The organism is Streptomyces yatensis (genome assembly GCF_018069625.1).
In the GTDB taxonomy this organism is placed as follows: Bacteria; Actinomycetota; Actinomycetes; order Streptomycetales; family Streptomycetaceae; genus Streptomyces; species Streptomyces yatensis.
This window is the reverse complement of the sequence record NZ_CP072941.1, coordinates 4,748,348-4,806,018: the sequence shown is the minus strand read 5'-3', so window position 1 is coordinate 4,806,018 and position 57,671 is coordinate 4,748,348. Positions and strand designations below refer to the sequence as shown.

43 protein-coding genes and 3 rRNA genes (1 of these 46 cut by a window edge) are annotated in these 57,671 nt (G+C 70.4%); 25 read left to right on the top strand and 21 right to left on the bottom strand.

Going from position 1 to position 57,671, the window contains the following annotated elements; translation table 11 throughout:
- From J8403_RS19915 to J8403_RS19905, 3 genes are all read right to left on the bottom strand, one after another.
- Positions 1–503 carry the 5' portion of an LmeA family phospholipid-binding protein gene (locus J8403_RS19915; protein WP_211124360.1) on the bottom strand. It extends 817 nt beyond the left edge of the window, so the window shows 503 of its 1,320 coding nt (coding positions 1–503); it begins with the start codon at positions 501–503; its stop codon lies beyond the left edge, outside the window.
- A 101-nt stretch (positions 504–604) separates the two neighbouring features.
- On the bottom strand, positions 605–865 hold the full coding sequence (locus J8403_RS19910) for an RNA recognition motif domain-containing protein (RefSeq protein WP_093463638.1): 261 nt from the start codon (positions 863–865) through the stop codon (positions 605–607).
- A gap of 106 nt (positions 866–971) precedes the next feature.
- Positions 972–2,105, bottom strand: coding sequence for an NADH:flavin oxidoreductase (locus J8403_RS19905; RefSeq protein ID WP_211124359.1), 1,134 nt, complete (start codon positions 2,103–2,105; stop codon positions 972–974).
- 349 nt (positions 2,106–2,454) lie between these two features.
- On the opposite strand from J8403_RS19905, the gene J8403_RS19900 reads away from it, so the two are divergent.
- Complete coding sequence (locus J8403_RS19900) at positions 2,455–3,561, top strand: methyltransferase domain-containing protein (protein WP_246585908.1); 1,107 nt, start codon at positions 2,455–2,457, stop codon at positions 3,559–3,561.
- A gap of 610 nt (positions 3,562–4,171) precedes the next feature.
- Here the strand turns inward: J8403_RS19900 and J8403_RS19895 are convergent.
- Together J8403_RS19895 and J8403_RS19890 are read right to left on the bottom strand one after the other, a co-directional pair.
- Entirely contained in the window at positions 4,172–4,447 is a 276-nt protein-coding gene (locus J8403_RS19895) for a DUF397 domain-containing protein (RefSeq protein ID WP_211124357.1), read from the bottom strand.
- A gap of 181 nt (positions 4,448–4,628) precedes the next feature.
- The gene (locus tag J8403_RS19890) at positions 4,629–7,709 is read right to left on the bottom strand and encodes an NACHT N-terminal Helical domain 1-containing protein (protein WP_211124356.1); all 3,081 of its coding nucleotides are present in this window, start codon (positions 7,707–7,709) and stop codon (positions 4,629–4,631) included.
- A gap of 308 nt (positions 7,710–8,017) precedes the next feature.
- Here J8403_RS19890 and J8403_RS19885 point away from each other — a divergent pair, with 308 nt between their 5' ends.
- Positions 8,018–8,647, top strand: coding sequence for a M23 family metallopeptidase (locus J8403_RS19885; RefSeq protein ID WP_211128338.1), 630 nt, complete (start codon positions 8,018–8,020; stop codon positions 8,645–8,647).
- A 50-nt stretch (positions 8,648–8,697) separates the two neighbouring features.
- Here the strand turns inward: J8403_RS19885 and J8403_RS19880 are convergent, their stop codons facing one another.
- Positions 8,698–9,276, bottom strand: coding sequence for a TetR/AcrR family transcriptional regulator (locus J8403_RS19880; RefSeq protein WP_211124355.1), 579 nt, complete (start codon positions 9,274–9,276; stop codon positions 8,698–8,700).
- A 161-nt stretch (positions 9,277–9,437) separates the two neighbouring features.
- On the opposite strand from J8403_RS19880, the gene J8403_RS19875 reads away from it, so the two are divergent.
- The 3 genes from J8403_RS19875 to J8403_RS19865 all read left to right on the top strand — a co-directional run bounded on the left by J8403_RS19875 (position 9,438) and on the right by J8403_RS19865 (position 12,180).
- Positions 9,438–11,093 carry an MDR family MFS transporter gene (locus tag J8403_RS19875; protein WP_281427932.1) on the top strand — a complete coding sequence of 552 codons (1,656 nt, stop codon included), beginning with the start codon at positions 9,438–9,440 and terminating at the stop codon, positions 11,091–11,093.
- Positions 11,094–11,179: 86 nt separating this feature from the next.
- On the top strand, positions 11,180–11,632 hold the full coding sequence (locus tag J8403_RS19870) for a helix-turn-helix domain-containing protein (RefSeq protein WP_211124354.1): 453 nt from the start codon (positions 11,180–11,182) through the stop codon (positions 11,630–11,632).
- Between the two features lie 80 nt (positions 11,633–11,712).
- Positions 11,713–12,180: a VOC family protein gene (locus J8403_RS19865; protein WP_211124353.1), complete on the top strand. Its 468-nt coding sequence runs from the start codon at positions 11,713–11,715 to the stop codon at positions 12,178–12,180.
- Between the two features lie 4 nt (positions 12,181–12,184).
- Here J8403_RS19865 and cseC read toward each other — a convergent pair whose 3' ends face one another.
- The 5 genes from cseC to J8403_RS19840 form a co-directional block, all read right to left on the bottom strand.
- On the bottom strand, positions 12,185–13,513 hold the full coding sequence (gene cseC / locus J8403_RS19860; RefSeq protein WP_211124352.1) for a two-component system sensor histidine kinase CseC: 1,329 nt from the start codon (positions 13,511–13,513) through the stop codon (positions 12,185–12,187).
- A gap of 6 nt (positions 13,514–13,519) precedes the next feature.
- Entirely contained in the window at positions 13,520–14,227 is a 708-nt protein-coding gene (gene cseB, locus J8403_RS19855) for a two-component system response regulator CseB (RefSeq protein WP_137966831.1), read from the bottom strand.
- Positions 14,228–14,236: 9 nt separating this feature from the next.
- Complete coding sequence (locus J8403_RS19850) at positions 14,237–14,929, bottom strand: hypothetical protein (protein ID WP_211124351.1); 693 nt, start codon at positions 14,927–14,929, stop codon at positions 14,237–14,239.
- 26 nt (positions 14,930–14,955) lie between these two features.
- Positions 14,956–15,567 carry a SigE family RNA polymerase sigma factor gene (locus J8403_RS19845; protein ID WP_211124350.1) on the bottom strand — a complete coding sequence of 204 codons (612 nt, stop codon included), beginning with the start codon at positions 15,565–15,567 and terminating at the stop codon, positions 14,956–14,958.
- 321 nt (positions 15,568–15,888) lie between these two features.
- A complete protein-coding gene (locus J8403_RS19840; protein WP_246585907.1) occupies positions 15,889–16,815 on the bottom strand; it encodes an HhH-GPD family protein in 927 nt (308 codons plus the stop codon).
- Between the two features lie 335 nt (positions 16,816–17,150).
- On the opposite strand from J8403_RS19840, the gene J8403_RS19835 reads away from it, so the two are divergent.
- The gene (locus J8403_RS19835; RefSeq protein WP_211128725.1) at positions 17,151–18,020 is read left to right on the top strand and encodes a hypothetical protein; all 870 of its coding nucleotides are present in this window, start codon (positions 17,151–17,153) and stop codon (positions 18,018–18,020) included.
- Between the two features lie 451 nt (positions 18,021–18,471).
- Here J8403_RS19835 and disA read toward each other — a convergent pair whose 3' ends face one another.
- Both disA and radA read right to left on the bottom strand, forming a co-directional pair.
- Entirely contained in the window at positions 18,472–19,530 is a 1,059-nt protein-coding gene (gene disA, locus J8403_RS19830; RefSeq protein ID WP_050993876.1) for a DNA integrity scanning diadenylate cyclase DisA, read from the bottom strand.
- A 397-nt stretch (positions 19,531–19,927) separates the two neighbouring features.
- Positions 19,928–21,355: a DNA repair protein RadA gene (radA, locus tag J8403_RS19825; RefSeq protein ID WP_211124349.1), complete on the bottom strand. Its 1,428-nt coding sequence runs from the start codon at positions 21,353–21,355 to the stop codon at positions 19,928–19,930.
- 246 nt (positions 21,356–21,601) lie between these two features.
- On the opposite strand from radA, the gene J8403_RS19820 reads away from it, so the two are divergent.
- The gene (locus J8403_RS19820; protein ID WP_211124348.1) at positions 21,602–23,320 is read left to right on the top strand and encodes a BACON domain-containing protein; all 1,719 of its coding nucleotides are present in this window, start codon (positions 21,602–21,604) and stop codon (positions 23,318–23,320) included.
- A 1,008-nt stretch (positions 23,321–24,328) separates the two neighbouring features.
- Here the strand turns inward: J8403_RS19820 and J8403_RS19815 are convergent.
- A complete protein-coding gene (locus J8403_RS19815) occupies positions 24,329–25,210 on the bottom strand; it encodes a DUF3109 family protein (RefSeq protein WP_211124347.1) in 882 nt (293 codons plus the stop codon).
- A gap of 204 nt (positions 25,211–25,414) precedes the next feature.
- Between J8403_RS19815 and J8403_RS19810 the strand changes: the two genes are divergently transcribed.
- The 4 genes from J8403_RS19810 (at position 25,415) to ilvD (ending at position 30,626) form a co-directional block, all read left to right on the top strand.
- Entirely contained in the window at positions 25,415–26,344 is a 930-nt protein-coding gene (locus J8403_RS19810; protein WP_211124346.1) for a Ppx/GppA family phosphatase, read from the top strand.
- Positions 26,345–26,878: 534 nt separating this feature from the next.
- The gene (locus J8403_RS19805) at positions 26,879–27,724 is read left to right on the top strand and encodes a sugar phosphate isomerase/epimerase family protein (RefSeq protein ID WP_211124345.1); all 846 of its coding nucleotides are present in this window, start codon (positions 26,879–26,881) and stop codon (positions 27,722–27,724) included.
- On the top strand, positions 27,721–28,350 hold the full coding sequence (locus J8403_RS19800; RefSeq protein ID WP_211124344.1) for a TetR/AcrR family transcriptional regulator: 630 nt from the start codon (positions 27,721–27,723) through the stop codon (positions 28,348–28,350). Before J8403_RS19805 ends, J8403_RS19800 begins: the two co-directional genes overlap by 4 nt.
- A gap of 425 nt (positions 28,351–28,775) precedes the next feature.
- Positions 28,776–30,626: a dihydroxy-acid dehydratase gene (ilvD, locus tag J8403_RS19795; protein WP_211124343.1), complete on the top strand. Its 1,851-nt coding sequence runs from the start codon at positions 28,776–28,778 to the stop codon at positions 30,624–30,626.
- Positions 30,627–30,673: 47 nt separating this feature from the next.
- On the opposite strand, the gene J8403_RS19790 is transcribed toward ilvD, so the two are convergent.
- A complete protein-coding gene (locus J8403_RS19790) occupies positions 30,674–32,857 on the bottom strand; it encodes a protein kinase domain-containing protein (protein ID WP_211124342.1) in 2,184 nt (727 codons plus the stop codon).
- Between the two features lie 383 nt (positions 32,858–33,240).
- Positions 33,241–35,721 carry a protein kinase domain-containing protein gene (locus J8403_RS19785; protein WP_246585906.1) on the bottom strand — a complete coding sequence of 827 codons (2,481 nt, stop codon included), beginning with the start codon at positions 35,719–35,721 and terminating at the stop codon, positions 33,241–33,243.
- A gap of 146 nt (positions 35,722–35,867) precedes the next feature.
- Here J8403_RS19785 and J8403_RS19780 point away from each other — a divergent pair, with 146 nt between their 5' ends.
- The gene (locus tag J8403_RS19780) at positions 35,868–36,221 is read left to right on the top strand and encodes an SH3 domain-containing protein (RefSeq protein WP_211124340.1); all 354 of its coding nucleotides are present in this window, start codon (positions 35,868–35,870) and stop codon (positions 36,219–36,221) included.
- Positions 36,222–36,313: 92 nt separating this feature from the next.
- Here J8403_RS19780 and J8403_RS19775 read toward each other — a convergent pair whose 3' ends face one another.
- On the bottom strand, positions 36,314–37,846 hold the full coding sequence (locus J8403_RS19775; protein ID WP_211124339.1) for a SulP family inorganic anion transporter: 1,533 nt from the start codon (positions 37,844–37,846) through the stop codon (positions 36,314–36,316).
- Positions 37,847–38,045: 199 nt separating this feature from the next.
- Between J8403_RS19775 and J8403_RS19770 the strand changes: the two genes are divergently transcribed.
- A complete protein-coding gene (locus J8403_RS19770; protein WP_211124338.1) occupies positions 38,046–38,384 on the top strand; it encodes a hypothetical protein in 339 nt (112 codons plus the stop codon).
- 334 nt (positions 38,385–38,718) lie between these two features.
- Entirely contained in the window at positions 38,719–39,528 is an 810-nt protein-coding gene (gene proC / locus J8403_RS19765; RefSeq protein ID WP_211124337.1) for a pyrroline-5-carboxylate reductase, read from the top strand.
- Positions 39,529–39,657: 129 nt separating this feature from the next.
- Here the strand turns inward: proC and trpS are convergent, their stop codons facing one another.
- A complete protein-coding gene (gene trpS, locus J8403_RS19760; RefSeq protein ID WP_211124336.1) occupies positions 39,658–40,677 on the bottom strand; it encodes a tryptophan--tRNA ligase in 1,020 nt (339 codons plus the stop codon).
- Between the two features lie 733 nt (positions 40,678–41,410).
- On the opposite strand from trpS, the gene J8403_RS19755 reads away from it, so the two are divergent.
- The 11 genes from J8403_RS19755 to J8403_RS19705 all read left to right on the top strand — a co-directional run bounded on the left by J8403_RS19755 (position 41,411) and on the right by J8403_RS19705 (position 53,603).
- Positions 41,411–42,936 (top strand): 16S ribosomal RNA (locus tag J8403_RS19755).
- 282 nt (positions 42,937–43,218) lie between these two features.
- Positions 43,219–46,336: ribosomal RNA gene (locus J8403_RS19750) — 23S ribosomal RNA — on the top strand.
- 100 nt (positions 46,337–46,436) lie between these two features.
- Positions 46,437–46,553 (top strand): 5S ribosomal RNA (rrf, locus tag J8403_RS19745).
- Together the 16S, 23S and 5S rRNA genes form the textbook arrangement of a ribosomal RNA operon.
- A gap of 76 nt (positions 46,554–46,629) precedes the next feature.
- On the top strand, positions 46,630–47,286 hold the full coding sequence (locus J8403_RS19740; protein WP_211124335.1) for an HAD family hydrolase: 657 nt from the start codon (positions 46,630–46,632) through the stop codon (positions 47,284–47,286).
- Positions 47,287–47,310: 24 nt separating this feature from the next.
- On the top strand, positions 47,311–48,561 hold the full coding sequence (locus tag J8403_RS19735; RefSeq protein WP_211124334.1) for an MFS transporter: 1,251 nt from the start codon (positions 47,311–47,313) through the stop codon (positions 48,559–48,561).
- Entirely contained in the window at positions 48,530–49,702 is a 1,173-nt protein-coding gene (locus tag J8403_RS19730) for an acetoin utilization protein AcuC (RefSeq protein WP_211124333.1), read from the top strand. The genes J8403_RS19735 and J8403_RS19730 overlap by 32 nt, the downstream gene beginning before the upstream one ends.
- A gap of 202 nt (positions 49,703–49,904) precedes the next feature.
- Positions 49,905–50,720, top strand: coding sequence for a phosphatase (locus tag J8403_RS19725; RefSeq protein WP_211124332.1), 816 nt, complete (start codon positions 49,905–49,907; stop codon positions 50,718–50,720).
- A gap of 131 nt (positions 50,721–50,851) precedes the next feature.
- A complete protein-coding gene (locus tag J8403_RS19720; protein ID WP_014053989.1) occupies positions 50,852–51,061 on the top strand; it encodes a helix-turn-helix domain-containing protein in 210 nt (69 codons plus the stop codon).
- A 128-nt stretch (positions 51,062–51,189) separates the two neighbouring features.
- Positions 51,190–51,288: a 30S ribosomal protein bS22 gene (locus tag J8403_RS19715; RefSeq protein ID WP_003948845.1), complete on the top strand. Its 99-nt coding sequence runs from the start codon at positions 51,190–51,192 to the stop codon at positions 51,286–51,288.
- A gap of 210 nt (positions 51,289–51,498) precedes the next feature.
- The gene (locus J8403_RS19710; protein WP_211124331.1) at positions 51,499–52,542 is read left to right on the top strand and encodes an NAD-dependent epimerase/dehydratase family protein; all 1,044 of its coding nucleotides are present in this window, start codon (positions 51,499–51,501) and stop codon (positions 52,540–52,542) included.
- A gap of 14 nt (positions 52,543–52,556) precedes the next feature.
- Entirely contained in the window at positions 52,557–53,603 is a 1,047-nt protein-coding gene (locus J8403_RS19705) for a lysophospholipid acyltransferase family protein (RefSeq protein ID WP_211124330.1), read from the top strand.
- Positions 53,604–53,832: 229 nt separating this feature from the next.
- Here the strand turns inward: J8403_RS19705 and J8403_RS19700 are convergent, their stop codons facing one another.
- From J8403_RS19700 to J8403_RS19690, 3 genes are all read right to left on the bottom strand, one after another.
- Positions 53,833–55,071, bottom strand: coding sequence for a DUF5667 domain-containing protein (locus tag J8403_RS19700; RefSeq protein WP_211124329.1), 1,239 nt, complete (start codon positions 55,069–55,071; stop codon positions 53,833–53,835).
- Between the two features lie 204 nt (positions 55,072–55,275).
- Entirely contained in the window at positions 55,276–56,085 is an 810-nt protein-coding gene (locus J8403_RS19695; RefSeq protein WP_093463689.1) for an ECF subfamily RNA polymerase sigma factor, BldN family, read from the bottom strand.
- A 554-nt stretch (positions 56,086–56,639) separates the two neighbouring features.
- Positions 56,640–57,563 (bottom strand): HAD family hydrolase, encoded by a 924-nt coding sequence (locus J8403_RS19690; RefSeq protein WP_059145103.1) that lies wholly within the window; start codon positions 57,561–57,563, stop codon positions 56,640–56,642.
- Positions 57,564–57,671 lie beyond the last annotated feature (108 nt).

The window sequence follows — 57,671 nt, the reverse complement described above, 5'->3', positions numbered from 1 at the left end:
TGCAGATCCTTGCCGAGCACCTGGGTGAGGAACGGGAAGCCGTGGATCGTCACATTCGGCGCCGTGGCCAGATCCAGCTTCTTCTGCAGCTCCTGCTCGGCCTTGCGCTCGCTGTACATCACGGCACAGCGGTCGCCCAGCACCAGCAGCAGGCCGAGCACGAGCAGCCCGATCAGCGCCTTCGCGGTGAGCGGGATCCCCCGGAAGCGGCCGCGCCGACGCCGGGACGAACGGCGGTGGTTGGGCGGTGACCACGCCGCGCCGTCGCCTCCGGAGCCGGAACCCGAGCCGGAGCCCGAACCCGAGCCGACCGGCTCACCCCTGTGCCCGCCGCCGTCGGCGTCGTCGTCATCCGACGCCAGGCCGAGGCCCAGGGGGTCGTCCGGATCGTACGGATCGGCGAGCTCGGCGAGTTCCTCATAGGGGTTGCTGTAATGAACGGCAGGTGAACCGCTGTGAGGATGCGAGGGCTGGGGTGAAGGTATGCGTGTGGGGGATCGCATTGATCCATATCACCACGGCACACTGCTCCACCCGCAAGTCCTAGCGGCGATACGTGGCGAACCGCACGTTCCGATTTCGCCCTCCGTGCACGTGCCGTTTCTCAACGCGTGCCGCGTGAGACCGCCCTCGCCTCGGTGACGGTGACCGCCCTGCCGTCCATCTCCGTGCCGTCGAGCTGGGCCATCGCCTTCTCCGCGGCCATCTCGTCCATCTCCACGAACCCGAACCCCCGCGAGCGGCCGCTCTCCCGGTCGGTGATCACGGTGGCGTCCAGCACCTCGCCGAACTGCCCGAACAGGGTCGCCAGGTCCCTTGTCGTCGTCTGGTAGCTCAAGTTGCCCACATGCAGTCGTTTGGACATGACCGGCTCTCCTTGTTCTCCGTGGTTCCCAGTGCAGCGAACCGTGTCAATCCTCTCAGCGAGGTACGAAACGGGCCATCCGCATGGGCTGAACCGGTCATACGGCTCAGTGCAGCGTGCCGAGCAGCTCCGGGGAGTACGGCACCAGCTCCGCCGTGCGCCCGCCGAGCACCTTCGCGGCCCACTCGGGGTCGGCGAGCAGGGCGCGGCCGATGGCGACGAGATCGAACTCGTCCCGCTCCAGCCGGTCCAGCAGATTCTCGATGTCCGCCGCCTGGGCCTGCCCGCTGCCGGTCCCGGGGACGAACGTCGGCAGGAAGTCCTGGTCGAGCCCGACCGAGCCGACCGTGATCGTGGACTTCCCGGTGAGCTTCTTCGTCCACCCCGCGAGGTTCAGCTCCGAGCCCTCGAACTCCGGTGTCCAGTAACGCCGGGTGGAGGAGTGGAAGACATCCACCCCCGCCTCCACCAGCGGGGTGAGCAGCGCCTCCAGCTCCTGCGGGGTCTCGGCCATCCGCGCGTCGTAGTGGTCCTGCTTCCACTGGGACATACGGAAGATGATCGGGAACTCGGCGGAGACGGCCTTACGGCAGGCGGCCACGATTTCGGTGGCGAACCGGACCCGGGAGGCCGGGTCGCCGCCGTAGGCGTCACCGCGCCGGTTGGTCGCGCTCCACAGGAACTGGTCGATCAAATAGCCATGGGCGCCATGCAGTTCGACCCCGTCGAACCCGATCCGCTCCGCGTTGGCCGCCGCCTCCGCGAAGGCCGCGATCACCGCGTCCACGTCGTCCTGCGTCATCGCCCGCCCGACCGGCTCACCGTCCAGCCCGATCCCGGACGGGCTCAGCACGGGAGCCTCCGGGTGCGGTGGCGCGCCCTCCTGCCGCGACACCCCCACATGCCAGATCTGCGGCGCGATCCGCCCACCCGCGAGATGCACCTGCCGCACGACCTCGCCCCACCCCGCGAGGGCGTCCTCCCCGTAGAAGCGCGGCACGCTGTCGCTCAGCCCCGCCGAGGGGTGCTCGATATAGGTCCCCTCCGTGATGATCAGCCCCACCCCGCCGGCCGCGCGGCGCGCGTAGTACGCCACCACATCGTCATTGGGCACGCCCCCGGGCGAGAACATGCGGGTCATCGGCGCCATGGCGATCCGGTTGGGCACGGTCATCCCGCCCACGGTGAACGGCCGGGACAGAACTTGGGCCGCGCGCTCGGCACTCCCGTTTATGGACACGTCGATACTCCTTGGCCAGGTGTCGTCACAGCGCGGAATCGCGCTGCCCGGCCAAGCTAGAACCTGACGTCAACGTGAGGGGCAAATACCGGAGGCCACCTCCGTTGAACCACCTGCCGGGGCGCGGGCGCACGGCGGCACCGTCTGCCCCCGGTGGGTGCCCACGCGCTCTACTGCCCCTCGATGAGCGAAGCTCACACTGGTTGCGCGACCCACGATGCGAGGGGGCCCGAATGGGAACGCACAGCAAGCCGCCCACACCGAACCCGCAGCCGAAGCAGCTGAGCCCGCGGGACTCGGACGGACAGCATCCGGATGTCTCCAGGCCGGGCGGCGGAACGCACCGCAAGTGACCGACCTGGAAGAGCTGCGCGCGGGGGCGGCCGAGACGCTCGACATCGCCGAGCCGTGGATACGGCGCGTGTTCGAGGCCGTGCCACGGCACGAATTCGTCCCTGGCACCGTATGGGTGGTGGACGGCGGCGTGTACCGGCCGCTCCACCGGGCGGACGACCCCGACCGGTGGGCCCGCATGGTGTACGACCCCGCGCAGGCCATGACCACACAGGTGGACGACGGGACCCCCGCCCCTGCCGGCGGCGATGTACCCACCAGCTCCATCTCCGCGCCGACCGCCGTCGTGACCATGCTCACCGAGCTGGACCTGCGGCCGGGGCATCGGGTGCTGGAGATCGGGGCGGGCACCGGGTACAACGCGGCGTTGCTGGCCGAGCGGGCAGGCGCGGGGCGGGTGACCACGCTGGACATCGACCCGGAGGTGGCCGACGGCGCACGGGCCGCGTTGCACCGGGCCGGGTACGGCGGAGTGACGGTTCTGGAAGCGGACGGCGAGCAGGGCTGGCGCGGCGGCGCACCGTACGACCGTCTGGTGGCCACGGCCTCGGTGAGGTCGATTCCCTGGGCGTGGGTGGAGCAGGTGCGCCCCGGCGGTCTGATCCTGGCCCCGTTCCGCACCGCGTTCTGCTCGCACGGGCTCGTAAGGCTGACCGTTTCGGAGGGCCATGCCGAGGGCCGGTTCGCGGGCGCGCTGACCTTCATGGCGCTGCGGGGCCAGCGCGCACGCCCACGCATCGATGGGCTCTTCTCCGCGGAGGCGTGGGAGGAGAGCCGCGAGAGCAAGGCCGACCTGGACCTCGCGTGGCTCGCCGACCCGCACGCCGAGTTCGCGGTCGGGCTGAGGCTGGCTGACGTGGCGCACTGGCCGCAGGACGGCGGGCACTGGTGGTGCGGCGGGGACTCGTGGGCGTACGCGGCGGCAGACGGCACGGTGCACCAGTGGGGTCCGCGCGACCTGGCCGACGAGACCGCCGAGGCCCTCACCTGGTGGGAGGGCGCCGGGCGGCCCGAGCTGTTCGACTTCGGCCTGACGGTCACGGCCGACGGCCACCACCGGGTATGGCTCGGCGATCCCTCGGGGCCCCTGCCCGCCGCGTAGCCGGTGCCCCTGGCCGCCGCGTAGCCGGAGCGCCGTCCCGCCGGCCGGGGGCCGTCCCGCTCCCCGACACAGACCTCAGCCCCGCCGGGGGTGCCGCGTCAGTCGGGTGCCGCCTCCACCGGGGGTGCTGCATCGGTCGGGTGCGGCACATGGGCCGGGTGCGGGGGCATGGGCCGGGTGCGGCGCCGTCTCGCGCGCTTCGCGCGATTGAGCAGCGGGGCAGAGGGACGGGGCGCGGGCCGACCGCCGACCGCCGGGCCAGTGGGAGCGACCGCCGGGGGCGGCATCCGTGTGCGGGAGCGCGGCCCGTCGCCGGACCGCCGGACTCCGCATCCATCGCGACGCTGGACGCCGCAGGGAGTACCCATCCCGAAAACCCTTGACAAAGTAGTTGCTTCAGATCAAGCATTTTCGGAGGGGGTACCCGGAGGGGCCGCCCCACCGGACCGCGCTCCGGATCGGCATCGGCCCCCGGGTGCGGTTGCCGTCACGGCGCGGGCCCCCACCGGCTCGCCGCCCGGCAACGCGCCGCACGCCCCGGCCCCCGCCGCCGCTGCTCAATCGCGCGAAGCGCGCGAAACGATGCCAGCGCCCGACGTCCGGCCTGTGCTCAGAGGCTGCGGTCGAGTCGGCCGGCCTTCACGGCACGTATAAGGGCACCGAGTACGGCTGGGCTGGTGCGGAGCGCCGCGTCGGGCTCGTCGCTCTCGCGTATGCGTATGCCGTCAGGGGCGGCGGCGAGTTCCACGCAGTTGGCTGCGTCCGTGCTGAACGAGGATTTGCGCCACTTGGCGTGGAGCGCTGCACGATGCCCGTTTACGAAGCGCCACCGGCCAACGGCACCGGAAAAGCGGTCTGGTTCGAGTTCAACGTCCCGCCCGCGCATACGAAAAGCACCGCATGAACGCCACCCCCGCCGAGCGGGTGGCCGAGACCCTGCGCGACGACTTCGCCGCCCACGGCGTACGCCTCCCCGACGTACGGGCCGACCTCAGCGACCCCCGGCAGCCCCGGCTGGAGCTCGGCACCATCCCCTCTCGGCACCGGCTTCGCGCTGCTGCGCGTGCTCACGGACTACCAGCGCCTGCTGAAGGCCGAGCGGAGGCGGAAGAGGCCGTCACCGTGACGCCGGGGAGCGCGTGGGGGTTCATGACGGCCGCGTCGACGACGGTGACCGTCTCCAGACCGGGGAGGGCGGCGAGCGGGGACAGGTCGATGGGGTGGCCGGTACTCGCCTTGAGCTGCACGTTCAGATGACGAAGGCGGGGGAGCGCCGACACCATCCAGGCGGTGTCCAGCTCCTCGGCCTCGACGTGCAGATCCAGCCAGGTGATCTCCGGCGGAAAGGAACGGAACTGGAATGGGGGCACACAGTTGTCGATCTTCAGCCGGTCCAGCCCGGCCAGCTTCTCCAGCCCCTTGGGCAAGGTCGCATGCGCCGGGCCGAACCACGGCGGCTCGTAGACCAGGGTGTGGAGGGGCAATGCGGAGAGGGGAGTCAGGTCGGAGGCCCTGGGACAGTTGGTCAGATAGAGCGTGTCGAGGCTCGACAGCTGGCCAAGCGCGGTGCCGAGGTCGGCGACCGCTTCGTTTCCCTGCAGTCGTAGCCGGGTCACCTCCTGCCCATCGAGACTGCCCCTGATCTCGTGGTCCGTGAAATAGCCGCGCAGGATCAGCCACGGACGCGGACCCGTATCCAGGAGCAGACGCAATTGCTCCATGGACTCGGCCACGAAATACAGACCGTCCCGGTCCAGACGGAGGATGACCTCGTGGAAGTACCGCTCGGTGTCGTATCGCCCCCAGCTGGACGCCAATTGCGCACGCACGCCGATGGCCGGGTGGTCGGCGAATTGGGCCAGATAGGGGATCGCCGCGTCCACCGGTATGCGTGAGGCCGTCACCACACAGCTTTCCGCGACCTCGTCCGTCAGCCCTTCCGGCCCCGGAAGCAGCTCCAGCACCAGAGGGCCCGCCGTGGCCAGTTCCCGCGCTCGCGGGATGGTCATGGGCGGGACGAACTCCATCGCACTCCGGGTGACCTGGTCCCGTATCACCGGGTCCAGATCGGGTGCGTGCTCCAGGCAGGCCATGGCCAGCAGGAACAGCCGGAGCGCCCACTCGGGACTGTCCGTGAGCCGCGCCGCCTCCAGCAACTTGCCCAGCAGTTCGGCCCGCTCGCGTGGCCGCGCATGCGCGACCGCCATGCGGATGACGTCCTCCCACTGGGCGTCATGCGCGTTGCGGATCAGCAGGCCGACGTCCCACGCCTCCACCGCCGCCTTCGCGCCCAGGTAGTCCTGGAAGGTGCGGTGGATGAAGTCCACCGTGCTCACGGACGGCTCGCGCAAGAGCCCACTCCGGAGCAGCAGATGGCGCAGGATGGCCGGGGCGTCGCCCAGGGCCCGGGCGGCGGGGACGGAGGGGAGGGCCTCCTCGATGAGGCGCTCCGCGCGGTCGCGGTCCAGCTCGGCCTCGCCGTTGCGAATCAGGTAGTAGGCGAGCCGCTGGAGGAGCTGGATCTGCGGCTCCTCGTCGAGCTGGACATCCCCCGGCGCGTAGATATGGCGCTCGGTGTCGCGCCGCGTCAGCAGCATCGACAGCGCCGCGTCGTACAGCGCCTTGCGGCCCGGTGGCAGATAGCCGCGCCGGGCGCGGTGCAGGGCGCAGATCAGCCCGCACATCAGCGGGTTCGTGGCGAGGCGGCTCAGGTCCTGCTTGGTGCGGACGGCGGTGTGCAGCGCCGACTCGTAGTCGTCCAGCGCCGTCCGCTCCTCCTCCGTACGGCAGGTCTGGCGGGCCGCATCGTGCCAGCGCTCGATGAACGCCGCCATGTCCTCGCGGCTCATCGGGGACAGCGTGAACTCGGCGAAGCCCTGCGCCCCCAGCCAGTCGTCGGCGACGGCCGAGGGGCGGGAGGTGACCAGCCACAGATTGTCCGGATAGGCGATGAGGAGATCGGCCAGCCAGGCCCGGGTGCGCTCGCGGTCGCGCTCGGGGATCTCGTCGATGCCGTCGATCAGCAGCAGCCCGCGCCCGGCGGTCAGGACACGGTCGGCCCAGCCGGGCGGCTGGGCGCCGTCCAGCGGGTTGTGGACGGAGGCCAGGAACGAGGCCGGGGAGGGCAGCGATTCCTGACGGGCGATCGTGCGCAGCGGGAGAACGAAGGGGACGCGGCCGATGAGCTGCTCCAGGCCGCGCAGCGACTCCTGCCGTGCGGTGCATACGGCGAGCCACTGGACGAGCGTGGTCTTGCCGGAGCCCGCGACGCCGCGCAGCAGCACCCGCTGATGGCCGGAGAGCGCCCGGTCGGCGGGCAGGGCCGCGGGAAGGGCGGCGTGTGCGGCCTCGGCGGCGGGGGACTCACCGGATTCACTGACGAGCTCCCCGGCGAACGCCCCCAGCGGCCGCTCCTCGCCGGAGGAGGAGACCGCCTCCAGGCTGAGATACGCCGCGTCCAGCGGCCACGTGGCCTCCGCGTGGCCGAGGTCGATCCCCACGATGGTCAGCGTGGAGTGCTTGCCGATCATGTACTCCGCGTACCGGCGCTCGAAGCCCGCGTCCTGCGCGGTCTGCGACGGAATCCGCTCGATCAGGATGTCGATCTTGGTGATCAGCTCGCTGAGCTGGCCGCTCTGCTCGACGAGCGTGCGCGGGATAAAGGCCGAGCGCTGGGTGAAGAAGTGCAGGATGTGCAGGCAGGCGGTGTCCAGCAGACGCTCGTAGAGCAGCGTGCCGCCCTGGCTGAGACGCAGTGTGGTCCTGCCCCGCGTGCGGGTGGCGTGGGCCAGCTCGTAGGCCAGTCCCTGGCGGCCGAGCTGCACCGCCTGGACGTCGTTCATATCGAGGTCGCCGAGCGCGTACAGCGTGGTGGCCAGTTGCTCGGCGACCAGCTCGTCCTCGTCGGCGGGGCACGGCCGCTCGCCGGGGCCGGCGTGCCGGGTGGCCTGGGCGACCAGTTCGGCGGCGAGCTTGTCGAGGTCCTTCTCGGTCAGCGTGCGCTTCTCGCCGCGGAACGAGACGAGGGAGGAAATGCGGACCGGCTGGTCGACCAGCCCGGCGCCCGGCCCCTCCTTGACGAACAGCTTCTTGATGAGCGGTGCGACGACGCTCGACGCCAGGCGCGCGCCGATGACTGCGGGATCCACGTCCCATTCCCCCCGGTAGTTGTGTGTCCCTGACCGGACAGCGTACAGCGGGGTAAGGACGTTGGTCCCGAATCGGACATCCGAAAGTCCCTGCGAAGGTGACTTCTCGCACAGGCCCTTCGGCGTCTACTACGGTAAATAGGGGATCTCGCAGGTCAGAGGTGTGATGGGGGTTTCCGGGAATTTCGCGCGGGAAACGCATCACATAACCAATTCGCTACGTAGCCACTTAGTAGTGGAACGCCTTGGCCTATTCACGAGAACGGGATAACAAGAGGCGTCCAATGACGCTTCTGGAGGTACTTCCCATGGCCCCGCGCGCCACAAACCGCCGTTTCTCGCTTACGTCCGTATCCAGGGGGCGCGCCGCTGTGGTCGCCGTCGGCCTGGGCGCCTCACTCGCACTGGGCGCCGGAACGGCGTTCGCCGTGGGGGCGGGCGATGCCCCCGCCGCCCCGTCCGTCAAGCAGGCCGCCGCGAAGGCTCCGGCCAAGAAGGCCCCTGCCAAGAAGGCCCCCACAGACTGGCAGACCCCGGTCGACAAGTTCTCGATAGGCGCCGCCTTCGGCCTGGCGGGCAACCTGTGGTCGCACAACCACAGCGGTCAGGACTTCGTCGTGCCGACCGGCACCCCGGTGCACGCGGCCCACGAGGGCGTCGTCGTCAAGGCGGGCCCGAACGGCGGCGGTGACGGCCCCGCGTACGGCAACGCGATCGTGATCAAGCACGACAACGCGACGTACTCGCAGTACGCCCACCTGTCCCGCATCGATGTGCGGATCGGCCAGACCGTGACCGAGGGCCAGCAGATCGGCCTGTCCGGCAGCACCGGCAACTCGACCGGCCCCCACCTGCACTTCGAGATCCGTACGACGCCGAACTACGGCACCGCGGTCGAGCCGCTCAAGTTCCTCCGCGACCACGGCGTCAAGGTCTGACGCGACCACGGCGTCAAGGTCTGACGCCACTCATGCGCTCTGCGCGCATATCAGCCATGCGTCGATGACGCGTGCGCCTGCTTCACCAGATCGAGGGCGACCTCGAGGACGGCCTTGCGCTTGTCCTCGGCGTCGCCCTCGATCGCCTGCAGCGCGAACATCCGCGCATGCATGCTGAACAGCGCGGTGACGCTCCGGACCTGGTCGACCATGGGCGCCTCCGGGTCCCGGATCAGCGCGGACATGGCGAACATCCGGTTCTTGAAGATCTGACCGATGCTCAGCTCGCGCACCGTCGCCTGGTTCTCCTGCATGAAGCGCATCAGCGGCTCGCCGATGTCCAGGGCCGCGCTGTAGCGGCGCAGCAGCTCCTGCTTGGTCTCCAGGGTGCGCGGCTGCTGCTCGCCCCAGGTGATCAGCTCGTCGAGCGGCCGGCCCAGGTCCTGGAAGAGGCTGAGGACGATGTCTTCCTTGGTCTTGAAGTGGTAGTAGAGCGCTGCCTTGGTGACCTCAAGATGCTCGGCGATCTCGCGCAGTGACGTTTTCTCGTAACCTCGCTCCGCGAAGAGTTCCAGGGCCACGTCCTGGATGCGCTGACGGGTGTCTCCCCGCCGCGGTGTGCTGCCCATGGTGCTCTCCTGTGCTGGTGGTCTGGCTGCCGTCGGCAGGCCGAACGTAACTTACTTGACGCCCGGCTAGTTGGCGCCTTACCGTCTCCACTGTACTGAACTAGCCGGGCGGCAAGTAAGTGGGCGTCAGGGCTCTCATCACCCAGGGGGAGACGGAGAACATGTTCCGGAAACCAAAAGAAGACGAAGCGCCATCCGCTTCGTCCGCTTCGACATCGGCTCAGGCCGCCCAGGAGGCCCAGATACCCAAGGAGCCCAAGGGCAAGGCCGAGCCGAAGCAGCGCAGCACCAGTGTGGTGATCTTCGCGCTGATGATCGCGATGCTGCTCGCGATGCTCGACAACATGATCGTGGGCACCGCGATGCCGACCATCGTCGGCGAGCTGGGGGGACTCGACCACCTCTCCTGGGTGGTGACCGCGTACACCTTGGCCACCGCCGCCTCGACCCCGATCTGGGGCAAGCTCGGCGACATGTACGGCCGCAAGGGCATCTTCCTCACCTCCATCGCGGTCTTCCTCGGTGGCTCGGCGCTGTCCGGTATGGCACAGAGCATGGGGGAGCTGATCGGCTTCCGGGCCATCCAGGGCCTGGGCGCCGGTGGCCTGATGGTCGGCGTGATGGCGATCATCGGTGACCTGGTGCCGCCCCGCGAGCGTGGCCGCTACCAGGGCATCATGGCCGGTGTGATGGCCGTGGCCATGATCGGTGGCCCGCTGGTCGGAGGCACCCTCACCGACCACCTCGGCTGGCGCTGGATCTTCTACATCAACCTCCCGCTCGGCGCCGTCGCCCTCGCGGCGATCACCGCCGTGCTGCACCTGCCGAAGAAGCGCGCCCAGGGACGGATCGACTACACCGGCGCGGCCCTGCTGACCGTGGGCATCACCGCGCTCGTGCTGATCACCACCTGGGGCGGCAACGAGTACGACTGGGGGTCGGCCCAGATCCTCGGGCTCGGGGCGCTCGGTGTCCTCGCGCTCGTCGCGTTCGTCTTCGTCGAGCAGCGGGTCGCCGAGCCCGTGCTGCCGCTGCACATCTTCCGCAACGCCAACTTCACGCTCGTCACCGCCATCGGCTTCCTCGTCGGCTTCGTGATGTTCGGCTCGACCACCTTCCTGCCGCTCTACCAGCAGACGGTCCAGGGCGCCACGGCCACCAACTCCGGGCTGCTGCTGCTCCCGATGCTGCTGGGCATGCTGGTCGTCTCGCTGGTCGCGGGCCGGGTCACCACCCAGACCGGCAAGTACAAGATCTTCCCGATCGTCGGCGGTCTCCTGATCACCACCGGGATGTTCCTGCTGTCCACCATGGACACCGAGACCACCCGCTTCAGCTCCGGCCTCTACATGGCGGTGCTCGGCATGGGCATGGGCTGCCTCATGCAGACGACCATGCTCGTGGCGCAGAACAGCGTCGAGATGAAGGACATGGGCGTCGGCAGCTCCTCCGCCACCCTCTTCCGCACCCTGGGCGGCTCCTTCGGTGTCGCCATCCTCGGCGCCCTGTTCACCCGCCAGGTGAACGACACCATGGCCGAGCGGGCCGGTGCGAAGGCGGCGGCCGTCACCTCCGGAAGCGCCCAGCTCGACCCGGACAGCCTCAAGAAGCTGCCCCCGGGCATCCGGGACGCGTACACCCACGCGGTGGCCAGCGGTGCCCACCAGGTGTTCCTGTGGGGCGCGCTGATCAGCATCATCGGCTTCCTCGCGGCCTGGTTCGTCAAGGAGGTCCCGCTGCGCGGGGGGCCCGGCAAGTCCGCCGACGGCGGCGACGAGGCCCCGGCCGACGCGGCGCCGGTCGCCGAGACCGTCTGACGGTCGCCGAGACCGTCTGACCAACGGCCTTTGGGGGACCCTGCGGGACCACCTCCCTGTCAGTGGGGCATGACAGCATCGGCCCCATGGTGACCTCGCCGGACGAGGCGCGGCTGGCGCATCTGCGCCGGCTGCGCCTCGCGAAGGACGTGATGGACCGCGACTGGGCCGAGCCCCTCGACCTGGACGCGGTCGCCGCGCATGCCGGCTATTCGCGCTATCACTTCATCCGCGCCTTCAAGGGCGCCTACGGCTCCACGCCCGGTCAGTATCTGACCCGGCGCCGCATCGAGCGGGCCGAGGAACTGCTGCGCTCGGCCAATCTCTCGGTCACCGAGATCTGCTCCCTCGTCGGCTTCAGCAGCCTCGGCACGTTCTCGACGAGCTTCAAGAAGCAGACCGGGCTCACCCCCAGCGCCTACCGGGACCGGTACGTCGGCCGGGCCGCGGGGGTCATACCGGGGTGTTACGCCATGCTCTGGTACGGCGGGCGCGACGCACCGGCCCGCATCGGCGGCCCCGAGGACAGCAATTCTTGAGAAGCGAGCCGGACCCCCTGCTGCCTACGGTGGCGAAGTCGCGACGACGCGCGATCCACCCGATACCTCCGGAGGCAGCAATGATCAAGGGGATGTCCATCGTCACCGTCTGGGTCCTCGACCAGGACCGGGCCAAGGCGTTCTACACCGAGAAGCTGGGCCTGGAGGTCCGCACCGACATGAGCATCGGCGGGGACGGCGAGGGCGGCGGTATGCGCTGGCTGACGGTCGGCGCCAAGGACCAGCCGGATGTGCAGCTGACCCTGATGGTGCCCAGCTCGCCGGGGCTCGACCCGGAGTCCGCCGAGGCCCTGAGGACGCTGGTCGCCAAGGGCGTGCTGGGCGCCGGGGTGTTCACCACCGATGACATCCACCGGGACTACGAGGTGCTCAAGGCCAAGGGCGTGGAGTTCGTCCAGGAGCCCCAGGAGCGTCCGTACGGCACCGAGGCGCTCTTCCGCGACGACTCCGGCAACTGGTTCTCGTTCACCCAGCCCCGCGAGGAGATGGACTTCAGCAAGCCCTGGGACGGCTGCGTCTCGGACTGAGCGCTCAGTCCGGCACCTCGATGATCGGGAAGCTGCCGGTGTTGGTGGGCGCGGACTCCGGCAGCCAGAGCACGGCGACCGCGCCCCGGCACTCGCCGCCCGTGCCGTCCGCGTCATCCGTTCCGTCCAGCACCGGATCGGCGTTGCGGAACGTCAGCCGGGCGCCCAGCACCCGCGCCTGGCCCGCGGCTATCGTCAGCCCCAGGCCGTGCCCGGTGCCCGCGCGGTCCTTGCTGCCGGTGCGGAACCGGCTGGGCCCGTCCTTCAGCAGCTCCTCCGGGAAGCCGGGGCCGTGGTCGCGCACGCGCAGCACCCGTCCCTCGACCGTGACCTCGAACGGCGGCTTGCCGTGCCGGGCGGCGTTGGCGAGCAGATTGCCCATGATCCGCTCCAGCCGCCGCGGATCGGTGGAGACATGGGCATCACGCGCCACGTTGATCACCGCGTCGGGGGCAACCGCCCGGACCCGGCGGGCGATGAACTCGGCCACGGCTATCTCCTGGAGCTCCGCGCGCTCCGCGAAGCCGTCCAGCCGCGCGACCTCCAGCACGTCCTCGACCAGGGTGCGCATCGCCTGCGCCCGGTCCCGTACCAGCTCGGTGGGGCGGCCCGGCGGCAGCAGCTCGGCGGCCGTGAGCAGCCCGGTGACCGGGGTGCGCAGCTCATGCGCGATATCCGCGGTGACCCGGCGCTCCGCCTCCAGCCGCTGCTGCAGCGCCTCGGCCATGCCGTCGACCGCACGCGCCAGATCGTCGGTCTCATCGCGCACCCGGCCGCCGATCGCCTCGCGCACCCGGACCTCGGAGTCGCCCTCGGCCAGCTTGCGGGCGGCGGTGGCCGCCTTGCGCAGCCGCCGGGAGAGCTGATCGCCGATGAGCACACCGAGGGCGATACCGCCCATCACCACCGCCACCGAGCCGATCAGCAGCACCCGGTCGAGGTCGTTGAGGACGGCGAAGCGGTCCTGGAACTTGGTGTGGACGGACAGCACCTTGCCGTTCCGCAGCGGCACCGAGGCCCACACCTCGGGGGTGCCGGTGCCGGAGTCCTCCAGATAGGTGGCGCGCTGGCCGCGCCACGCCTCCTTCTTCAGCTGCTCGGGCAGCTTGGGGTCGTCCAGCTTGGCGCCGAAGCCCAGCACCCGGGACTGCTCGTACCACCGCTGGGCGACCTTCACCCGCTCGTCCATCACCGTGCGGCTGTTGTCGAGCATCGAGACGCGGGCCGCGTTGTGGACGACCAGGCTCAGCACGACCGCGACGAGCGTGCTCACCGCCGCGATGGCGAGACTGACCTTCCACCGCAGACCGCTGCGCAGCGCGAATCGCCCCAACGCCGGTCAGCCCTTGAGCTTGTAGCCGAAGCCGCGGACCGTCTCGATCCGGTCCTGGCCTATCTTGCCGCGCAGCCGCTGCACATGGACGTCCACGACCCGGGTGTCCCCGCCCCAGCCGTACTCCCAGACCCGCTCCAGCAGCCGGTCACGGGAGAGCACGGTGCCGGGCGCGGCCGAGAACTCCAGCAGCAGCCGCATCTCGGTCGGGGTGAGCGCGACCTGCCGGCCGCCCTTGCGGACCTCCATGCCCTCGGGGTCGACCTCCAGATCGCCGAAGCACAGCACCCCGCCGTCGGGCTCCTCGGGAACGGGCTCCGCGCCCCGCCCGCCGGGGCCGCTGGCATGGCCGAAGCGGCGCAGCACGGCCCGGATGCGGGCGACCAGCACGGCGCCGTCGAAGGGCTTGGTCACATAGTCGTCGGCGCCGGCTTCGAGGCCGAGCACCACATCGATGGAGTCGGCGCGCGCGGAGAGCATGATCACGGGCACGGTGGACTCATCGCGGATCCGGCGGCACAGGCTGACCCCGTCCAGGCCCGGAACCATCACATCGAGCAGCGCGATATCGGGGCGGTCGGCGCGGAAGCGCTCCAGACCGGTCAACCCGTCGGGTGCGGCCGTCACGAGAAAGCCATCGCGCTCCAGGGCGAGCTGCGTGGCTTCACGGATCACATCGTCGTCCTCGACGAAGAGCACATGGGTCTCGGCCACAGCCTCGGTTCAGCCTTCCGTTCCGTCGCCGGCGCTCTTGGACGGCGCCGGGGTCGCCTCTTCCGTGGGCACATTCTTGCTGTAGTCGGTGCGCTTGCGGGACAGCACGTCGAACGTCTTGTCCGCCGCGGCCCAGCGGTAGGTGATCACGGCCTCGCTCGAAGGGCAGCAGACGGAGTCACCGGAGGCGTAGGCGAGCTTGGTCACCCGCAGCTCGTCCTTGGTGATGTCGGCGTAGACGGGCGGCTGCTCGTCGCTGAACACGTTCTCATACCGGTCGCCCGCCTTGCGGTACACATACGAGCCGATGCCGAAGCCATCGCCGCAGCTCATCACGTTGATCACCAGGTCGGAGGCGCTGGAGCCGGTCAGCTTGCCGTACGTCACGTCCACCGGGTAGCCCTCGATCTGCTGCTTGCCCTCGGGCACCTTGCCCTTGGGGCAGGGCTTGAGGTTCGCCTTCAGATCGTCGCTGACGTTCGGATCCGTCTTGACCAGCTTGATCGCGTCGACCTTCTGCCCGGCCGGTGACGGCCGGCCCGAGGCGTGGCCACTCGCGTACGCGCCCGAGTCCGCGGCGGCCGAGGCCCACTCGGTGCGTGCCGGTCCCTCCTTGCGGACACCCTCGCTCGCGGCGCCGCATCCGGCCAGCATCCAGCCGCCGGCGGCCGCGAGGCCCACGACCGCACCGCCGGTGATCATGGCTGTCCTGCTGGGAGAGGCCCTGGTCAGGCCGCGCACCGACCCTGCCCCCGCTCCTGGCGGCCGCGCCGGACCCGACCCGTGTGCTGCCGGACGTTCCCGGCCCGCTTGCCTTCCCCGTCCCGACGGCCGAGCGCGCGGGCGTCCAGATCGCGGCTCTCCAGCTCCTGCCGCAGCCGGGCCAGCGCCCGGTGCAGCGTGCTCTTGACCGTTCCGGTCGACATTCCGAGCGCCTCCGCGGTCTCTTCCGTCGTCATCTGCTCCCAGTGTCGCAGCACCACGACACTGCGCTGCTTGGGAGCCAGCACGGAGAGGATGTCCATCAGCAGGGCGCGGTCCGCGTGCTGCTCGGTGCCGTCCTCGACACTCGCCTCGGGAAGCTGCTCGGTGGGCACCTCGTCCAGCTTGCGGGCGCGCCACCACTCGGTACGGGTGTTGATCATCACGCGCCGGAGATAGGCATCGGCGAGCGATTTGTCGGCTATGCCGTCCCAGCGGCCGTAGGTGCGCACCAAGGCGGTCTGGAGCAGGTCCTGTGCCTCGACCGGGTCCGGGATCAGCCGACGGGCGCTGCGCAGCAGCGCGTCCTGCCGATTCCGCACGTACTCCTCAAAGTCCAGAACATTGCTGCTGCTCATGATGTGCAGCCTCCATCCCGCTGTCTTCCCCGCCGTTGATGTGCCGCCCTGTCGGTCGGCGCGAGAAGGACGCTACGGAGGCGCTGTTGCGGCGCCATGCGCATCCGGGCCTCGGCGAATGCACAGCTACCCATAGGTTGTGTAACAACGGAACCCGGTTCGACCGAGTGTCAGAACCGGGTCCTGGGCGTGTCACAGGTCTGTCACAGACAGGGTCGTGACGAGGAGTTCCCTCAGGTCAGCCGCGGTCGCTTCTCAGGTCGGCGGCGGTCGCTTCTCAGGTCGGCGGCGGTCGCCTCTCAGGTCAGCCGCAGTGGCCTCTCAGGTCAGCGGCAGTCGGTAGAGGCCGCCCGAGAGCGGTTCCACCAGTCCGTCGGAGACCAGTCCGTCGAGCGCGCGGGCCCGCTGCACCGGCTCGTCCCACACCTGGTCCAGCGTCGCCTGCGGTACGGGTGTCACCGTCCCCCGCAACACCGCGAGCAGCTTGCCGCGCACCTGACGGTCCGTACCGGCGTAGGTCTGGCCGCGCCGCGGCGGGCCGTCGTGCTCCGGGGAACCGGCCTGGCGCCAGGCGCAGAGCGAGGCGATCGGGCAGCGGGCGCAGTCGGGGGTGCGGGCCGTGCAGACCAGCGCGCCCAGCTCCATGGTGGCGGCCGCCCAGCGCGCCGCGGTCGGCTCGTCGTCGGGGAGCAGGGTGCGGGCCAGCTTGCGCTCGGCGGCCGTGGTGGCGTTCGGCGGGTACTGCGCACCGCCGACCGCGCGCGCGAACACCCGGCGGACATTGGTGTCCAGCACCGGATGGCGCTGGCCGTACGCGAACGAGGCCACGGCCGCCGCCGTGTACTCACCCACCCCCGGCAGCGCCAGCAACTGGGCGTGGTCGCGCGGTACGTCACCGCCGTGCCGCTCCCTTATGGCGGCCGCGGCGCCGTGCAGCCGCAGCGCCCGGCGCGGATAGCCGAGCCGGCCCCAGGCGCGGACCGCCTCACCGGGCGGTTCCGCGGCCAGGTCGGCCGGGCGCGGCCAGCGGGCGAGCCACTGCTCGTACACCGGCAGCACCCGGTTCACCGGGGTCTGCTGGAGCATGAACTCGCTCACCATCACGCCCCAGGCACCGGCCTCGGGGCGACGCCAGGGGAGGTCGCGCGCGTGCGCGTCGAACCAGTCGATGACGGGCCGGTGCAGGACGGCTCCGTCGGGGTCGGGGGATGCGGCGGCCGGGACGGCGGAAGCGGAAATGGCAGTCATCGCTCTCGATCCTGGCACGCCGGGACGGTTTGCGGGCGCGCTGGGCGCGGGCGTTCGGGTCGAGCCGCGCCAGTCGTTGCCAAATCGTGCAATACGGGCGTCCGCGCGGGAACGGATGGCCGCCTACCGCGCCCGGGTGCGGGCTTTCCGCCCCCACAGGGTGGCCGCGGGGCGACTCGGGGGCGTCCGGGGGGCGTCTTGGTGCGACTCGTGGCGGCCCGGTGGCGGACTTATGGCGGTCTCATGTGCGGGATCCGGTCGGATCATGAGAAAAGAAGGGAACGGGGCGGGGGTTATTGGCCGGTAGAGCTCCCGATCTCTCGTAGAGTTTCCGCGTGGGATCTCTGCGCAATCCGATCGGGCCGCTTCCCTCCTCCATTTACTGGCGGCGGAGGATCGTTGCGCTGGCCCTGCTCGTCGTCATCGTGCTCCTGGTCATCTGGGCCTTCGGCTGGGGTGGTTCGGGCGGTGGCGGAAGTGACGAGGGCAAGGGGTCGGGCGGCGGGGGACCCGCCAGCACGATCACCCCGGGACCCTCCTCCTCCGGGCCGGTGAACAGCGAACGGCCGGGCGGGCGCGACGAGTCGGACAACGGCGGCTCGGGCTCCGGCGACTCCGGCGGCAGCGGTGGCGGCTCGGACGACGGCGGCACCGGCGGCGCGAGCGGCGGTGGCGCGGGCGGCGGCAGTGGCTCCGGCGGCTCCTCGGGTGGCGGCGCGGGCGGTGGCGCGGGTGGCGGTGGTATCGGCACCGGGACCGGACCGGGTCTGCCCGCCGGATCGAGCCTGCCGGACTGCCGCCCCGGCGACGCGGAGTTGACGGTGCGCAGCGTCAAGGACTCCAAGGTCAAGAACGCCTGGGCGCCGGGCGAGAAGCCCACCTTCGAGATCGTCGTGAAGAACACCAAGTCGAGCTCCTGCAAGGTCGACTTCGGCCGCGCGGCTGCCTCGCTGACCATCACGGACGCCAAGAACGCCCACGTCTGGGCCTCCGGCGACTGCCCGGAGGGCAGCGCCAGCGCGCTGGTCGAGGTGAAGGGCTCCGGCGAGACCAAGCGCACCGTGGAGTGGGACCGCAAGCGCAGCGCCGAGCACTGCGCCACGCCGTCGGGCAGCGCGTCGGCCAAGCCCGGCACGTATCTGGTCGAGGTGAAGGTGGACGGCCTCGGGACGGCCAAGGTGTCGTTCGTCCTCGAAAAGGACTGAGCTGGGGGGTGCGGTGGGCTGATCCCCTCCCCGCCCCTTCCCGAAACTGGGGCTTCGTCCCAGACCCCGTGTCGGGGCTTCGTCCCAGACCCCGTGTCGGGGCTTCGTCCCAGACCCCGTGCCGGGGCTTTGCCTCAGGCCTCGCGCCGGGGCTTCGTCCCGGACCCCGTGTCGGGGCTTCGCCCCTTCCTGCGGCATCGCTATGCGGCTCCGCCGCGTGGCAGGGCTCCGGCCCGGGCCCCGGGGTCCAGGGGCGGAGCCCCACAACCCGGCCCCTCCGGCGTTTGAGGAGCGGGGTCCAGGGGCGGGGCCCCACAATCCGGCCCCTCCGGCGTTTGAGGAGCGGGGTCCGGGGCGGAGCCCCGGCGGGGGCCGGGGGCCGGCCCCGGTTTCGGGAAGGGGCGGGTAGGGGACCAACCCGCCGCAGGCGCCCAAACCCAAACGGCAGACCCTAGACGTACCGCTCCAGGATGGACGACTCGGCCAGCCGCGACAGCCCCTCGCGGACCGAGCGCGCCCGAGCCTCCCCCACCCCGTCCACCATCTGCAGATCGTCCACGCTCGCCGCCAACAGCTTCTGCAGGCCCCCGAAATGCTCCACCAGCCGCTCGATGATGGCGCCCGGAAGCCGCGGCACCTTCGCCAGCAGCCGGAAACCGCGCGGCGAGACCGCCGAGTCGAGGGTCTCGGGCGAGCCGGTGTACCCCAGCGCCCGGGCCACGATGGGCAGTTCGAGCAGCTCGGTGTGGGTCAGCCGGTCGAGTTCGGCGAGCGCGTCGGCCACGGTACGGGTGCGCTTGGCGGTCGGCTCGGGGACGTAGTCGCGCACCACCAGCTCGCGCTCGGGCTCCACGCCCGCGATCAGCTCGTCCAGCTGGAGGGAGAGCAGCCGGCCGTCGGTGCCCAGCTCGACCACGTACTCCGCGATCTCGGTGGCGATGCGCCGGACCATCTCCAGCCGTTGTGCGACCGCGCTCACATCCCGGACGGTGACCAGGTCCTCGATCTCCAGGGCCGAGAGCGTGCCCGCGACCTCGTCGAGGCGGAGCTTGTACCGCTCCAGGGTGGCCAGCGCCTGGTTGGCGCGGGAGAGGATCGCCGCCGAGTCCTCCAGGACCCGCCGCTGGCCGTCCACATACAGCGCGATCAGCCGCATCGACTGGCTGACGGAGACCACCGGGAACCCGGTCTGGATGGAGACGCGCTGCGCGGTGCGGTGCCGGGTGCCGGTCTCCTCGGTGGCGATCGCCGCGTCCGGAACCAGCTGCACCCCCGCCCGCACGATCTTGGTGATGTCCTTGTCGAGGACCAGCGCGCCGTCCAGCTTGCACAACTCGCGCAGCCGGGTCGCGGTGAACTCGACGTCGATCACGAAGCCGCCGGTGCACAGCGACTCGACGGTCTTGTCGGTGCCGAGCACGATCAGCCCGCCGGTGTTTCCCCGGAGGACGCGCTCGAGGCCGTCGCGCAAGGCCGTGCCGGGCGCGACCGCGCTCAGGGAGGCACGCATCAGACCGTCGGCCTTGCCGGGTGCCGTTGCCCGGTCGCCTGCTGCCACTGCACTCCTCCGTCGCAAGGTCTGTCGGTGCCGCCAGTCGCCCTGCCATGCCGGTGTGCGAGGCCACGTATGGGCGAGACCAGGGCAAAGTCTACCGGCGGCCACCGGCCTCCCGTGGGGTCTCCCGGCGTACGCCCGTAGGTGTGAAGCGGAGTGCGGCTCCCCCTGTGTCGCACACCACCCGGCTCACCGCCCCCTCGCGTACGCCCTCACCAGCACACACCACCGCACACGGCCTGTCACCTCGGCCGCGGTCGTCCGCCTCTCGGCCGCGGTCGTCCGCCTCTCGGCCGCGGTCGTCCGCCTCTCGGCCACGGTCCTCCGCGCCTCGGCCACGGTCCTCCGCGCCTCAGCCGCGGTCCTCCGCCGCGTCCGCCCGCGCCTTTTCGCCGCGCTCGCGGCGCCGCGGCAGCACCCGCAGCGCGTCCCCGATGTCCGCCACCTCCAGCACCCGCATTCCGTCCGGGATCCGGCCCGGGTCGCTCGGCACCAGGGCGTGGGTGAAGCCGAGCCGGGCCGCCTCCGACAGCCGCCGCTGCACTCCGGTGACCCGCCGGACCTCGCCCGCGAGCCCCACCTCGCCGATCGCCACCAGGTTCTTGGGCAGCGGGGTGTCACTGGCGGCGCTGGCCAGCGCGAGCGCCACGGCGAGGTCGGCGGCCGGCTCCGACAGCTTCACCCCGCCCACCGTGGCGCTGTAGATATCCCGCTTGCCCAGCGCGCTGATCCGGCCGCGCTGCTCCAGGACGGCCAGCATCATCGAGACCCGGGAGGTCTCCAGACCGGAGGTGGTGCGGCGCGGGGAGGGGATCTGGGAGTCGACGGTGAGCGCCTGCACCTCGGCCACCAGCGGTCGGCGGCCCTCCAGGGTGACCGTCAGACAGGTGCCGGGCACCGGCTCGTCGCGGCGGGTGAGGAACAGCCCGGAGGGGTCGGCCAGCCCGGTGATGCCCTCGTCGTGCAGCTCGAAGCAGCCGACCTCGTCCGTCGCCCCGTAGCGGTTCTTCACCCCGCGGACCAGGCGCAGCCGGGCGTGGCGGTCGCCCTCGAACTGCAGGACGACATCGACCAGATGCTCCAGCAGCCGGGGTCCCGCGATGGCGCCGTCCTTGGTGACATGGCCCACCAGCAGCGTGGACATACCGCGCTCCTTGGACGCGCGGATGAGTGCCCCGGCCACCTCGCGCACCTGCGCCATCCCGCCGGGCGCGCCGTCGATCTCGGGCGAGGCGACGGTCTGCACCGAGTCCAGGACGAGCAGCGAGGGCTTGACCGAGTCGAGATGGCCCAGGACCGCGGAGAGGTCGGTCTCGGCGGCGAGATAGAGATGCTCGCTCAGCGCGCCGATGCGGTCGGCGCGCAGCCGCACCTGACTCGCCGACTCCTCACCGGTGATGTAGAGCGTGCGGTGCTCCTCGGAGGCGGCCTTGGCTGCCACGTCCAGCAGCAGCGTGGACTTGCCGACCCCGGGCTCCCCGGCGAGCAGCACGACCGCGCCGGGAACCAGGCCGCCGCCGAGCACCCGGTCCAGCTCGTCCACGCCCGTGCCGCGCGCGGTGGCCTGACGGCCGTCGACCTGGCCGATGGGCAGGGCGGCCGAGGTGACCCGGCCGGGCGCGGTGGTGCGCACCGCGGGCGCGCCGTACTCCTCGACCGTGCCCCACGCCTGGCACTCCGGGCAGCGGCCGAGCCACTTGGCGGTGGTCCAGCCGCACTCCGTACAGCGGTAGGAGGGGCGGTCCTTGGCGGATGAGCGGGAGGAGCTACGGGCAGCCATGCCCGTAACGCTAGCGTCGGCCACCGACAGAGCCGAACGGCGGCGGTGAAGGCCCCTTCACGGGCCCTTTCGCCGCCCTCTCAGCGGCCCTTCCCCGGCCTTGTCGGAGGGCGCGGGGCGCATAGCAGGTTACGGCCGGCGGAGGGGGACACCTGTCCCCTTATGAGGGAGATGGTCACCCGTAAGGGTTAAAACAGTGCAAGTGGCGCGAGGAAGTCTGCATCATCCGCCTACCGTCGCCGGGTGATGAGCAGCAGGTCCGAGCACTCGACACAGACCACCGGCGCACAGCGGGTGCGGCGCCGTGCGCCCCGCTCCACCACCACCCGCCCCCAGCGCCCGCCCGAACGCTACGAGCCGTATCTCGACGGCCTGTTCACCTACTGCCTGTCGGCGCTGTGCGAGCACGACGCGGCCGCCGTCGCGGTGGGCGATGTGCTGGCGGTGGCCGAGCGCCGCCCCGGCCGGGGGCGGGGCCGGGTCACCGCGGAGGGCGAGCTGTCCCGCCCCTGGCTCTACGCCGTCGCCCGCTGGGCCTGTCTGCGCAAGCTGGCCGAGCGCCGCGGCCGTACGGGGACGGACACCCCGGGCGACGGCGCCGGGGCGGAGCTGCCCGAGCCCATCGCCGCCCAGCGCCGTCGCGAACTCGCCGCGCTGGCCTGGCCGGAGGCCGCCGGGACCACCGCCGAGCAGCGCGAGGCGCTCGAGCTCGCGGTGCGCCATCGGCTGGGCGCCTCCGAGGTGGCCGCCGTGCTCGGCAAGGACCAGGAGGAGACCCGCGCCCTGCTCTCCAGCGCCGCCTGCGAGGTGGAGCGCACGCGTGCCGCGCTCGCCGTCGTCGAGCTGGGCCACTGCCCGGTCGTCGCGCGGCTCGCGGGCGACACCCAGGTGCTGCTCTCCGCCGCTCTCCGCCGCGAGCTGGTCCGCCATGTGGACGACTGCCGCGAATGCCGCCGGATGGCCGAGCGGGCCACGGCCGACGGACCCTGGCCCGGTACGGCGGCCGCGCCCGCCGCGCTGCCGGTGGTGGAGGCCCCCCGCGCCGCCGTGCACGCCGCGCTGCTGAGCGCGCTGAGCGGCCGCCCCGCCCGCGCGGGCGCCGGCCCGCGGTTCGACCGGCGCGGCTTCCCGCTGGAGCCCCAGGACCGGGCCGCCCGCCGCAGCCGGATGCGCAGCCGCGCGCTGACGACGACGGTGGTGGCGACGGTCGTCGCGGCCCCGGTGCTCGCCCTGTGGGCCGCCTACCGGGGCGCCCCGCTCGCCGGTGACGAGCGCGACACGGACTCGGTGGCCGCCGCCGAGGTGGACGGCACGGACCAGGCCCCGGCCGGTCAGGACCGGCCCGCCCGAGGCTCGTACGAGCGCGGCGGCAGCGCGCAGGACCGTTCCGGCACCCAGATCGGCTCCGGCCCGCGGAGCGCCAAGGCGGGCCGCGGGGCGTCGGATGTGTCGGTCGAGGTCATCGGCGTCGACGGCGCGGTGGCGAGTCCGGGGCACAAGGGCAAGGGCGGCGAAGCGTCCCGCCCGGACGGCTCCCCGGCCGGCGGCGGCCGCCCCGGCGACGGCTCAGGACCGTCCCGGCCCGCCCCCGGCCCGGGGCGGCTCACGGTCACGGCGCACCCCGAGGGCGAGGTGACGGTCATCACCCTCACCGCCTCCGGCGGCTCACCGGTGCACTGGTCGGCCTCCGCCGGGGCGTCCTGGCTCCAGCTGAACCACACGGGCGGGGTGCTGCGGCCCGGCGACTCCACGACCATCACGGTCTCGGTGGACCATGGCCGGGAGCCGGCCGGTCACTGGAGCGCGCGGGTCTCGGTGGACCCGGCGGGCGCGGTGGTGCTGATCGAGGGCCGCGGCGCCACCCCCGAGCCCACCCCCACCCCCACGGGTCCCTCCGACAACCCGACCCCAACTCCGACCGACCCGTCCCCCACCCCCTCGGGTTCGGCCGCCGCGGGGCGTTGACGCGGGGCGTTGACGCGGGGCGCTGGCGCGGGGCGCTGATGCGGGGCGCTGGCGCGGGGCCCGGCCCCATCAGCCGACGGGCGACCCCGGAGGCGTCGACCGGCGGGTCCAGGGGGTGTCCGACGAGCCGCGCCGCGACGCGGGCGCCGCTGCGGCGGGCTGTTCCCCTCCCCGCCCCTTCCCGAAACTGGGGCTCCGCTCCAGACCCCGGTCGGTCCAGGGGCGGAGGCCCTGCCCTACGGCGGCCGCAGTCACGCGGGCGGAGCCCACGCACCGCGACCGCCCGGCGGGTCCAGGGGGTGTCCGACGAGCCGCGCCGCGACGCGGGCGCCGCTGCGGCGGGCTGTTCCCCTCCCCGCCCCTTCCCGAAACTGGGGCTCCGCCCCAGACCCCGGTCGGTCCAGGGGCGGAGGCCCTTGCCCTGCGGCGGCCGCAGTCACGCGGGCGGAGCCCACGCACCGCGACCGCCCGGCGGGTCCAGGGGGTGTCCGACGAGCCGCGCCGCGGCGCGGGCGCCGCTGCGGCGGGCTGTTCCCCTCCCCGCCCCTTCCCGAAACTGGGGCTCCGCCCCAGACCCCGGTCGGTCCAGGGGCGGAGGCCCTTGCCCTGCGGCGGCCGCAGTCACGCGGGCGGAGCCCACGCACCGCGACCTGGTCCTCAGCCTCCGCTGGCGGAGCCGCAGCCACGAGGCGGAGCCGCATGGCGATGCAATCCAGCCCCTCCGGCGTTTGAGGAGCAGGGCCCAGGGGCGGAGCCCCGGCGGGGGCCGGGGCCGGGCCCCGGTTTCGGGAAGGGGCGGGTAGGGGAAAGATCCGCCGCACACCCACGTAGCCGCGCCGGGCATGGGCGGTGACGAAGTCCACCCCACTGGCCGCCCGCGCTGACGGTGGGCACCGCCGAACCGGCCAGGTGGGCCGGACGGGCCGGACCGCCCAGGTGCGCTGGGTCGGCAGGGCCGTCCGCGTCAGCCCGTCGGACCGCCCTCGTCAGCCCGCCGGACCGCCCCCGTCAGCTCTCCGGATCCGCCGGATGCGGAGCCACCAGCGGCAGCGACGACGCCAGCCGCTGCTCGCACAGCTCGGCCAGCCGGTCGTATCCCGCCTTGCCCATCAGCTCCGTGAGTTCCGGCCGGTACGACCGGAACACCGGCTCCCCGGCCCCGTGCGCCGACGTGGCCGACGTGCACCACCAGTGCAGATCGTGGCCGCCCGGCCCCCAGCCGCGCCGGTCGTACTCGGCGATGGTGACCCGCAGCACCCGGGTGTCGTCCGGGCGGTCGATCCAGTCGTAGGACCGGCGCACCGGCAGCTGCCAGCAGACGTCCGGCTTGGTCTCCAGCGGCTCGCGCCCCTCCCGCAGCGCCAGGATGTGCAGGGCGCAGCCCGCGCCGCCCGCGAAGCCCGGCCGGTTCTGGAAGATGCACGAGCCCTTGTGGCGCCGGGTCTGCCGCTCGCCGTCGTCGTCCTCCTGGACCCACCCCGAGGCGTGCCCCACATCGTGGAACTGCCAGATCTCCGGGGTCAGCCGGGCCATATGGCGGCCGACCCGCTCCTCGTCCTCCTCGTCGGAGAAGTGCGCGCCCAGCGTGCAGCAGCCGTCGCTGGCCCGCCCCGCCTGGATGCCCTGGCAGCCCTGGCCGAAGATGCAGGTCCACCGGGAGGTCAGCCAGGTCAGATCGCATCGGAAGAACTGCTCGTCGTCGGCCGGATCGGGGAATTCGACCCATGCGCGGGCGAAGTCCAGACCGACCTCGTCCTCGGCGGCCGCGGCGGCCCCGGCGCCCCCGGCGGCCGCGGCATCCTCGGCCCCGGACGGCATCGGCTCCTCGGCCGCCCACTCCGGGGCGGTCTTCCGGCTTTTGCCCTGCTTCGCCTTTTTCGTCTTTGCCACGGTGCAAGGGTAGGCCCCTCGGCCAAAAGCCGAAGGTGGGGACCGCGCCCGGGATCGGCGGCGCGGGGCGCGCCCGGGATCGGCCGATCGATCGGCAGGGGATCGGCCGCCCGAGCGCACGGCCGTACGCGATCGCACGCGACCGCACGCGATCGGTGGGGGACCTGTGCATGACACCGAGGGTGGAGCAGTAGCGTTCACGCTATGAGACTCGGTGTCCTCGACGTGGGTTCGAATACGGTTCATCTGCTTGTGATGGACGCCCACCCCGGCGCGCGCCCGCTGCCCGCGCACTCGCACAAGGCCGAGCTGCGGCTGGCCGAACTCCTCGACGGCGCCGGGGCCATCGGCCCCGAAGGCGTCGACCGCCTGATCACGGTGGTCAAGGAGGCGCTGGAGGCGGCCGAGGACAAGGGCGTCGAGGACGTCCTGCCGTTCGCGACCTCCGCCGTCCGCGAGGCGTCCAACGCCGATGAGGTCCTGGCCCGGGTCACCGAGGCGACCGGTGTGCGGCTCCAGGTGCTCAGCGGCGCGGACGAGGCGCGGCTCACCTTTCTGGCCGCCCGCCGCTGGTTCGGCTGGTCCGCGGGGAAGCTGCTGGTCCTGGACATCGGCGGCGGCTCGCTGGAGATCGCGTACGGCATGGACGAGGAGCCCGACGCGGCGGTCTCGCTGCCGCTGGGGGCCGGCCGGCTGACCGGTTCCTGGCTGCTCGGCGACCCGCCCGACCCGGCGGAGGTACGGGCCCTGCGGCGCCATGTGCGGGCCGAGATCGCCCGGAGCGTCGGCGATTTCAGCCGTCATGGGACGCCGGACCATGTGGTGGCCACCTCCAAGACCTTCAAGCAACTGGCCAGGATCACCGGCGCCGCGCGCTCCGCCGAGGGGCCGTACGTGGAGCGCCGGCTCACCCGCCGGGCGCTGGTGGAGTGGGTGCCGAAACTGGCCGCCATGACCACCGAGGAACGGGCCGCGCTGCCCGGCGTCTCCGAGGGCCGGGCCGGACAGCTCCCGGCCGGGGCGCTGGTGGCGGAGGCCGCGCTGGATCTGTTCGGCGTGGAACAGCTGGAGATCTGCCCGTGGGCGCTGCGCGAGGGCGTCATCCTGCGCCGCCTGGACCACTTGCCCATGTGACCACGCAGCGTCACCGGGGCCGGGAGTGCCGGCTGCGGGCCGGATAGCCCCGGTAGCGGGGCTGGAAGGCGGTGGCGCCCGGGCCGGAAAGCCCCGGTGGCGGGAGCTGGAAAGCGGCGGCGCCCTGGTCGGCAAGCCCCGGTGGCCGGACCGGAAACCGGCGGCGGCCGGGGAGGAAGCCCCCGGTGGCGGGGCCGAAACCCCCGGCGCCCGGTCCGGGTAGCGGTGGCGCCCGGGTCGTGAAGCTCCGGTGGCGGGGCTGGATGGCGGTGGCGCCCGGGCCGGAAGCCCCCAGTGGCCGGGCCGGAATGCCCCGGCGCCCGGCCCGGGTGGCGATGGCGCCCGGGTCGTGAAGCTCCGGTGTCCGGGCCGGAAAGCGGTGGCGGCCGGATCGGAAAGCCCCGGTGCCCGGGCCGGAAAGTGGCGGTGACCGGGCCGGAAAGCCCTGGTGGCCGGGCTGGAAAGCGGCGGTCGTTCAGCCGCAAGCGCCGCCGCGGTTCGGCTGCGGAGAGCAGCCGCCGTACGCTGTCCCTCGTGACAGAGCCAGTGGTGCGCATCCCGGATGCGAAGGTCGCGCTGTCCACAGCCTCGGTCTATCCGGAGTCGACGGCGACGGCCTTCGAGATCGCGGCACGCCTGGGCTACGACGGCGTCGAGGTCATGGTGTGGACCGATCCGGTCAGCCAGGACATCGAGGCGCTGCGTCGGCTCTCGGACTACCACCAGGTGCCGATCCTCGCCGTGCACGCTCCCTGTCTGCTGATCACCCAGCGGGTCTGGTCGACCGACCCGTGGGTCAAGCTGCAGCGGGCGAGAGCGGCGGCCGAGAAGCTCGACGCGTCCACCGTCGTGGTCCACCCGCCGTTTCGATGGCAGCGGTCCTACGCCCGCGAGTTCGTCAGCGGAATCTGGCGGATGGCCGATGAGACCGATGTGCGGTTCGCGGTCGAGAACATGTACCCGTGGCGCTATCGCGATCGCGAGATGCTGGCGTACGCCCCGGACTGGGACGTCACCCAGGACGACTACCGCCACTTCACGATCGACCTGTCGCACACCGCCACCGCCCGTACGGACGCGATGGAGATGGTGGACCGCATGGGCGACCGGCTGGCCCATCTCCACCTCGCCGACGGCCAGGGCTCCAACAAGGACGAGCACCTGGTGCCCGGGCGCGGCACCCAGCCCTGCGCCGAGCTGCTGGAACGGCTCGCGGCCACCGGTTTCGACGGCAATGTGGTCGTCGAGGTCAACACCCGGCGGGCCATGTCCACCGCCGAGCGCGAGGCCGACCTGGCGGAGGCCCTGGCCTTCACCCGGCTGCATCTCGCCTCGCCGACCTCGGCCAATCCGCCCAGCAGGGCGGTGCCCGGGTCGTGACCCCCGCCTCATCCGGGCCCGCCACGGGCCCGCGCAAGCGTGGCCGCCCGGCCCGTACGAGCGTCCCCGACGGCCCCGGCGCCCGCGATCGGATCCTGACCGCGGCGCGCAACGAGTTCGCCGAGCGCGGCTACGACAAGACCTCGATCCGCGGCATCGCCAAGGCCGCGGAGGTGGACCCGGCGCTGGTCCACCACTACTTCGGCACCAAGGAGCAGGTCTTCGAGGCGGCCATCGAGCTGATCTTCGCGCCCGCCATGGCCGCCCCGGACGCGGTGCACGGCAGCCGGGAGGGCGCGGGCGAGCGGATGGCCCGCTTCATGTTCGGCATCTGGGAGAACCCCGTCAGCCGGCTGCCGCTGCTCGCCGTGATGCGCTCGGCGCTGACCAACGAGACCGCGGCCGTGGTGCTGCGCGGCATGATCGAGCGCCGGGTGCTGCTGCGGATGGCGGGTGAGCTGGACGTCCCGAACCCCGAGTTCCGGGCCCAGCTCGCGGCCGGCCACCTCATCGGGATCGCGATGCTGCGGTACGTGATCCAGATGGAGCCGATGGCCTCGGCGGAGGTCGATGACATCGTGGCCATGGTGGGGCCCACCCTGCAGCGCTATCTGACCGAGAGCTGATCGCGGACGGGCCGGTCCTGACCGTCCGGCGCTGACGGAGAGCTGATCGCGGACGGGCCGGTCCTGACCGTCCGGCGCTGACGGAGAGCTGATCGCGGACGGGCCGGTCCTGACCGTCCGGCGCTGACGGAGAGCTGATCGCGGACGGGCCGGTCCTGACCGCCCTGCGCTGACGGAGAGCTGATCGCGGACGGGACCGCCCCGACCGCCCGGCCCTGACCGAAAGCTGATCGCGGACCGGCCGGTCCCGACCGCCCCGCGCTGACCGAGAGCCGACCGGGTCCTTCCACACAGTGACCCCACCGTCTCTGGATCCGGACGGACCATCCGGATCCATGGACACAGGCGTAGGCTCAGAAGACTCCGATCCGCATTGCCGGGCGTCCCCTTCGCAGGACGCACGTATCACGAGGGAGCCGAGCACCGTGCCCGAGCTGAGGTCTCGCACCGTCACCCATGGCCGCAACATGGCGGGCGCCCGCGCCCTTATGCAGGCGTCCGGCGTAGCGCGCGAGGACTTCGGCAAGCCGATCATCGCCGTGGCCAACAGCTTCACCGAGTTCGTGCCCGGACACACCCACCTCCAGCCGGTCGGCCGGATCGTCAGCGAGGCGATCCACGCGGCGGGTGGCATTCCGCGCGAGTTCAACACGATCGCGGTGGACGACGGCATCGCCATGGGCCACGGCGGGATGCTCTACAGCCTCCCCTCCCGCGACCTGATCGCCGACTCCGTGGAGTACATGGTCGAGGCGCACTGCGCCGACGCGCTGATCTGCATCTCCAACTGCGACAAGATCACGCCCGGGATGCTGATGGCCGCCATGCGGCTCAACATCCCGACCGTCTTCGTCTCCGGCGGCCCCATGGAGGCGGGCCGGGCCACGCTCGTCGACGGCACCGTCCGCAAGCTGGACCTGATCAACGCGATCTCGGACGCGGTCAACGAGAACGTCTCGGACGAGGACATCCTCCGCATCGAGAACAACGCCTGCCCGACCTGCGGCTCCTGTTCCGGCATGTTCACCGCCAACTCGATGAACTGCCTGACCGAGGCGATCGGCCTCTCCCTGCCGGGCAACGGCTCGGTGCTGGCCACCCACACCGCCCGCCGGGCGCTCTACGAGACCGCCGGCCGTACGGTCGTGGACATCACCAAGCGCCACTACGAGCAGGACGACGAGACCGTGCTGCCGCGCTCCATCGGCACCCGCGCCGCCTTCGACAACGCCATGGCGCTCGACATCGCCATGGGCGGCTCGACCAACACGATCCTGCATCTGCTGGCCGCCGCCCAGGAGGCAGGTCTCGACTACGACCTCGACGACATCAACGAGGTCTCGCGCCGGGTGCCCTGCCTGGCCAAGGTCGCCCCGAACGTGGCCCCCGGCGGCACGTACTACATGGAGGACGTGCACCGCGCGGGCGGCATCCCGGCGATCCTCGGCGAGCTGTTCCGCGCCGGGCTGCTGAACGAGGACGTCCACTCCGTGCACAGCTCCTCGCTCGCCGACTGGCTCAAGACCTGGGACGTGCGCGGCGGTTCGCCGTCCGCCGAGGCCGTCGAGCTGTGGCACGCGGCCCCCGGCTGCAAGCGCTCAGCCACCGCCTTCTCGCAGTCCGAGCGCTGGGACACGCTGGACACGGACGCCGCCGGCGGCTGCATCCGTGACCTGGAGCACGCCTACTCCAAGGACGGCGGGCTGGCCGTCCTCAAGGGCAATCTGGCCGTCGACGGCTGTGTGGTGAAGACCGCGGGCGTGGACGAGTCGATCTGGACCTTCGAGGGCCCCGCCGTGGTCTGCGAATCCCAGGAGGAGGCCGTCGAGCGGATCCTGGGCAAGCAGGTCAAGGAGGGCGACGTGGTCGTCATCCGCTACGAGGGCCCCAAGGGCGGCCCCGGTATGCAGGAGATGCTCTACCCCACCTCCTTCCTCAAGGGCCGGGGCCTGGGCAAGGCCTGCGCGCTGGTCACCGACGGCCGCTTCTCCGGCGGCACCTCGGGCCTGTCCATCGGCCACGCCTCGCCCGAGGCGGCGTCCGGCGGCACCATCGCCCTGGTCCGGGACGGCGACCGGATCCGCATCGACATCCCCGGCCGCACCATCGAACTCCTGGTGAGCGAGGAGGAGTTGGCGGCCCGCCGCGAGGCGCTCGGCGGCGTCTACGCCCCGAAGAACCGCGAGCGCAAGGTGTCCACCGCCCTGCGCGCCTACGCGGCGATGGCCACCAGCGCCGACAAGGGCGCGGTCCGCGACGTCAGCCGCCTCGGCTGACGGCTGACCGCGACATCAGCCGCCTCGGCTGACGGCTGACCGCGACATCAGCCGCCTCGGCTGACGCGGCTGACGTCGGTCCCGGCCGCCTCCACGGTGTCGTATCCATAGACCGTGGTGAGGGCGTCACCGCTGAGCGTCAGCTCGGCGGGGACGCCACCGGGGTCCGTACGCGCCTTGCCCCGCCACAGCACCCGGCCGTCTCCGCGGTCCAGCGCGACCACCCGGCCCGCGGCGGTGGCCAGATACAGGGCGTTCCGGCGCCCGGACACCACCGGTGAGCCCAGCCACTCCACCTCCGTCGGCTCGCTCCACAGCCGCTTCCCGGCCGTGGTGACGGCGGTGACCTCGCCGTTCTGCCGGACGAAGTAGAGCGTGTCGCCCACCAGGGTGGGCCTGGTCTGCTGGGCGGAGAGCCCGTGGGGCAGCTTCACCCGGCGCGCCGGTCCGCCGTCCGGGGAGAGGAACAGCAGATCGGTGTAGTCGAAGCGGTCGTGGTCGCCCTGCTCCAGATAGAGGAGGTGGCCCGAGCGCTCGGCCAGGGATACGCCCGCATCCGGCGTGCCGATCTGCCGGGGCGCCCCCGTGGTGGGGGAGAGGGCGTAGAGCCGGCTCGGAGTGTCCGCGTCGGCGCGGTCCTCCATCGGTCTGCAGTCGGCGAGGGGGCGTCCGGCCACCACATCGGGGGAGCAGGTCAGCCCGCGGCCGACCCGGCGCGACCAGAGCGTGGCGCCGGTGCGCGCGTCCACGGCCTGGAAGGTCTCCTCGTCCCAGCTCTGGGTGAGCACGGCGGGGTGGCGGCCCCGCCGGAACACCGCGCCCTGGTCCGCGCCGCCGATATCGGTCTTCCAGACCCGCTCACCGTCGCCGGTGCGGTAGCCCTCCAGCCGGGCCGTTCCGTCCGAGAGCCCGACGGTGCCCAGGACGAGGCCGTCGACCACACCGATCAGCGCGTCCGGCTTCGTCGGCCGGTGCCAGATCACGCGCCCCCGGGCGTCCAGCCGGGTGAGCGCGACCCCGGAACCGCCGCAGTACAGCTCGGCGCCCGAGGCGAGACAGCGGCGGCCGCTCAGCCCGTTGACCGTCTGCGGAGTCCCTTCGAGGCGCGTTACGACATCGTCGTCGCCGGGCTCGGTGAGCGTGCGCTGCCAGGGGCGCCATCCGGATGGGAGCGCGGCGTTCCGCGATGAGCCGGTGGCGGGGCGGGCGTCCGGCCGGTCGCCGGATCCGGGCCCGGCCTTGAGGACGACGACCGCTCCCGCGACCGCGGCGACCAGGCCCGCGACGGCTCCGGCGGCCACCAGGGCGCGGCGGCGCGGGAGGCGGGTGCGGCGGGGCGCGCGGCCGACCTCCGTGGGCACGGCGGCGCCCTCGGAACCGACGGCACCTGTGCCGCGATCGTCCGTATCGTCCTCGTCGGCGTCCTCGTCGGGCAGCGCCCGCAGCCGCTCCAGCAGCTCGTCAAGCCCGGGACGTGCGGATGGCTCCTTGCTGAGGCAGTCCGCGACCGCGTCGCGCAACGGCCCGGTCACCGCGTCCAGTTCCGGCGGCTTGTGCACCACGTGATAGGCGGTCATATACGGGCTGTCCGCGTCGAACGGGCTCTGGCCGGTCGCCGCGAACACCACCACCGTGGCCAGCGAGAACACATCGGACTCCGGTCCGACCTCCCGCGGATCGCGCAGCTGCTCCGGGGACATGAACGGGGGCGTGCCCATGACCCGGCCCGTCATGGTCAGGGTCTGGTGGTCCGCCGCCCGGGAGATGCCGAAGTCGATGACGCGGGGGCCCTCTTCGGACAGCACGATGTTGGCCGGTTTCAGATCCCGGTGCACCACGCCCGCCCGATGGATGTCCCGCAACGCCTCCACCAGCCCGATCGCCAGCCGCCGCAGCTCGGCACCGCGCAGCGGACCGTCCGCCGCGACCCGCTCGGCGAGGGTGCGGCCGGGGACGTACGAGGTGGCCATCCACGGGAGGACGGCGTGGGGGTCGGCGTCCACGACGGCCGCGGTGAACGCACCGCTGACCCGCCGGGCGGCCGCGACCTCCTGCCGGAACCGCACCCGGAACTCATCGTCGTCGGCGAACTGCTGATGCACCACCTTCAGCGCCAGCCGCCGCCCCGACTGCGACTGGGCCAGATACACGGTGCCCATCCCACCGCGGCCGAGCCGCCGTTCGAGTGCGTAGCCTCCGATGGACTCCGGGTCCCCGGCGCGCAGTGCCATTCCTGATCTTCCCCCCAACGACCCACGATCCGCCGATCAACGTAATCCAGCCCCTACGAGCAAAGACCAGCCCTACGAGCAGATCCCAGCCCCTCCGGGCACATTCCAGCCCCGGGTGTTTGAGGGGCGGGGCCCAGGGGCGGGCCCTGGCAATGTGATCCAGCCGCCCCGGCGTTTGAGGAGCGCATTCCAGCCCTTCCGGGCACCTTCCAGCCCCTCCGGCGTGTAGGAGCCGGGTCCAGGGCCGGAGCCCCTGCCAACGTGATCCAGCCCCTCCGGCGTTTGAGGAGCCGGGTCCAGGGCCGGAGCCCCTGGTAGCGGGAAGGGGCGGGTAGGGGAAAGCATCGCCACGCGGCTCCACCACGCGACCCGCCGAACAACCCTCACCACCCAGCCGGATCCCGCCCATCCACCGCGAACACCGTCCCGTCCGAGCCCGTCGCGAACACCTTGCCCCCCGCCACCACCGGCGCAGGCATCAGATCCAGAAACCCACGACCGGCCGCGCCCCCACGCGAGCGGCGCGTCTCGCCGATCACCTCACCCCGCTCCGCGTCCACGGCCAGCAACCGCCCGTCCGCCGCCGAGAAGTACAGCCGCCCGTCCGCCGCCACCAGCGGCGACGCGTTGGCCACCGAGGTCTCCAAACGCCACAGCCGCGCATCCGCCCCCGCCCGCACCCGAGCGCCCGCCCGCGCCGCACCGCCCTCGCGCCCGGTGTCGACGGCCACCAACCCACCGTCCGCGCCCAGCACATACACCCGGTCGCCGCTGCTGACGGCACTGGTCGCGGAGACCGGCGCGGACAGCGCGACCCGCCGCGCCGTACGCCGCTCGGGGTCGTAGCGGACGACGGCGGTGGTACGGGTCCGGGTGTCCGTCTCGGTCAGCAGCAGCACACCGCCGGGCCCGCTCCCGGCCGGCGTGAGGTTGCCGCTGAGCGAGGCGTGCCAGCGCGTGTCGCCGCGCACCGTGTCCACCGCCGTGACCCGCGTGTGCGCGCCATCGTCCGCGGTGGTCACGGCGTAGGCCGTGCGGCCGTCGCCGTACGAGAAGAAGGCGGGCCGGGCGTGGCCCGGCAGCCGATGGCTCCAACGCTCCTTGTTCGTCCCGCCGTTCACCGCCGTGACCGTGCCGTCCGGCGCGGCCAGCAGCACGGTGTCGCCCGAGGCGTAGACCCCGCCGTCGTAACGGGACACCTCGCGGCTCCAGCGGACGTCGTGGGTCGTGGGGTCGAGCGCCCGCAGCCGCCCGCCGTCCGAGGACACCGTCTGCACCAGACCGCCGGAGAACACGGGAGCGGAGATCGCCTCGCCGTCGCCCGGGCTCCCCGCCGCGGACGGCCGCGACCAGACCACCCGGCCGTCGTCCGGATCGACCCGGGCGGCCTCGATACCGCGCCGAGCGCAGTACAGCGCGCCCGCTCCGTACGAGCAGAACGCGGGCCGTACCCCCGAGCCCGCCGCCTTTCCGACATCGAGCCCCGTGGTCCAGGGGCGCCACGCCTCCGCGGTCGCCGCGCTGTTCCGCGGCTGCTGCCCGCCGGACGCGTCCGCGCCGCCGAACGGGCGCAGCGCGACGACCGTGCCCGCGCCCAGCAGCACGAGGGCCGCGAGCCCGGACAGGGCCCACCGCCGAATCCCCCGACGCCGCGCCACCGACCGGACGGCCACGGACTCGCCCGCCACGGACCCATCTGCCCCGGGCCCACCCACCACGAACCCATCCGTCCCGGACCCACCCGCCACCGGCCCGCCCGCCACCGGCCCACCCGCCGCCGGCCCGCTCGTCACCGACTCGGGCCCGCCCAGCCCCGACCCGGCCTCGTCCCCCACCCGCTCCGGCTCGCCCTGCACGCCCTTCACGGGCCGGGGCGCGGGCTCGGCGCCCGCCTTCACATGCGTATCCGTGGCGCCGCCGACCTGCTCACCGGCACCGCCGACCTGCTCACCACGCCCACCCGGCAGGGAGTGCGGCTCCGGCGTCCGCTGCTGCGGCACCAGCGGGACGGGGCCGCGCGGCGTCGGCGGATGGGGGCCGCGGACGGCGCGCAGGACCGTCATCAGGGCGTCGGGCGTGGGGCGGTCCTCGGGGTTCTTGGCCAGACACCGCTGGATCAGCGGCAGCAACTCATCCGGCACCCCCGCCAGATCCGCCTCGTCGTGCACCACCTGGTACGCCACGATGTACGGGCTCTCGGACTCGAACGGCCCCCGCCCGGTGGACGCGTGCACCAGCAGCGAGCCCAGCGCGAACACATCCGCCGCCGGGCCCACCGCACGCGGCCGCTGGAACTGCTCCGGCGCCATGAACGGCGGAGTGCCGATCAACTGCCCCGTCTCGGTGCGCAGTTCGCTGTCGGACGGCCGCGAGATGCCGAAGTCGATGACCTTCGGGCCGTCCGCCGCGAGCAGCACATTGCTCGGCTTGAGATCGCGGTGCACCACGCCCACCCGATGGATGTCCCGCAGCGCCTCCGCGAGCCCCGCGGCCAGTTGCACCGTCTCGTCCGGCGGCAACGGGCCGCTCCGCTTGACGTGTTCGGCGATGGTCGGGCCGGGGATGTAGAGGGTGGCCATCCAGGGCCTGGGCCCCTCCGGGTCGGCGTCCACCACGGGCGCCGTGAACGCGCCGCTGACCCGCCGGGCGGCCGCCACCTCCTGCCGGAACCGCGCCCGGAACTCGGGGTCTTCGGCATACTCGGCATGGACGACCTTCACCGCGAGACGCCGTCCCGAGGGTGAGCGGGCCAGATGGACCACGCCCATGCCACCCGCTCCGAGGCGTGCCTCGAGCCGGTACTGCCCGGCGTATTCCGGATCCTCCGCTTCCGCGCCCGTCCCGGCTCTGTGCACCGGCGGCATGCCCCACCCCCGTGAATTCGGCCGCATTCGCGACTCGGCGAGCCTAGTCGATGACACGTGCGAGCCTTGTTAGCCTCCGCATGTCGTGTCACTTCGCACGACATGTGCACAACTTCGGAAAGAAGTTCAACGGGGGAGGGGCCGTCATGGCCATTGAAGAGACCGCCGAAACCGTCGCCACCAGCGACGCCGCAAACGCCACCCACGCCGCAATCGCCACCGAAGCCGCAGACGTGGAGACCACCGCCGGAGCGATCACCTATCCGACCGCGCCCGGCTACCAGGTGAACGTCCGCAGCGGGCCCGGCACCAACCACAGAGTCGTCAAGGTGCTGCCGTACAACACCCGGGTCCCCATCCGCTGCCAGCGGCACGGCGAGAAGGTGTCCGGACCGTATGGCACCACGGACATCTGGGACAGCATCGCCCCGGGCCAGTATGTGTCCGACGCGTATGTGCGGACCGGCAGCGACGGCTTCGTCACCGTGCCCTGCGGCTGATCCCCCGTCCGGAGCGCAGCCGGCCCCCGGAGCCGCGAGGGCGGCGCCGGGGGCCAGGTGACGGAAGGGGGGCGCGCCCCCCGAGCGGGCCGTTACGCCGGGACCCGCTCCTCGACGGCGGCGTCCCGCTTGACCACCGCGTTGTGCCGCTCGGTCCAGGTGGCCAGCGCCATCTCACAGGCGTGGTCCACATGGCGCAGCCCGGTCAGGTCGAGCTCGACCTCCCGCTCACGGGGCAGCCCCTCCAGCTCGTCCAGCAGCTTGGGCAGCCGCAGGAAGGTCGCGTTGCCGCGCACCCGGACGTGCAGGGGCTTGTCGTCGGCACCGTCGCCGTCCTCGCGCCCGCTGACCTCGACATGCACATGCGAGGTTTCCCAGGCCGTCTTGGCCACGGCCATCAGCAGACCGATGATCACGCCCTCGAACATATTGGTGATCACGATCGCGCCGGCGGTGACGATCAGGATGATCGCCTCACCGCGGTGGGCCCGCCACAGCGGCACCAGGTCCTTGGTCGGGATCAGCTTCCAGCCCGAGTACACCAGCACACCGGCGAGCGTCGCCACCGGGATGATGCCCAGGGCCGACGGGAAGAGCACCGCGAAGATCAGCAGCCACACACCGTGCAGCACCCGTGACGCCTTCGTCTTGGCGCCGGCCTGCACATTGGCCGCGCTCCGCACGATCACCGCGGTCATCGGCAGGGCGCCGAGGACACCGCACACCGCGTTGCCCGCGCCCTGCGCCATGAGCTCCTTGTCGTAGTTGGTGCGCGGACCGTCGTGCAGCCGGTCCACGGCCGCGGCGCTGAACAGGCTCTCGGCCGAGGCGATCAGCGTGAAGGCGAGCACGGTGCCGATGACGCCCACCTCGGCGAGCGCCTGGAACTCACTGCCGCCGGGCGGCTGGATGGCGTCCAGCAGACCCTTGACCTCGACCCGCGCGATCGGCAGGTCGAAGATCACGGTCGAGGCCGTGGCGAGCGCGACGGCCGCCAGCGGCGCGGGCAGCACCTTGGCGCCCTTGCGGAAACGCGGCCACAGCACCAGGACGGCGATGGTGCTGACGCCCACGGCGACCGCCTTCAGGGCGTCGCCGGAACCGGCCACGTCCCCGATGAGCTCCGGAATGCCGAAGATCTTGTCGAGCCCGCTGGTCGGCGCCTTGGCGTCGGCGAGCGCGTACAGCTGTCCGGCGATCAGCACCAGGCCGATGCCCGCGAGCATGCCCTGCACCACGGCGACGGAGATCGCCCGGAACCAGCGGCCGAGGCCGAACGCGCCCATGGCCAGCTGCAGCAGTCCGGAGATCAGGACGAGGACGCCGAGTGCGGCGACGCCGTATTGCTCCACGGCCTCGTACACCAGCACGGTCAGACCGGCGGCGGGGCCGGAGACCTGCAGGCTGCTGCCCGGCAGGAAACCGGTGACCAGCCCGCCGACGATGCCGGTGATCAGGCCGAGCTCGGCCGGAACACCCGAGGCCACCGCCACCCCCACGCACAGGGGCACGGCGACGAGGAAGACGACGAGAGAAGCGGTGAAGTCGGCGCGGAATGTTCCGGCGCCCGATGAGCCTGAGGTGCCTCCGGCACCACGGAAACGGTCAAGGAGAGAGTTTCGCATGAGGGTTGCCTCCAGTGCGCCCCGTCACCGGCTCATGGGCAGGCGGGGGCACGGCATAGCGCTACGTCAGTGGGATCGATGGAATCGGTCGCTGGCGGTTGAGATCGCTTGCTGCGAGAAGCGTGAAAAGCGCGGAAATGGTGCGAGACGAACCGCCGGGCTACGGCGGTGTAGCTCTCAGCAGCGGAAGATCTGGAGGATGACGGGCAGTTCGCCCGATCTCGACACCGGAACGGCTTGGCGTCCGGTGACCGATGTGGAGATGGCGGTACGCGGCACCGGAACACCGGTGTCGCAACCGCACACACATCCGTATTTGCCGCTCGGTGTGGGAGCGGTCAGCGGGGCTCGTCCGCGAAGCCCCTTGCAGTCTTCCGTTCCGTGGTCGCCGTGCGCGGAGACCCATGATTCCGTGGTCGGCCGCGGATCGGCTGAAGCGGTGACGCTGCTCGTCTCGGGATGGATGACCTGCGCGGACGCGCAATCAGCCGCGATGAAGAGGGCAAGCAACACGGCTACCGCCGTTACCAGTGCGTGAGCGGTATGCCGAATGCTCCTCACCATCGCCCCCTTCCCGTACGTATAGACACCGACCCCTATTGTGTCCATGAGACCGTGACCATTTGCAAGTCGATATGTAACCGACTTGTGAACTCGGAGTCATCGAACGGGACTGCTCGGTTCCGGGCGCCCCCATAGGCGCGGGCGCAAAGCGGCCTCCTGGTCACGCCGGATGGCGCGAAAATTTTAATTCATCGAACGACGAATAAGTAATTCATAAGAGCCGTGCGGAATAGGCCACCCGTGGGAAGATGGCCGAGAACACACACGCAGCACAGCACGACCCGCTCAGGTATGAGGAGAGCCGCACTATGACGGAGAAGGTCGCCGTGCTCGGCACGGGAAAGATTGGCGAAGCCCTTCTCAGCGGAATGATCCGAGGTGGCTGGTCGCCGTCCGACCTCCTGGTCACGGCCCGCCGCCCCGAGCGCGCCGAGGAGCTCCGCTCGCGCCACGGCGTCGAGGCCGTCTCCAACGCCGAGGCCGCCAAGTCCGCCGACACCCTCATCCTCACCGTCAAGCCGCAGGACATGGGTGCCCTGCTCGATGAGCTCGCCCCCCACGTCCCCGCCGACCGGCTGGTGATCTCCGGCGCCGCCGGCATCCCCACCTCCTTCTTCGAGGCGCGCCTGGCCGCCGGCACCCCGGTCGTCCGCGTGATGACCAACACCCCGGCACTGGTCGACGAGGCCATGTCCGTCATCTCGGCGGGCAGCCACGCCACCGAGGAGCACCTCGCCCACACCGAGGCGATCTTCGGCGGCGTCGGCAAGACGATGCGCGTCCCCGAGTCCCAGCAGGACGCCGCGACCGCCCTCTCCGGCTCCGGCCCGGCCTACTTCTACTTCCTCGTCGAGGCCATGACCGACGCGGGCATCCTGCTGGGCCTGCCCCGCGACAAGGCCCATGACCTGATCGTCCAGGCGGCCATCGGCGCCGCGGTGATGCTGCGCGACAGCGATCAGCACCCGGTCAAGCTCCGGGAGGCCGTGACCTCCCCGGCGGGCACCACGATCAACGCCATCCGCGAGCTCGAGAGCCACGGTGTGCGCGCCGCGCTGATCGCCGCGCTGGAGGCGGCCCGCGACCGCAGCCGCGAGCTCGCCTCCGGCAACGGCTGACACCGACCGGCCGACCGACCGGCCGGGCGCCCGGCCCTCTGATCAGGCGACCGGCGCCCCGCCGCTTCGGCCGAGCGGGAGCCGAGGTGCCGGGGGCCGCTTCAGCCGACCGGGCCCCCGCCGCTTCGGTCAGGCGGACGGCAGCAGTCCGACCGCCGCGTACGCCCCGTCCACCCGGGGCCGGGCCAGCCCGCGCGCCCGCTCGGCCCCGGCCCGCAGCACCCCGTCCATATAAGAGGGGTCGGCGCACAGCTCCGCGTGCCGGGCCTGAAGCGGCCGCAGCACCTCCAGCACCGCCTCCGCCGTGGCACCCTTCAGCGCTCCGTACGAGCTGAACTCCTCGGCCAGCACCTCCGGCTTTCCATCGGTGCACGAGGCCAGCACATCCAGCAGATTGGCCACCCCCGGCTGCTCCGTCCGGTCGTACCGCACCTCGGTCCCGCTGTCCGTGACGGCCCGCATGATCTTCTTCCGCACCACGTCCGGCTCATCGAGCAGATAGACGATGCCCGCCGTCTCCGCATGCGACTTCCCCATCTTCGAGGTGGGGTCCTGCAGATCCATCACCCGCGCCGAGACCCGCGGCCGAGTGGCCCGGGGCACGGTGAAGACCGGTCCGTACCGCTGGTTGAAGCGCTGCGCCAGATCCCGGGCCAGCTCGACATGTTGCGTCTGGTCCTCGCCGACGGGCACCTCATGCGTGCCATAGGCGAGGATGTCGGCCGCCATCAGCGCCGGATAGGTGAGCAGCGACAGCCGTACGCTCCGCCCTCTCGTCTGTTCCCGCGCGGCCTTCTCCTTGTACTGGATCATCCGCCGCATCTCGCCGTCGGTGGCCGTGCACTCCATGAGATAGGACAGCCGCGCGTGTTCATCCACCTGGCTCTGGACGAACAGCGTGCACTGCTCGGGGTCGAGCCCCGAGGCCAGCAGCAGCGTGGCGGCCTGCCGGGTGAGCCGCCGCACCCGCGCCGGGTCGTGCTCCACCGTGAGCGCGTGCAGATCGACGACGCAGAACAGCGCGTCGGCACGGTGCTGGTCCTCCTGAACCCACCGGCGTACGGCCCCGAGGTAGTTGCCGAGGGTCAGATGCCCACTCGGTTTGATCCCACTGAAGATCCGACGCCGTGCCGTCTTCGTCTCCGTCATCTCTCTGCCATCTCCCGCTGTGTCGGGACCGCCGACCCGGCCGGCCGGGCTTCGCGGGGGAGGAGATACGCGAACGGCCGCCGGAGCGGCGGCCGTGGTTGCGCATGTGTGGATAGAGGCGGCCGCCGTCAGGCGGCCCACCACCGTGGGTGCACACATGCGCTCGTCATGCCCTAGACGGTACGCCCTGACGGCGTGTCCGGCCATGAGTTTGATGGTCCTCGGGGCGTCGTGTACTGTTCACCGGGTTGCCACGGAGCCCTGCGGGGAAACGCGGCAGCCACTCGAGCCGCACCGGCGGCAAACCACTTCTGCACGGCCCCTCAACGGGATGGATTTCGGCATGCCGGAATTCGGATCGGGAAGCTCGATTATGAGCATCCGGGGGAATCCGCTAAAGTGGTGATCACGCCGGAAGGCGCGAAAGACCCCGCTCCAGCAGGGGGCCGGAAACGGAATTCGGACCGGAAACGGAACGGAAAACGGATCTGGTAAGGTTGGAAACACCGAAGGGAAGCGCCCGGAGAAACCGGTGAAACGGTTTCGAAGGAAGCGTCCGTTCCTTGAGAACTCAACAGCGTGCCAAAAGTCAACGCCAGATATGTTGATAACCCCGTCCATCTCGGACGAGGTTCCTTTGGAAAATACACAGCGAGGACGCTGTGAGCGGACTGGATTATTCCTCCGGTCTGCTCCGCTCTCGTGACTGTGTGACCGGGATATCCCGGAAGCATTCACGGAGAGTTTGATCCTGGCTCAGGACGAACGCTGGCGGCGTGCTTAACACATGCAAGTCGAACGATGAACCGGTTTCGGCCGGGGATTAGTGGCGAACGGGTGAGTAACACGTGGGCAATCTGCCCTGCACTCTGGGACAAGCCCTGGAAACGGGGTCTAATACCGGATATGACACGCTCCCGCATGGGATGCGTGTGGAAAGCTCCGGCGGTGCAGGATGAGCCCGCGGCCTATCAGCTTGTTGGTGGGGTGATGGCCTACCAAGGCGACGACGGGTAGCCGGCCTGAGAGGGCGACCGGCCACACTGGGACTGAGACACGGCCCAGACTCCTACGGGAGGCAGCAGTGGGGAATATTGCACAATGGGCGAAAGCCTGATGCAGCGACGCCGCGTGAGGGATGACGGCCTTCGGGTTGTAAACCTCTTTCAGCAGGGAAGAAGCGAGAGTGACGGTACCTGCAGAAGAAGCGCCGGCTAACTACGTGCCAGCAGCCGCGGTAATACGTAGGGCGCAAGCGTTGTCCGGAATTATTGGGCGTAAAGAGCTCGTAGGCGGCTTGTCGCGTCGGATGTGAAAGCCCGGGGCTTAACTCCGGGTCTGCATTCGATACGGGCAGGCTAGAGTTCGGTAGGGGAGATCGGAATTCCTGGTGTAGCGGTGAAATGCGCAGATATCAGGAGGAACACCGGTGGCGAAGGCGGATCTCTGGGCCGATACTGACGCTGAGGAGCGAAAGCGTGGGGAGCGAACAGGATTAGATACCCTGGTAGTCCACGCCGTAAACGTTGGGAACTAGGTGTGGGCGACATTCCACGTCGTCCGCGCCGCAGCTAACGCATTAAGTTCCCCGCCTGGGGAGTACGGCCGCAAGGCTAAAACTCAAAGGAATTGACGGGGGCCCGCACAAGCGGCGGAGCATGTGGCTTAATTCGACGCAACGCGAAGAACCTTACCAAGGCTTGACATACACCGGAAACATCCAGAGATGGGTGCCCCTTGTGGTCGGTGTACAGGTGGTGCATGGCTGTCGTCAGCTCGTGTCGTGAGATGTTGGGTTAAGTCCCGCAACGAGCGCAACCCTTGTTCTGTGTTGCCAGCATGCCTTTCGGGGTGATGGGGACTCACAGGAGACTGCCGGGGTCAACTCGGAGGAAGGTGGGGACGACGTCAAGTCATCATGCCCCTTATGTCTTGGGCTGCACACGTGCTACAATGGCCGGTACAATGAGCTGCGAAGCCGTGAGGTGGAGCGAATCTCAAAAAGCCGGTCTCAGTTCGGATTGGGGTCTGCAACTCGACCCCATGAAGTCGGAGTCGCTAGTAATCGCAGATCAGCATTGCTGCGGTGAATACGTTCCCGGGCCTTGTACACACCGCCCGTCACGTCACGAAAGTCGGTAACACCCGAAGCCGGTGGCCCAACCCTTGTGGGGGGAGCCGTCGAAGGTGGGACTGGCGATTGGGACGAAGTCGTAACAAGGTAGCCGTACCGGAAGGTGCGGCTGGATCACCTCCTTTCTAAGGAGCGCATAGCCGACTGCGAGCGCATGTCTCGCACGGTTTGCTCATGGGTGGAACGTTGACTATTCGGCATCGTCTGGATGCTCTTCTCTGTCAGTACTGCTTCGGCGTGGAACACAGAGCGAGTAGAGAGATGATGCCGGGCACGCTGTTGGGTGTCTGAGGGCACGGGCTATGACGCTCGTCCCTTCGACCGGTCCCGGTGAACCACATCAATGGGTGTGGGTGACGGGGTACGGGTCGTTGTTTGAGAACTGCACAGTGGACGCGAGCATCTGTGGCCAAGTTTTTAAGGGCGCACGGTGGATGCCTTGGCACCAGGAACCGATGAAGGACGTGGGAGGCCGCGATAGGCCCCGGGGAGCTGTCAACCGAGCTTTGATCCGGGGGTGTCCGAATGGGGAAACCCGGCAGTCGTCATGGGCTGTCACCCATACCTGAACACATAGGGTATGTGGAGGGAACGCGGGGAAGTGAAACATCTCAGTACCCGCAGGAAGAGAAAACAACCGTGATTCCGGGAGTAGTGGCGAGCGAAACTGGATGAGGCTAAACCGTATGTGTGTGATACCCGGCAGGGGTTGCGCATACGGGGTTGTGGGAGTGCTCTTGATCGGTCTGCCGGCCGGTCGGTGAGTCAGAAATTGTTGATGTAGGCGAAGGGCATGCGAAAGGCCCGGCGTAGAGGGTAAGACCCCCGTAGCCGAAATGTCAGCAACTTGCTTGAGTATTTCCCAAGTAGCACGGGGCCCGAGAAATCCCGTGTGAATCTGGCGGGACCACCCGCTAAGCCTAAATATTCCCTGGTGACCGATAGCGGATAGTACCGTGAGGGAATGGTGAAAAGTACCGCGGGAGCGGAGTGAAATAGTACCTGAAACCGTGTGCCTACAAGCCGTGGGAGCGTCGGACATCAGCTTGCTGGTGTCTCGTGACTGCGTGCCTTTTGAAGAATGAGCCTGCGAGTTTGCGGTGTGTTGCGAGGTTAACCCGTGTGGGGAAGCCGTAGCGAAAGCGAGTCCGAATAGGGCGTTTTAGTAGCGCGCTCAAGACCCGAAGCGGAGTGATCTAGCCATGGGCAGGTTGAAGCGGAGGTAAGACTTCGTGGAGGACCGAACCCACCAGGGTTGAAAACCTGGGGGATGACCTGTGGTTAGGGGTGAAAGGCCAATCAAACTCCGTGATAGCTGGTTCTCCCCGAAATGCATTTAGGTGCAGCGTCGTGTGTTTCTTGCCGGAGGTAGAGCACTGGATAGGCGATGGGCCCTACCGGGTTACTGACCTTAGCCAAACTCCGAATGCCGGTAAGTGAGAGCGCGGCAGTGAGACTGTGGGGGATAAGCTCCATGGTCGAGAGGGAAACAGCCCAGAGCATCGACTAAGGCCCCTAAGCGTACGCTAAGTGGGAAAGGATGTGGAGTCGCAGAGACAACCAGGAGGTTGGCTTAGAAGCAGCCATCCTTGAAAGAGTGCGTAATAGCTCACTGGTCAAGTGATTCCGCGCCGACAATGTAGCGGGGCTCAAGCGTACCGCCGAAGTCGTGTCATTGCAGCATGAGGTCCAACGACCGCTGTGATGGGTAGGGGAGCGTCGTGTGCCGGGTGAAGCAGCCGTGTAAGCGAGTTGTGGATGGTTCACGAGTGAGAATGCAGGCATGAGTAGCGATACACACGTGGGAAACGTGTGCGCCGATTGACTAAGGGTTCCTGGGTCAAGCTGATCTGCCCAGGGTAAGTCGGGACCTAAGGCGAGGCCGACAGGCGTAGTCGATGGACAACCGGTTGATATTCCGGTACCCGCTTTGAAGCGCCAACGTCGAACCAGGCGATGCTAAGTCCGTGAAGCCGCCCCGGAGCCTTCGGGCAAAGGGGAGTGGTGGAGCCGACGGACCAGACCTGTAGTAGGTGAGTGATGGGGTGACGCAGGAAGGTAGTCCAGCCCGGGCGGTGGTTGTCCCGGGGTAAGGGTGTAGCTCGAGGGGTAGGTAAATCCGTCCCTCATGTGGGTGAGACCTGATGCCGAGCCGATTGTGGTGAAGTGGATGATCCTATGCTGTCGAGAAAAGCCTCTAGCGAGTTTCATGGCGGCCCGTACCCTAAACCGACTCAGGTGGTCAGGTAGAGAATACCGAGGCGTTCGGGTGAACTATGGTTAAGGAACTCGGCAAAATGCCCCCGTAACTTCGGGAGAAGGGGGCCATTGCTGGTGATCACCCTTGCGGTGTGAGCCGGTGGTGGCCGCAGAGACCAGCGAGAAGCGACTGTTTACTAAAAACACAGGTCCGTGCGAAGCCGTAAGGCGATGTATACGGACTGACGCCTGCCCGGTGCTGGAACGTTAAGGGGACCGGTTAGTCACATTTCGGTGTGGCGAAGCTGAGAACTTAAGCGCCAGTAAACGGCGGTGGTAACTATAACCATCCTAAGGTAGCGAAATTCCTTGTCGGGTAAGTTCCGACCTGCACGAATGGCGTAACGACTTCTCGACTGTCTCAACCATAGGCCCGGTGAAATTGCACTACGAGTAAAGATGCTCGTTTCGCGCAGCAGGACGGAAAGACCCCGGGACCTTTACTATAGCTTGATATTGGTGTTCGGTTCGGCTTGTGTAGGATAGGTGGGAGACTGTGAACCCTGGACGCCAGTTCAGGGGGAGTCATTGTTGAAATACCACTCTGGTCGTGCTGGATGTCTAACCTGGGTCCGTGATCCGGATCAGGGACAGTGTCTGGTGGGTAGTTTAACTGGGGCGGTTGCCTCCTAAAGAGTAACGGAGGCGCCCAAAGGTTCCCTCAGCCTGGTTGGCAATCAGGTGTTGAGTGTAAGTGCACAAGGGAGCTTGACTGTGAGACCGACGGGTCGAGCAGGGACGAAAGTCGGGACTAGTGATCCGGCGGTGGCTTGTGGAAGCGCCGTCGCTCAACGGATAAAAGGTACCCCGGGGATAACAGGCTGATCTTCCCCAAGAGTCCATATCGACGGGATGGTTTGGCACCTCGATGTCGGCTCGTCGCATCCTGGGGCTGGAGTCGGTCCCAAGGGTTGGGCTGTTCGCCCATTAAAGCGGTACGCGAGCTGGGTTTAGAACGTCGTGAGACAGTTCGGTCCCTATCCGCTGTGCGCGTAGGAGTCTTGAGAAGGGCTGTCCCTAGTACGAGAGGACCGGGACGGACGAACCTCTGGTGTGCCAGTTGTTCTGCCAAGAGCATGGCTGGTTGGCTACGTTCGGGAGGGATAACCGCTGAAAGCATCTAAGCGGGAAGCCTGCTTCGAGATGAGGACTCCCACCCACTTGATGGGTTAAGGCTCCCAGTAGACGACTGGGTTGATAGGCCAGATATGGAAGCCGGGTAACCGGTGGAGTTGACTGGTACTAATAGGCCGAGGGCTTGTCCTCAGGTGCTCGCGTCCACTGTGTTGGTTCTGAAGCAACGAACCGTATTGAACCCCCCTTTGTTGTTTCTTTGGGGTGTGGTTCCGGTTCAACTTCATAGTGTTTCGGTGGTCATAGCGTTAGGGAAACGCCCGGTTACATTTCGAACCCGGAAGCTAAGCCTTTCAGCGCCGATGGTACTGCAGGGGGGACCCTGTGGGAGAGTAGGACACCGCCGAACAATTTTTAAGAAAAGCCCGGTTGAGAGCTTCGGCTCTCAACCGGGCTTTTCTCATTTCAGTTTGTAGGCTGGCCGCATGCGCTATGACCTGGTGATCTTCGACAACGATGGAGTGCTCGTCGACAGCGAGCCCATCTCCAATCGGCATCTCGCCGCCTACCTCACCGAGTTGGGCCACCCCACCAGCTACGAGGACTCCATACGCGACTACATGGGCTCCGCCATGCATCGCATCCATGAGCTGGTCTTCGAGCGCTCGGGCCGACGGCTGCCGCCGGACTTCGACACCACCTTCCACGCCCGGGTCTTCGACGCCTTCCGCCAGGAGCTGCAGCCGGTGGCCGGGGTGTCCGAGGTGCTGGAGAAGCTGCGGGCCGACGGGGTGCCGTACTGCGTCGCCTCCTCCGGCAGCCATGAGCGCATCCGCGTCGCCCTCCGTACGACCGGGCTGTACGACCTCTTCGGTGAGGACCGCATCTTCAGCTCCGAGGACGTGGGCCGGGGCAAGCCCGCCCCGGATCTGTTTCTGCACGCGGCCGAGCGGATGGGGGTGGCGCCCGAGCGCTGTGCCGTCGTCGAGGACAGCCCGCTCGGGGTCCAGGCCGCCGTGGCCGCCGGGATGGATGTGTACGGCTACACGGCCATGACACCCGCCGCCAAGCTCGCCGCGGCCCGGGACCGTTTCGTCCACATGGCCGAACTGCGAGGGTTGCTCACCTCTACCCACAAGTAGTCCGGGGCCGTACGCTCCACGCCCATGACGGATTCGCGTCCGAGCCGCCGGCTTCGGCAGGGCCGGGCCTCATTGGCCATCAGTTTCTTCGTCCAGGGCGCGATCTTCGCTCTGCTGGTGACGCGCATACCCGCGCTGCAGGATCGGTACGGGATATCCGACGGGCTGTTGCCCCTCTTCCTGGCCGCCGTACCGATCCTCGCCGGTGTGGGCAGCGTCGGCACCGAGCATCTCGTCAAGCGGATGCGCCCGGGGCTCGTCCTCCGCATGGTGCAGCCCATCGTCTCCGTCGCCCTGCTGGCCGCCGGATCGGGTACGACGGTGTGGCAGCTCGCGGCGGCCCTGGCGGTGTTCGGGCTGACGGTCGGGGCGCTCGACGCGTCGATGAACATGCTCGGGGTGAGCCTGCAGCGTGCGTACGGCCGCAGCATCATGCTCGGCTTCCACGGCGCGTACAGCCTGGGCGGGATCGCCGGGGCCTCGCTCGCCTGGGTGGGCGCGCACTGGGACCTGCCGCTGCCCACGCTCTACGCGCCGCTGGTGGCCACCCTGGTGCCCGTCGCCCTGATCGCCAGCCGCTGGTACGTGGACCGCCAGGCCGACCACCACATGAGCCACGAAGCCGACCACCACGTGGGCCACGAAGCCGACCACCGAGCCGACGACCACGCCGCCGCCGTGAGCATGCGGGCGCTGCTGCCGCTCTGTCTCGTCATGGCCTTCGCCTATATCGGGGACTCCACCGTCTCCAACTGGAGCGCCAAGTATCTGGAGGACGTGCTGCACAGCTCCGAGCAGCTGGCCACGGTCCCGTACAACGTCTATATGGTCACCACGCTCCTCGGCCGCTCCTTCGGCGACTTCGGGGTGCGCCGCTTCGGCGCGGTGGCCGTGGTCCGGGCCGGGGCGCTGCTCGCGGGCGTCGGTTTCGCGGTGGTCGCGGCGGCGCCCGGCCCATGGGTGGGGATGGGCGGGTTCACGCTGCTGGGGCTGGGGCTGTGCGTACTGGTGCCGCAGACCTTCGCCGCCGCGGGGCGGCTCTTCCCCGGGGCGTCCGACGCAGCCGTCGCCCGCCTCAATATCTTCAACTACGTGGGCTTCCTCATCGGCTCACCGCTCGTCGGCGCGCTGGGCGGTGCGTGGAACTATCGGGCAGCGATGCTGGTGCCGATGGCGCTCGTGCTGGTGACGATCCGGTACGCGAGGTCGTTCACCCCTGTACCAGCCGGATACGGTGACGGGCATGAGCGGCCGCGCACAGTTGATGTGGGATGAGGAAGTAACCGGATACGACTTCGGCGCCGGGCACCCGATGGACCCGGTGCGGCTGGCACTGACCATGCGGTTGGTGCAGGCGTACGGGCTGGATCGGGCGGTCCACGTGGTGGCCGCCAAGCCGGCCGGGGAGTCGACGCTGCGCCTGGTGCACGGGCAGGAGTACATCGAGGCGGTACGGCGCGCCTCGGCCGCCCCGGAGTCGGCGGACGGTTCGTACGGCCTGGGGACGATCGACGATCCGGCTTTCGCGGGGATGCACGAGGCGTCCGCGCTGATCGCGGGGCAGTCGGTCGGCGCGGCCGAGGACGTCTGGCGGGGGGAGGCGCTGCACGCGGTGAACTTCGCGGGCGGGCTGCACCATGCGATGCCCCGGGGCGCGTCCGGGTTCTGCATCTACAACGACGCGGCGCTGGCGGTCGCGCGGCTCCTGGAGCTGGGTGCGGAGCGGGTCGCGTATGTGGATGTGGACGTCCATCACGGGGACGGGGTCCAGGCGGCGTTCTGGGACGATCCGCGGGTGCTGACGATCTCGCTGCACGAGCACCCCCGGACCCTGTTCCCGCAGACCGGCTGGCCGGAGGAGGCGGGCGGGGACGGCGCCGAGGGCTCGGCGGTCAATGTGGCGCTGCCGGCCGGGACCTCGGACGAGGGATGGCTGCGGGCCTTTCACGCGGTGGTGCCGGAGCTGCTGGCGGCGTTCCGTCCGCAGGCGCTGGTGACCCAGCATGGGGCGGACACCCATGTCGAGGACCCCCTCGCACACTTGGCGGTGACGGTCGACGCACAGCGGGCGGTCGCCGAGAGCTGTCACCGGCTGGCGCATGAGCATGCGGACGGGCGCTGGGTCGCGCTCGGGGGCGGCGGCTATGCGGTGGTGGACGTGGTGCCGCGGTCCTGGACGCATCTGGTCGCGATCGCGGCGGGACGGCCGGTCGAGGCCACCACGGCGGTGCCGGAGGAGTGGCGGCAGGAGGTGTACCGGCGGACCCGGATGGACGCGCCGCGGCGGATGACGGACGGGCGGGAGCCGAGCTGGCGGGAGTTCGCCGAGTCCGGGTACGACCCCGCGGACCGGCTGGACCAGGCGATCCTGGCGACGCGCCGGTCGGTCTTCCCGCACCACGGGCTGCTTCCGTGAGCATCGCGGGCCGCTTCCGTGAGCACCGCGGGCTGCTTCCGTGAGCACCGCGGGCCGATTCCGTGAAACGCCCCGCGAAAAGCCTCCGCACGCCCAGCGGGAACGCGCGGACGAGGGGCTGACCAAACGGGCATTACGCCAACCGTGGGGTCTGCCGGCATAACCGGGCGGCCGGCGGGGTGCGTCCGTCAGCATCGGTGACGTGTTGAGTACCGCCGCGCTGCGCGCGCATCTGCTGGCGGCGCGGCTCGCCGGACCCGTGGCGACGAGCCGGGAGGAGAGCCTCCGCCGCTATCGGCTCTTCGCCGCCCGGGACCCCCGGGTGCTGCTCGGTCTGGAGCCCGAATACGACTGGTCCTTTACGGAATTGCTCAGCCTGATGGGCGCCAAATGTGGGGTTTCGGTCGACCCGGCCAATGTTTCGGGGCCGGATGTGATCGATCCAGAGCTGACGATCGCCGCGCTGCACGCCTTCGCGGACCGGCTGCGCGTCGCCGCCCGGGACCGGCTCCCCGTGCTCCTCGGCACCGGCCATCCCCACCGTCTCCTCGGGTTCTACGCCGCGTTGGCGTCGGCGCTCTCGGCGGCGGGCTGCCGTGTCCTCACTCCCGCGCACGGTAGATGTATCGACATAACGACGCGGTTCGGCGTACGTACCCACCGGCTCGCCTACGTACGAGGTATTGCGATGGTGCAGGCGCCCGGCGCTCGCCCGACCCTGAGTGAGCCGGGCGCCCACAGCCATTCGCCGCTCCCGGTTCGGGTCGCGCTGGGCTCTGCCGCGGAGTCCGGCGGCCCGCTGCCGGGGCTGGTCATCGGGGACCACGGATGGGTCTGCGGTGCAGGTCAGCTGGGCTTTGAGGCCATTGGTCTCGGGGATACGGACGACCCCGCGCTGTTCGTCGGTGAGGCCGAGGGACGGGTGTCCGTCGCCGTTCCGCTTGATGACGCTGTGCGGTCCGGTTACTACCGGCCGCTTACTCGCTATGTACTCAATCGAGCGTGTCTGTCACAGTAGGCGTCCGATCGCTACTCCTCTTCCCCACTTGCATCACCCGCCCCTAACCTGGGGTGGAGCGCGCATGCGACAAGGAGTCACCGGAGGGGAAGCCGGTGCCCGACATGTGCGGAAGGTTCAGGTGTTGTGTCATGGCTGCTGGCGAACGGCCTCTGAACGAGGTTCAGTTTCTGACCGTGGCGGAAGTCGCCTCGGTGATGCGAGTGTCCAAGATGACCGTGTACCGCTTGGTGCACAGCGGTCATCTGCCGGCGATCCGGGTGGGCAGGTCTTTCCGGGTCCCAGAGCAAGCGGTTCATGAATACCTCCGCGAATCGTATGTGGGGGTGGAGTCCGCCTAGGCGCTTTCCGGGCCCGGGGAGGACCCTCGGATTACGTGGTTCGCTCGGCGGCGGGTAGGCTGGCCCGATGTAGGTCGTGTGGGCTCGGACGCCCCGCACCGAGTGAATCGAAGTGAGCGAGGGTAGTCGTGGGCTCTGTTATCAAGAAGCGGCGCAAGCGGATGGCGAAGAAGAAGCACCGCAAGCTGCTCAAGCGCACGCGCGTCCAGCGTCGTAACAAGAAGTAAGCAAGCGACGCTGTGTTCGTCCCGCAGCCCTTCCACCACCGGTGGAAGGGCTGCGGTGCGTGTGTGGCACGGATCTGCGCCACTGCGGCCCCGCCGGCCCCGGCTTAAAACGCGCAGCGCGCGGCGAGTGGTCATCACAGCGCAACATCGAGCGGTTACGGTGTTCGGCACAGCCCAGCTCGGACGAGGGTGGGAAGGAAGGCGCTGATCTTGGGAAAGGTCGTGCTCGTCACCGGGGTCGCTCGCCGGCTGGGAGGCCGTTTCGTCCGGCGCATACAGCGCGAACCCGATGTGGAGCGGGTGATCGGCGTGGACGCCGTCCCGCCCGAACACCACCTCGGCGGCGCCGACTTCGTCCGAGCCGATATCCGTCATCCCACGATCGGGAAACTGCTCGCCGAATACGGCGTCCACACGGTCGTCCACATGGATATCAACGGGACTCCGCTGGGGGCGCGCGGCAATCGCGCCTCGATCAAGGAGACCAATGTCATCGGCACCATGCAGCTGCTCGGCGCCTGCCAGAAGGCCCCGTCGGTGCAGCGGCTGGTGGTGAAGTCCAGCACCAATGTGTACGGCTCCGCGCCCCGCGACCCCGCCGTCTTCAGCGAGACCACCCCGCCCAAATCCCTGCCGAGCGGCGGCTTCGCCAAGGACACCGTCGAGGTCGAGGGATATGTCCGCGGTTTCGCCCGGCGCCGCCCCGATGTCGCGGTGTGCGTGCTGCGCTTCGCCAACATCCTGGGGCCCTGCGCGGACTCACCGCTCGCCGAGTACTTCGCGCTGCCCGTGCTGCCCACCGTCATCGGCTATGACCCGCGGCTGCAGTTCGTCCATGAGAAGGACGCCATCGAGGTGCTGCGGATCGGGGCCTCCGAGCCGCGCCGGTCCACGCTCAACAGCGGCACGTTCAACATCGCCGGAGACGGGGTGCTGCTGCTCTCCCAGGCCGCCCGGCGACTCGGCCGCCCCACCATGCCGCTGCTGCTGCCCACCCTGCGATGGGCCCGCACCGCGCTGCGGTCCCTCGGCATCACCGACTTCTCGCCCGAGCAGATCCGGCTGCTCACCCACGGCCGGGTGGTGGCCACCAACCAGATGCGCGAGACCCTGGGATTCGAACCCGAGCACACCACCGCCGGTGCCCTCGCGGACTACGCGCACAGCCGTGGTCCCGGGCTGCTCCCGCCCGAGACCCTCGCCCGTACCATCGATCGGCTCGCCGCGCTGCTGCCCGCCGGCGCCCAGACGTGAGGAGCGCAACCACCATGGCGGACGCCAAGGTCATTCCGTTCGGTGAGGAGCCCCGGTCTTCCCGGAGGAAGGTCCCTCGGCTGGGGCGCGGCGGTCGCTCCCAGGGCTCGCTCAAGCCCGTACCGCAGCAGCGCGACGAGGCGCTCGAACAGCGCCCCCAGACGGCGGCCGCGGCCGTGCCGCCCCTGCCGCCCGACCCGCCCAAGCAGGCCCCGGGCAGCGGCGACTGGGAGCGCAAACTCGCCCACGGGCTGAGCTTTCTGCGCCGCCGGATCACCGGGGACTACGAGGTCGACGACTTCGGCTACGACCACGATCTGACCGAGCAGGTCCTGATGTCCCTGCTCCGCCCGCTGTACGAGAAGTACTTCCGGGTCGAGGTGAAGGGGATCGAGAACATCCCCGACAGCGGCGGTGCGCTCGTCGTCGCCAACCACTCCGGGGTGCTGCCGCTGGACGGGCTGATGCTCCAGGTCGCGGTGCACGACAACCACCCGGCCAAGCGCCATCTTCGGCTGCTCGCGGCCGACCTCGTCTTCGTGCTGCCGGTCGTCAACGAGCTGGCGCGCAAGGCGGGTCACACCCTCGCCTGCTCCGAGGACGCCCAGCTGCTGCTGGAGCGCGGCGAGGTGGTCGGGGTGATGCCGGAGGGCTTCAAGGGGATCGGCAAGCCGTTCTCGGAGCGGTACAAGCTGCAGCGCTTCGGGCGGGGCGGCTTCGTCTCGACCGCGCTGCGCGCGGGGGCGCCGATCGTGCCGTGCTCGATCGTGGGCGCGGAGGAGATCTACCCGATGGTGGGGAACGCGAAGACGCTGGCCCGGCTGCTCGGCCTGCCGTACTTCCCGGTCACGCCGACCTTCCCGCTGCTGGGGCCGCTGGGCGCGGTGCCGCTGCCGACGAAGTGGACGATCCAGTTCGGCGAGCCCATCCCCACCGACGGGCATCCGCCGGAGGCGGCGGACGACCCGATGCTGATGTTCAACCTGACGGACCAGGTACGAGAAACGATCCAGCACACGCTCTACAAGTTGCTGGTGCAGCGGCGGTCGGTGTTCTTCTGAGGCTTGCCCCTGCGGGCGGCGTGATGTGGGCGCGGCCGCGTGGTCCGACGGACGGAGTCCGGCGGAGTCGGCCGAAGCTGGGGAGGCCCGCCAGGGCCGAGCCATGTGAGGGCGGCCGGGAGAGGGGCCAAGTTGCTGGTGCGGCGGCGGTCGGTGTTCTTCTGAGGCGTGGCGTGGTCTGAGGGCGGGTGGTGGGCGGTAGCGCACACCACCCGCCCTCAGGACGTCGTCACCTCGTGTCGTCGCCGTCGATGCTCAGGCCCGGCAGCAGGTCCGGCAGCAGCGGGGGGATGGTGATGTCCGGCTGGGACGACGTCTTGCCGCCCGGGTCGCCCTTGCCCGTGGACGGGCTGGGGGTCGCGCCGCCGAGCGGCGGGTCCAGCAGGTCCCCGGCGCCGCCCACCAGACCGCCGCTCTGGTCGTGGGCGCTTGACGAGGACGACGGGTGCGGGCGGGCGGTGGTCTCGCCGGTGCGGCTGCCGCTCGGGGTGGCCGAGGTGGACGCCGGACGGTCGCCGGGGGCCACCCCGTCGGCGCGCTCGGGCGCGTGCCCGGTCTGGCCGGACGGGCCCTCCTGCTCCTTCTTCGTGGGCAGCAACGCCCGCAGCGGGCCGACCTCTTGGTCTATGGCGTCGAAGACCGAGCTCACGTCGTCGCCGACGTCCATCAGCTGCACCGGGAGCTGCTCGCGCAGTCGGCTCCAGCCGCCACGGTGGGCCTGGGAGAAGGACGACAGCTGCTGGATCGGGCCGAGCGAGCCGTCGCGCTCGTAGACCTGGTGCAGCAGCCGGTGGCCCTCGGAGGCGTCATGGCGCATCCCGGCCAGGGCCCGGCGGATCTCGCCCAGCGAGTCATGGTCCAGATCGCCGGTGCGGGTGCGCTCCATCAGCCGGCGCGCCTCGCTCATCCGCGTCGACGCCTGGTCCAGATAGATCCGGCCCCGGTCGGCGTCGCCGTCCGCCATCTCCAGCTTGAGGTCCTCCATGCCGCGCTTGAACCCGTAGAGGGTGTCGCCCGGCAGTGCGTCCGAGCTGGCGGCGGCGACGCCGCCGAAGGCACCCGCCGCGACGCCGACGGTGAGCCCCCCGGCCGCGAGCCCCTTGGACCAGCGGGAACGGGGGCGCAGTCTCGCCACCGGGGGTTTGGCACGGTGGGCGCCGCCGGTGCGGCGGCGCTGCTCGGGCACGCGTGGCGCGCCCTCGGCGAAGGCCGCCTCCATGGCGGCGAGCAACTGCGCCCGCTGCGTCACCCGGACCTCCGGGTCCAATGTCGGTGCCGGCAGCTCGCCCAGCCCGCTCGCCAGGGCCAGCAACCGTCTCCGCTCGGCGCTCTCCGCCGATGGGGAACCTGGCTGTTGCTGCGGCGCATTGTCCTGGGCGGCCTGGTGGTTGCTCTCCAGGGCCTCCAGGGCCTCCAAGGCCTTGGCGAAGGCGTTCGCCCGCCGGTGTGCCGATACGTTCGCGATCACAGGCGGCACCTCCTCTCGTCGTGACGGTCGACTCCCCAGGACACCCGAGGGTTCCGTGCCATGCGCGCGTCCACCCGATCGAGTGAGTGGACTACGGGCAGGGTACGACCACGAGGCGCCTGCATCCCCCACAACGAGCGGCGCAGCGCCCGGGTTACGCCCTGCCCAAAGGCGGACGGTCCGTGGCCGGACGGCTACGGGTGGTCAGCGGGCGTCGTCCGGAAGAAGCCGGGCCAGGGTGCGCACGGCCCGGTACTGAAGGGTTTTGATCGCGCCCTCGTTCTTCCCCATGACCCGGGCGGTCTCGGCGACCGAGAGGCCCTGGAGGAAGCGGAGCGTCACGCACTCCTGCTGCTGCGGGTTGAGTTTTCGCACCGCCTGCAGCAGGGCCGCGTTGGACAGCGATTCGAGGACGGAGTCCTCGGGGCTGCGCTCGACCTCGTTGGCGTCGAGCATCTCGCCGGTGGTGACCTCCAGCCGGAAGCGGCTGGACTTGAAGTGGTCGGCGACGAGGTTGCGCGCGATGGTCACCAGCCAGGCGCCGAAGTCGCGGCCCTGCCAGGTGAAGGTGCCGATGCGGCGCAGGGCGCGCAGGAACGTCTCGCTGGTGAGGTCCTCGGCCGTGGCCTTGCCGCCCACGCGGTAGTAGATGTAGCGGTAGACCGTGTCGGCGTACTGGTCGTAGAGCCTGCCGAACGCCTCGGCCTCTCCGGACTGGGCGCGCTCGACGAGGTCCATCATGCGGCGGCTGTCGCTGTCGGCGCCGGGGCGCCGGGCGGTGGGGGTGGTGGAGCCGCGGGAGCGTCTGCTGACCGCGGCGCCGCCGTCCGCCAGTGCGTAGCACGGACCGGCCTGGCCGGGGCGATTGACCGTGCCGACGGCTGGGCTGACGGGCAGGGGGGTGGCGAGGGCGGGGACGGCATACGCGGTGGGGACGAAGCCGCGCAGACAGTCAAGGACCGTTGCGCGCAGCGTAGCCAGGCCCGAGGCGTCAACCCCGACGTGTGGGTACACGAGACTCCCAGAGGCAGAGCTTCCATCACGAGCAGTACGGGACCGTCACCCGCCGTAGGGACGTGTGGGTACCGGTTTGCGTCTAAGGAGAATAACGCTTCGTACAGGCGGCACTACACCCAGTTGTTCAAATCATCGTTTCCGTTCGCTCTGTTATGGATTGATGACCCATCAAGTATCGAACGTGTAGCGCTAATTGATCGGAATCGTTCGTGGGTTGTGCGATTGCGTGGCGTGTTGTGACAAAGCGGCGGTAAGGGGACTGGCGGGAGCGCTGTGGGGTAAGACGCGCGGAATGACCGAAACTGGGCGGGCGCGTTCGGTTGGTGACGCTGCGTATCGAGGGGCGCATCGTCACGGAGCGCGATCGGCGGTCAGCCTTGACCGTCCTCGGTCACGGTCGTGCGCGAGCGGTCAGCGGGGCCCGAGGGAGGCGCGCCGGAAGGGGCTCAGCGGGAGGTCAGGGGGGTGGAGTGAGCTCCTGGCCGCCCGCGGTCGGCGACGCCGGTGGTCTCAGTCGTGCGTGCGGTCCGTGCTCCCCGTCGTGCCTGCCGTCAGCGGCGTCGGCGGTGCAGGGCCACGGCGGCCGCCGTGCCGCCCGCCACCGCGCCCACCCCGGCCGCCGCCGGAATGCCGATCTTGGCCGCCTTGCGGCCGGTGCGGTAGTCGCGCAGCCGCCAGCTGTGCTCACGGGCGTGCTTGCGCAGCCGGGTGTCCGGGTTCACCGCGTACGGATGGCCCACGATCGACAGCATCGGGATGTCGTTCGCGGAGTCGCTGTAGGCCGCGCAGCGGGAGAGGTCCAGCCCCTCGGCCGTCGCCAGCGCCCGTACGGCCTCCGCCTTGGCCGGGCCGTGCAGCGGCTCGCCGACCAGCCGGCCGGTGTAGACGCCGCCCACCGACTCGGCCACCGTGCCCAGCGCCCCGGTCAGGCCGAGCCGCCGGGCGATGATCGTCGCGGTCTCGACCGGCGCGGCGGTCACCAGCCAGACCCGCTGCCCGGCGTCCAGATGCGCCTGGGCGAGGGCGCGGGTGCCGGGCCAGATGCGGTCGGCCATGTACTCGTCGTAGATCTCCTCGCCGATCGACATCAGCTCGGAGACCCGGTGGCCCTTGACGATGGACAGGGCGCTGCTGCGCACGTCCTCCATATGCGCCGGGTCCTCGACGCCGGCCACCCGGAACCAGGTCTGCTGCCACGCGAAGCGGGCGAGTTCGCGCTTGCGGAAGAAGTGCCGCTTGTAGAGGCCGCGGCCGAAGTGGAAGATCGCGGCGCCCTGCATGACCGTGTTGTCCAGGTCGAAGAAGGCGGCGGCCCGCTCGTCGCCGACGACGGGGAACTCCGGTTCGGCGGGGGGCTGCGGTGCGGGGGTCTCGGCCGACGACTTGCGCGCCGCCTCGGCCGATGCCTCTCCGGCGAGGACACTCCGCTCGGTGGCGGGTCGTCGACGTCGGGTGAACCATCCCAGTGCGGCCATGGAGCGAGCATAGCCAGCGCTCCGGCGCATCCCGTTACGCCCGGGTGTCGGGCCGATTCAGGTTACGCGAAAGGGAGGCCGCGCAGGGGGCCGGAATCAGCCGCCTCG

What these genes read in the sequence shown, in the direction of transcription:
- J8403_RS19910 (WP_093463638.1), bottom strand. Translation starts at nt 865, where the DNA reads ATGTCCAAACGACTGCATGTGGGCAACTTGAGCTACCAGACGACGACA.
- J8403_RS19895 (WP_211124357.1), bottom strand. Translation starts at nt 4,447, where the DNA reads ATGCGCGGGCGGGACGTTGAACTCGAACCAGACCGCTTTTCCGGTGCC.
- J8403_RS19885 (WP_211128338.1), top strand. Translation starts at nt 8,018, where the DNA reads ATGGCCCCGCGCGCCACAAACCGCCGTTTCTCGCTTACGTCCGTATCC.
- J8403_RS19880 (WP_211124355.1), bottom strand. Translation starts at nt 9,276, where the DNA reads ATGGGCAGCACACCGCGGCGGGGAGACACCCGTCAGCGCATCCAGGAC.
- J8403_RS19875 (WP_281427932.1), top strand. Translation starts at nt 9,438, where the DNA reads ATGTTCCGGAAACCAAAAGAAGACGAAGCGCCATCCGCTTCGTCCGCT.
- J8403_RS19870 (WP_211124354.1), top strand. Translation starts at nt 11,180, where the DNA reads ATGGTGACCTCGCCGGACGAGGCGCGGCTGGCGCATCTGCGCCGGCTG.
- J8403_RS19865 (WP_211124353.1), top strand. Translation starts at nt 11,713, where the DNA reads ATGATCAAGGGGATGTCCATCGTCACCGTCTGGGTCCTCGACCAGGAC.
- J8403_RS19850 (WP_211124351.1), bottom strand. Translation starts at nt 14,929, where the DNA reads ATGATCACCGGCGGTGCGGTCGTGGGCCTCGCGGCCGCCGGCGGCTGG.
- J8403_RS19845 (WP_211124350.1), bottom strand. Translation starts at nt 15,567, where the DNA reads ATGAGCAGCAGCAATGTTCTGGACTTTGAGGAGTACGTGCGGAATCGG.
- J8403_RS19840 (WP_246585907.1), bottom strand. Translation starts at nt 16,815, where the DNA reads ATGACTGCCATTTCCGCTTCCGCCGTCCCGGCCGCCGCATCCCCCGAC.
- disA (WP_050993876.1), bottom strand. Translation starts at nt 19,530, where the DNA reads ATGCGTGCCTCCCTGAGCGCGGTCGCGCCCGGCACGGCCTTGCGCGAC.
- radA (WP_211124349.1), bottom strand. Translation starts at nt 21,355, where the DNA reads ATGGCTGCCCGTAGCTCCTCCCGCTCATCCGCCAAGGACCGCCCCTCC.
- J8403_RS19820 (WP_211124348.1), top strand. Translation starts at nt 21,602, where the DNA reads ATGAGCAGCAGGTCCGAGCACTCGACACAGACCACCGGCGCACAGCGG.
- J8403_RS19810 (WP_211124346.1), top strand. Translation starts at nt 25,415, where the DNA reads ATGAGACTCGGTGTCCTCGACGTGGGTTCGAATACGGTTCATCTGCTT.
- J8403_RS19790 (WP_211124342.1), bottom strand. Translation starts at nt 32,857, where the DNA reads ATGGCACTGCGCGCCGGGGACCCGGAGTCCATCGGAGGCTACGCACTC.
- J8403_RS19785 (WP_246585906.1), bottom strand. Translation starts at nt 35,721, where the DNA reads ATGCCGCCGGTGCACAGAGCCGGGACGGGCGCGGAAGCGGAGGATCCG.
- J8403_RS19780 (WP_211124340.1), top strand. Translation starts at nt 35,868, where the DNA reads ATGGCCATTGAAGAGACCGCCGAAACCGTCGCCACCAGCGACGCCGCA.
- J8403_RS19775 (WP_211124339.1), bottom strand. Translation starts at nt 37,846, where the DNA reads ATGCGAAACTCTCTCCTTGACCGTTTCCGTGGTGCCGGAGGCACCTCA.
- J8403_RS19770 (WP_211124338.1), top strand. Translation starts at nt 38,046, where the DNA reads ATGACGGGCAGTTCGCCCGATCTCGACACCGGAACGGCTTGGCGTCCG.
- proC (WP_211124337.1), top strand. Translation starts at nt 38,719, where the DNA reads ATGACGGAGAAGGTCGCCGTGCTCGGCACGGGAAAGATTGGCGAAGCC.
- trpS (WP_211124336.1), bottom strand. Translation starts at nt 40,677, where the DNA reads ATGACGGAGACGAAGACGGCACGGCGTCGGATCTTCAGTGGGATCAAA.
- J8403_RS19740 (WP_211124335.1), top strand. Translation starts at nt 46,630, where the DNA reads ATGCGCTATGACCTGGTGATCTTCGACAACGATGGAGTGCTCGTCGAC.
- J8403_RS19735 (WP_211124334.1), top strand. Translation starts at nt 47,311, where the DNA reads ATGACGGATTCGCGTCCGAGCCGCCGGCTTCGGCAGGGCCGGGCCTCA.
- J8403_RS19730 (WP_211124333.1), top strand. Translation starts at nt 48,530, where the DNA reads ATGAGCGGCCGCGCACAGTTGATGTGGGATGAGGAAGTAACCGGATAC.
- J8403_RS19720 (WP_014053989.1), top strand. Translation starts at nt 50,852, where the DNA reads ATGGCTGCTGGCGAACGGCCTCTGAACGAGGTTCAGTTTCTGACCGTG.
- J8403_RS19705 (WP_211124330.1), top strand. Translation starts at nt 52,557, where the DNA reads ATGGCGGACGCCAAGGTCATTCCGTTCGGTGAGGAGCCCCGGTCTTCC.
- J8403_RS19690 (WP_059145103.1), bottom strand. Translation starts at nt 57,563, where the DNA reads ATGGCCGCACTGGGATGGTTCACCCGACGTCGACGACCCGCCACCGAG.